General features: G+C 62.1%; 55 protein-coding genes and 2 pseudogenes (1 of these 57 only partly in view). 33 read left to right on the forward strand and 24 right to left on the reverse strand.

Going from position 1 to position 56270, the window contains the following annotated elements; translation table 11 throughout:
- The 8 genes from BLT09_RS24165 to BLT09_RS24200 all read right to left on the reverse strand — a co-directional run.
- A protein-coding gene (locus tag BLT09_RS24165; RefSeq protein WP_091597650.1) for a formate dehydrogenase subunit alpha crosses the window boundary here: on the reverse strand, positions 1–366 show its beginning. The gene continues 2547 nt to the left of window position 1, outside the view; 366 of the gene's 2913 nt are visible here — the first part of the coding sequence; its start codon is at positions 364–366; its stop codon lies beyond the left edge, outside the window.
- Between the two features lie 7 nt (positions 367–373).
- Entirely contained in the window at positions 374–592 is a 219-nt protein-coding gene (locus BLT09_RS24170) for a formate dehydrogenase (RefSeq protein WP_023797596.1), read from the reverse strand.
- A 33-nt stretch (positions 593–625) separates the two neighbouring features.
- A complete protein-coding gene (locus BLT09_RS24175; protein ID WP_091597818.1) occupies positions 626–1285 on the reverse strand; it encodes a TorD/DmsD family molecular chaperone in 660 nt (219 codons plus the stop codon).
- Between the two features lie 115 nt (positions 1286–1400).
- Positions 1401–2060: a DUF3306 domain-containing protein gene (locus tag BLT09_RS24180; RefSeq protein ID WP_091597653.1), complete on the reverse strand. Its 660-nt coding sequence runs from the start codon at positions 2058–2060 to the stop codon at positions 1401–1403.
- Positions 2057–2569 carry a DUF3305 domain-containing protein gene (locus tag BLT09_RS24185; RefSeq protein ID WP_091597656.1) on the reverse strand — a complete coding sequence of 171 codons (513 nt, stop codon included), beginning with the start codon at positions 2567–2569 and terminating at the stop codon, positions 2057–2059. The genes BLT09_RS24180 and BLT09_RS24185 overlap by 4 nt, the downstream gene beginning before the upstream one ends.
- Positions 2570–2582: 13 nt before the next feature.
- Positions 2583–3599, reverse strand: coding sequence for a DUF6352 family protein (locus tag BLT09_RS24190; protein WP_091597660.1), 1017 nt, complete (start codon positions 3597–3599; stop codon positions 2583–2585).
- Complete coding sequence (locus tag BLT09_RS24195; RefSeq protein ID WP_023797601.1) at positions 3596–4138, reverse strand: DUF6505 family protein; 543 nt, start codon at positions 4136–4138, stop codon at positions 3596–3598. The genes BLT09_RS24190 and BLT09_RS24195 overlap by 4 nt, the downstream gene beginning before the upstream one ends.
- Positions 4129–4866 (reverse strand): biotin/lipoate--protein ligase family protein, encoded by a 738-nt coding sequence (locus BLT09_RS24200; RefSeq protein WP_091597663.1) that lies wholly within the window; start codon positions 4864–4866, stop codon positions 4129–4131. The genes BLT09_RS24195 and BLT09_RS24200 overlap by 10 nt, the downstream gene beginning before the upstream one ends.
- A 101-nt stretch (positions 4867–4967) precedes the next feature.
- Between BLT09_RS24200 and BLT09_RS24205 the strand changes: the two genes are divergently transcribed.
- On the forward strand, positions 4968–7007 hold the full coding sequence (locus BLT09_RS24205; RefSeq protein WP_091597822.1) for a 4Fe-4S binding protein: 2040 nt from the start codon (positions 4968–4970) through the stop codon (positions 7005–7007).
- Positions 7008–7217: 210 nt separating this feature from the next.
- Entirely contained in the window at positions 7218–8477 is a 1260-nt protein-coding gene (locus BLT09_RS24210) for a GGDEF domain-containing protein (RefSeq protein WP_236473696.1), read from the forward strand.
- 9 nt (positions 8478–8486) lie between these two features.
- Here the strand turns inward: BLT09_RS24210 and BLT09_RS24215 are convergent, their stop codons facing one another.
- A complete protein-coding gene (locus BLT09_RS24215; protein WP_091597669.1) occupies positions 8487–9773 on the reverse strand; it encodes a c-type cytochrome in 1287 nt (428 codons plus the stop codon).
- Between the two features lie 109 nt (positions 9774–9882).
- Between BLT09_RS24215 and BLT09_RS24220 the strand changes: the two genes are divergently transcribed.
- Positions 9883–10089 carry a DUF6494 family protein gene (locus BLT09_RS24220; RefSeq protein WP_031254328.1) on the forward strand — a complete coding sequence of 69 codons (207 nt, stop codon included), beginning with the start codon at positions 9883–9885 and terminating at the stop codon, positions 10087–10089.
- Between the two features lie 41 nt (positions 10090–10130).
- Here the strand turns inward: BLT09_RS24220 and BLT09_RS24225 are convergent, their stop codons facing one another.
- Positions 10131–11006 carry a helix-turn-helix transcriptional regulator gene (locus BLT09_RS24225; RefSeq protein WP_091597672.1) on the reverse strand — a complete coding sequence of 292 codons (876 nt, stop codon included), beginning with the start codon at positions 11004–11006 and terminating at the stop codon, positions 10131–10133.
- A gap of 100 nt (positions 11007–11106) precedes the next feature.
- Here BLT09_RS24225 and BLT09_RS24230 point away from each other — a divergent pair, with 100 nt between their 5' ends.
- The 5 genes from BLT09_RS24230 to BLT09_RS24250 are packed head-to-tail and all read left to right on the forward strand — an operon-like array spanning position 11107 to position 16525.
- Positions 11107–11799: an ABC transporter permease gene (locus BLT09_RS24230; protein WP_091597675.1), complete on the forward strand. Its 693-nt coding sequence runs from the start codon at positions 11107–11109 to the stop codon at positions 11797–11799.
- Positions 11800–11801: 2 nt separating this feature from the next.
- Positions 11802–12524, forward strand: coding sequence for an ATP-binding cassette domain-containing protein (locus BLT09_RS24235; RefSeq protein ID WP_091597678.1), 723 nt, complete (start codon positions 11802–11804; stop codon positions 12522–12524).
- An 8-nt stretch (positions 12525–12532) separates the two neighbouring features.
- Positions 12533–13384, forward strand: coding sequence for an ABC transporter substrate-binding protein (locus BLT09_RS24240; RefSeq protein ID WP_091597680.1), 852 nt, complete (start codon positions 12533–12535; stop codon positions 13382–13384).
- Between the two features lie 50 nt (positions 13385–13434).
- Positions 13435–14556 (forward strand): molybdopterin-binding protein, encoded by a 1122-nt coding sequence (locus tag BLT09_RS24245; protein ID WP_329608812.1) that lies wholly within the window; start codon positions 13435–13437, stop codon positions 14554–14556.
- A 7-nt stretch (positions 14557–14563) separates the two neighbouring features.
- Complete coding sequence (locus tag BLT09_RS24250) at positions 14564–16525, forward strand: molybdopterin biosynthesis protein (RefSeq protein ID WP_091597685.1); 1962 nt, start codon at positions 14564–14566, stop codon at positions 16523–16525.
- 10 nt (positions 16526–16535) lie between these two features.
- Here the strand turns inward: BLT09_RS24250 and mobA are convergent, their stop codons facing one another.
- Together mobA and fdhD are read right to left on the reverse strand one after the other, a co-directional pair.
- On the reverse strand, positions 16536–17183 hold the full coding sequence (gene mobA / locus BLT09_RS24255) for a molybdenum cofactor guanylyltransferase MobA (protein ID WP_236473697.1): 648 nt from the start codon (positions 17181–17183) through the stop codon (positions 16536–16538).
- Positions 17173–18063, reverse strand: coding sequence for a formate dehydrogenase accessory sulfurtransferase FdhD (gene fdhD / locus BLT09_RS24260; RefSeq protein ID WP_091597691.1), 891 nt, complete (start codon positions 18061–18063; stop codon positions 17173–17175). Before fdhD ends, mobA begins: the two co-directional genes overlap by 11 nt.
- Positions 18064–18244: 181 nt before the next feature.
- On the opposite strand from fdhD, the gene BLT09_RS24265 reads away from it, so the two are divergent.
- From BLT09_RS24265 to fdhF, 4 genes are all read left to right on the forward strand, one after another.
- On the forward strand, positions 18245–19501 hold the full coding sequence (locus tag BLT09_RS24265) for a molybdopterin molybdotransferase MoeA (protein WP_091597694.1): 1257 nt from the start codon (positions 18245–18247) through the stop codon (positions 19499–19501).
- 130 nt (positions 19502–19631) lie between these two features.
- Complete coding sequence (locus BLT09_RS24270) at positions 19632–19871, forward strand: sulfurtransferase TusA family protein (protein ID WP_031254334.1); 240 nt, start codon at positions 19632–19634, stop codon at positions 19869–19871.
- A 207-nt stretch (positions 19872–20078) separates the two neighbouring features.
- Entirely contained in the window at positions 20079–21752 is a 1674-nt protein-coding gene (locus tag BLT09_RS24275) for an NADH-ubiquinone oxidoreductase-F iron-sulfur binding region domain-containing protein (RefSeq protein WP_091597697.1), read from the forward strand.
- Between the two features lies 1 nt (position 21753).
- Entirely contained in the window at positions 21754–24543 is a 2790-nt protein-coding gene (gene fdhF, locus BLT09_RS24280; RefSeq protein ID WP_091597700.1) for a formate dehydrogenase subunit alpha, read from the forward strand.
- A gap of 64 nt (positions 24544–24607) precedes the next feature.
- On the opposite strand, the gene BLT09_RS24285 is transcribed toward fdhF, so the two are convergent.
- From BLT09_RS24285 to BLT09_RS24310, 6 genes are all read right to left on the reverse strand, one after another.
- Entirely contained in the window at positions 24608–25357 is a 750-nt protein-coding gene (locus BLT09_RS24285) for a ribonuclease activity regulator RraA (RefSeq protein ID WP_091597703.1), read from the reverse strand.
- Between the two features lie 23 nt (positions 25358–25380).
- On the reverse strand, positions 25381–26544 hold the full coding sequence (locus BLT09_RS24290) for a mandelate racemase/muconate lactonizing enzyme family protein (protein ID WP_091597706.1): 1164 nt from the start codon (positions 26542–26544) through the stop codon (positions 25381–25383).
- Between the two features lie 66 nt (positions 26545–26610).
- Positions 26611–27708, reverse strand: coding sequence for an ABC transporter ATP-binding protein (locus BLT09_RS24295; RefSeq protein ID WP_091597709.1), 1098 nt, complete (start codon positions 27706–27708; stop codon positions 26611–26613).
- Positions 27709–27718: 10 nt separating this feature from the next.
- Positions 27719–28609: a carbohydrate ABC transporter permease gene (locus BLT09_RS24300; protein WP_023797625.1), complete on the reverse strand. Its 891-nt coding sequence runs from the start codon at positions 28607–28609 to the stop codon at positions 27719–27721.
- Positions 28606–29565, reverse strand: a complete 960-nt coding sequence (locus BLT09_RS24305; protein ID WP_091597712.1) for a carbohydrate ABC transporter permease — start codon at positions 29563–29565, stop codon at positions 28606–28608. The genes BLT09_RS24300 and BLT09_RS24305 overlap by 4 nt, the downstream gene beginning before the upstream one ends.
- 169 nt (positions 29566–29734) lie before the next feature.
- On the reverse strand, positions 29735–31210 hold the full coding sequence (locus BLT09_RS24310) for an ABC transporter substrate-binding protein (RefSeq protein ID WP_091597715.1): 1476 nt from the start codon (positions 31208–31210) through the stop codon (positions 29735–29737).
- Positions 31211–31421: 211 nt separating this feature from the next.
- Here BLT09_RS24310 and BLT09_RS24315 point away from each other — a divergent pair, with 211 nt between their 5' ends.
- The 6 genes from BLT09_RS24315 to BLT09_RS24345 all read left to right on the forward strand — a co-directional run bounded on the left by BLT09_RS24315 (position 31422) and on the right by BLT09_RS24345 (position 38829).
- Positions 31422–32129, forward strand: coding sequence for a GntR family transcriptional regulator (locus tag BLT09_RS24315; protein WP_027151244.1), 708 nt, complete (start codon positions 31422–31424; stop codon positions 32127–32129).
- A gap of 59 nt (positions 32130–32188) precedes the next feature.
- Complete coding sequence (locus tag BLT09_RS24320; protein ID WP_091597718.1) at positions 32189–33355, forward strand: mandelate racemase/muconate lactonizing enzyme family protein; 1167 nt, start codon at positions 32189–32191, stop codon at positions 33353–33355.
- A 63-nt stretch (positions 33356–33418) separates the two neighbouring features.
- The gene (locus tag BLT09_RS24325) at positions 33419–34768 is read left to right on the forward strand and encodes a mandelate racemase/muconate lactonizing enzyme family protein (RefSeq protein ID WP_091597721.1); all 1350 of its coding nucleotides are present in this window, start codon (positions 33419–33421) and stop codon (positions 34766–34768) included.
- Between the two features lie 17 nt (positions 34769–34785).
- Complete coding sequence (locus BLT09_RS24330; RefSeq protein ID WP_091597724.1) at positions 34786–35985, forward strand: mandelate racemase/muconate lactonizing enzyme family protein; 1200 nt, start codon at positions 34786–34788, stop codon at positions 35983–35985.
- A complete protein-coding gene (locus tag BLT09_RS24335) occupies positions 35966–36847 on the forward strand; it encodes a 5'-3' exonuclease (RefSeq protein ID WP_208602538.1) in 882 nt (293 codons plus the stop codon). Before BLT09_RS24330 ends, BLT09_RS24335 begins: the two co-directional genes overlap by 20 nt.
- Positions 36848–37323: 476 nt before the next feature.
- Complete coding sequence (locus tag BLT09_RS24345; RefSeq protein WP_091597732.1) at positions 37324–38829, forward strand: Ig-like domain-containing protein; 1506 nt, start codon at positions 37324–37326, stop codon at positions 38827–38829.
- Between the two features lie 248 nt (positions 38830–39077).
- On the opposite strand, the gene BLT09_RS24350 is transcribed toward BLT09_RS24345, so the two are convergent.
- Positions 39078–39329, reverse strand: a complete 252-nt coding sequence (locus BLT09_RS24350; protein ID WP_023797634.1) for a DUF6074 family protein — start codon at positions 39327–39329, stop codon at positions 39078–39080.
- A 71-nt stretch (positions 39330–39400) separates the two neighbouring features.
- Between BLT09_RS24350 and BLT09_RS24355 the strand changes: the two genes are divergently transcribed.
- The gene (locus tag BLT09_RS24355; RefSeq protein ID WP_091597735.1) at positions 39401–39586 is read left to right on the forward strand and encodes a hypothetical protein; all 186 of its coding nucleotides are present in this window, start codon (positions 39401–39403) and stop codon (positions 39584–39586) included.
- A 3-nt stretch (positions 39587–39589) separates the two neighbouring features.
- On the opposite strand, the gene BLT09_RS24360 is transcribed toward BLT09_RS24355, so the two are convergent.
- Positions 39590–40459, reverse strand: coding sequence for a LysR family transcriptional regulator (locus BLT09_RS24360; RefSeq protein WP_167366526.1), 870 nt, complete (start codon positions 40457–40459; stop codon positions 39590–39592).
- Positions 40460–40694: 235 nt separating this feature from the next.
- Here BLT09_RS24360 and BLT09_RS33870 point away from each other — a divergent pair, with 235 nt between their 5' ends.
- Positions 40695–40850 (forward strand): YjiS-like domain-containing protein, encoded by a 156-nt coding sequence (locus tag BLT09_RS33870; RefSeq protein WP_084833633.1) that lies wholly within the window; start codon positions 40695–40697, stop codon positions 40848–40850.
- A 165-nt stretch (positions 40851–41015) separates the two neighbouring features.
- Here BLT09_RS33870 and BLT09_RS24370 read toward each other — a convergent pair whose 3' ends face one another.
- Positions 41016–42050: a LacI family DNA-binding transcriptional regulator gene (locus BLT09_RS24370; protein ID WP_091597828.1), complete on the reverse strand. Its 1035-nt coding sequence runs from the start codon at positions 42048–42050 to the stop codon at positions 41016–41018.
- Positions 42051–42218: 168 nt separating this feature from the next.
- Between BLT09_RS24370 and BLT09_RS24375 the strand changes: the two genes are divergently transcribed.
- From BLT09_RS24375 to BLT09_RS24430, 13 genes and pseudogenes are all read left to right on the forward strand, one after another.
- Positions 42219–43265, forward strand: a complete 1047-nt coding sequence (locus BLT09_RS24375; protein WP_091597741.1) for a sterol desaturase family protein — start codon at positions 42219–42221, stop codon at positions 43263–43265.
- 154 nt (positions 43266–43419) lie between these two features.
- Positions 43420–44328, forward strand: a complete 909-nt coding sequence (locus tag BLT09_RS24380) for a sugar ABC transporter substrate-binding protein (protein ID WP_091597831.1) — start codon at positions 43420–43422, stop codon at positions 44326–44328.
- Between the two features lie 133 nt (positions 44329–44461).
- A complete protein-coding gene (locus BLT09_RS24385) occupies positions 44462–45472 on the forward strand; it encodes an ABC transporter permease (RefSeq protein WP_167366530.1) in 1011 nt (336 codons plus the stop codon).
- A gap of 9 nt (positions 45473–45481) precedes the next feature.
- A complete protein-coding gene (locus tag BLT09_RS24390) occupies positions 45482–46504 on the forward strand; it encodes an ABC transporter permease (protein WP_091597747.1) in 1023 nt (340 codons plus the stop codon).
- A 58-nt stretch (positions 46505–46562) separates the two neighbouring features.
- Positions 46563–47357, forward strand: a complete 795-nt coding sequence (locus tag BLT09_RS24395) for an ATP-binding cassette domain-containing protein (RefSeq protein WP_091597750.1) — start codon at positions 46563–46565, stop codon at positions 47355–47357.
- A 174-nt stretch (positions 47358–47531) separates the two neighbouring features.
- Positions 47532–47787: pseudogene (locus BLT09_RS35700) on the forward strand (Gfo/Idh/MocA family protein); the annotation flags it as partial.
- Between the two features lie 144 nt (positions 47788–47931).
- Positions 47932–48489: a Gfo/Idh/MocA family oxidoreductase gene (locus tag BLT09_RS35705; RefSeq protein WP_329608816.1), complete on the forward strand. Its 558-nt coding sequence runs from the start codon at positions 47932–47934 to the stop codon at positions 48487–48489.
- Positions 48486–49445, forward strand: a complete 960-nt coding sequence (locus BLT09_RS24405; RefSeq protein WP_091597753.1) for a sugar phosphate isomerase/epimerase family protein — start codon at positions 48486–48488, stop codon at positions 49443–49445. The genes BLT09_RS35705 and BLT09_RS24405 overlap by 4 nt, the downstream gene beginning before the upstream one ends.
- Before the next feature lie 11 nt (positions 49446–49456).
- A complete protein-coding gene (locus tag BLT09_RS24410; RefSeq protein WP_091597756.1) occupies positions 49457–49765 on the forward strand; it encodes a MocE family 2Fe-2S type ferredoxin in 309 nt (102 codons plus the stop codon).
- Between the two features lie 5 nt (positions 49766–49770).
- Positions 49771–49857 (forward strand): annotated as a pseudogene (locus BLT09_RS35865) (hydroxypyruvate isomerase); the annotation flags it as partial.
- Between the two features lie 59 nt (positions 49858–49916).
- Positions 49917–50741, forward strand: a complete 825-nt coding sequence (locus BLT09_RS24420; RefSeq protein ID WP_091597761.1) for a 3-methyl-2-oxobutanoate hydroxymethyltransferase — start codon at positions 49917–49919, stop codon at positions 50739–50741.
- A 5-nt stretch (positions 50742–50746) separates the two neighbouring features.
- The gene (locus BLT09_RS24425) at positions 50747–51097 is read left to right on the forward strand and encodes a MurR/RpiR family transcriptional regulator (protein ID WP_091597764.1); all 351 of its coding nucleotides are present in this window, start codon (positions 50747–50749) and stop codon (positions 51095–51097) included.
- A 525-nt stretch (positions 51098–51622) separates the two neighbouring features.
- Positions 51623–52498, forward strand: coding sequence for a MurR/RpiR family transcriptional regulator (locus BLT09_RS24430; protein WP_236473701.1), 876 nt, complete (start codon positions 51623–51625; stop codon positions 52496–52498).
- A gap of 44 nt (positions 52499–52542) precedes the next feature.
- Here BLT09_RS24430 and BLT09_RS24435 read toward each other — a convergent pair whose 3' ends face one another.
- From BLT09_RS24435 to iolD, 3 genes are all read right to left on the reverse strand, one after another.
- Positions 52543–53376, reverse strand: coding sequence for an SDR family oxidoreductase (locus tag BLT09_RS24435; RefSeq protein ID WP_091597770.1), 834 nt, complete (start codon positions 53374–53376; stop codon positions 52543–52545).
- Between the two features lie 3 nt (positions 53377–53379).
- Complete coding sequence (iolE, locus tag BLT09_RS24440; RefSeq protein ID WP_091597773.1) at positions 53380–54279, reverse strand: myo-inosose-2 dehydratase; 900 nt, start codon at positions 54277–54279, stop codon at positions 53380–53382.
- 129 nt (positions 54280–54408) lie between these two features.
- On the reverse strand, positions 54409–56256 hold the full coding sequence (gene iolD / locus BLT09_RS24445) for a 3D-(3,5/4)-trihydroxycyclohexane-1,2-dione acylhydrolase (decyclizing) (protein ID WP_091597776.1): 1848 nt from the start codon (positions 56254–56256) through the stop codon (positions 54409–54411).
- Positions 56257–56270: the final 14 nt, after the last annotated feature.

The following is a 56270-nucleotide window of genomic DNA, read 5'->3' on the forward strand; positions in this document are numbered from 1 at the left end:
GTGTACGAGCTCGCGTACGCTTGCGCCCTTGGCGCAATGGGAGCCGCGGTTGATCGGGCTGTCCCACGAAGGCTCCTGACCGGTCCAAACTCCGTTCTGGACTTCGGCGGTAACGGTGCAGCCGACCGCGCAATGGGTGCAGACGCTTTTCTTCAGTTCTATAGGCACGCCCGGCTGCGGCGGACTGATGGCCGCCGCCTTCTGAACGGTGCCGAGCTGGAACGACCCGAGTGCAGCCATTCCGCCGGCCGCGAGACCGGAACGGCGAAGGAAGGTTCGCCGGTCGATGGGAGCGGAGGCGACCGTGCCCATCAGTGTGTGCAATCTTGTGCGGCTCGCCTGACCGCTCTTGCGCTTGGTCAGCATGGCGCCCTCATTTCTTCAACGTCTCATAACCGTTCACACGGTAGAATGCCTTGACGTGCTCGGTCTCGCGGTAGCGAGCCCTCGTCTCCTCCTCACCGGGATCGTAAGCTTGCGCTTCTCCTGGGGTGAGCGTCACGGCGGCGGCGGCCACGGCGGTAGTGGATGCGCCGCCGAAGGCACGAAGGAAACTGCGGCGGTTCATTGCCGTCTGTTGCTTTTCCTGCATCTGCCTTCCTCCCTATGCGTCGACGCGATCAGGTCACGAGCTTGGTCGCGCCTCCATGGCAAAGCCTTCGGCTTCGATGTCGATGAAAATCCGCCCCAACGCGCCGACTGCCCGGTAAAACCTGGCCGAGGCCGCGTTTTCCAGATCGGCCAAGAAACGGCTCGCCCACGGCGCGATGTGACGTTCAAAGAAGTCCCGCTCCTCGCCGGCGGGAACCACGAAATGGGTGGCGGCAAAGCCGCTCATGATCTCGAACAGCGTGCCGAGATGATCTTCCGGGTCAAAATGACCGTCCGCGCGTTCAAGGCCGAGGCGCCTCATGTCCCCGCGCAGGCGGGCAAGCGGCCGTTCGTTGAGAAAGCCGGTCAGGTAGTAGGAGGCGTAGGGAACGAGTTCGCCGCGCCCGACCCCGATGAAGAGCTCGAAATACTCGCGACTGACGGCAACCGGAGAGGCTGAAGAAGCAGCCTGGCCGAGTGCGGCATGAGCCTTGCCGAGCGGGGTCTCGGCGTCGCCTCGCAACCCGGAAAGCCGCGCCATGAGGTTTGCATCCGGAGCGGCCAGGAGAAGCGTGGCGAGCAGCGCGTACTCATCCGCGCGTGCGCTGTTCACGTCGTTGACGTCAGCATCTTCTACGCCGGGAACCAGAGCGTCAGCTCCGAACGACGTGCCGATTGCCTCCTCCAGGCGCAAGTCTGGGTTCATCTACTGACCTCGACCGTGCCCCTCAACGAGTGGGTAAAGTGAATACTAGTACCCCGCCCGGCAATTGCAACAGCGACTGTGCCAAAATGGCAACAAATCCAGATCAGCGCGGCATGGCGCCGCCATGGCGTCGCTGGCGATCGATCGGCGATGATTCCGCGGCGCCGGCGGCCGAAGGAGATTCGGGGTTTGCCGGTTCGATCGAACTGTCCGGCGTGACAGAATTCGACCCATCGGCTGAGGCGTTCACGCCCTCGTCCGCCAAAACGGCGCTGGTCGCTGGCGCCTTCTCCGGCGCCTGCGAAGCCATGGCGGCGGGTGCCGGATCGGTCGGGTTGCCGCCGTTCGACAGGAAATCCACGACAGCTTCGCTGGATGCTTTCAAGGGGCCGAATCCCGCCATGGATCCAGGGCTGTTGAAGTCCCAGGCATATTCGGAAGGCCCGATATGATCACGAATTGCCGGATCGAGCGACCACATCTTGCGCAATGCGGCGCGCTTCAACATTTTGGGCACGCCTTTGCGCAGGAAGGCTGAGAGATCGCTTTGAGCGGTCAGATCCTCGAGGCGCGGGAGGGGCTCGGCGGGCTCGGCGGCCTCCGGCTCGACAATTGCTGGTGCAAGCTGCTCACCAGTATCGGCTGGCGCCGCAACTTCGTCAGGCGAAAGCTGATCGTTCTGCGGCCCCGCAGTCGAACTGTAACGCGCCGCCTGTTTCAGGCGCGACCAGCGGGCGAAGACATTATCGCGTCCCGCGCTCATTCGGCATCATCCGTCGTTCCGGAACGAGGACCGCGCCTCGCCAGGGCATCAGGGTCCGCCCGATCGCGCTTGCGCTTGATGAAAGGACGCTCGACGTGATGCGTCTCGACAAAGGCGGCCAGCCATTGCTGAAGCTCGATCGGCATCGGCACGGCCTCGATGATGTCGGGGCCAGCCTCGGTCAGCGACTCGCCCTCGAAAGGGTCAGCGGTCACCAGGTGCAGCACAACTCCGGGTGGAGCATCGCTCGACCGGAGCGCGATCCACAGGCTAGGCCGCCCCGAACGGAGGTTGTCCCGGTACATGCCCGTGTCGCACCCGAAGAGCTCAAGCTTGAAAGTTCCGGCATAGAAGCGCGTCACGCCGTCTGATTCGTGCAGCACCGACCATGGCGCCGCGCTCGGCGCGCCCGCCAGCACGGCCACGGGAACCCAGACATGGTCGATCCACGGGTTGTCCAGAGCCCGTCGCTCGACGATCACCCCGACTTCCGCCGTCTCCTGCACCATGGCACCAATCCTCCTAGTTCACCGTCCCTGGGGCGCGAAACGGCAGGCCTGCGACAAGGTTCTGCGGCTTCATGCGGATCGTTCGGTCAGGGGTCATGGCCATTATGAGCCAGACGGGCCTGGCGCCCACCTGCGGCAGTACTTCGCCTGTGTCGGAGAAGGTGAGCCGGAACAGTGCAATCACGCGCTGTGCAGCCTCCGGGTCAAGTTCATCGCCGGCCCAGAGCGTGTTGCCGATGCGGGTCGCTTCGGCGTCGAGGCCGACGAACCAGGCCCAGTCCTCGTCCTCGATCCGCTCCACCGGCTCGATCTCCACGTCCACCGCAAGTAGATGGCGAACCCAGATCTCCATTGCTGTGGCAAGGCCGCGCCGGGTCGGACTGCGCGCGCTGCCCAGCTTGAGCACCATATCGAAAGCGTCGCTCCTGGCGAAGTAACGCTCGGCATTGTTCTCGTCGAGTATCTCCAGTTCGGTGACGGCTGGGCCACCAAGCATGTTCAGGAGTGGCGAGGCATGGCGGTTCTGTTCATGCAGCTCTATGGTTTCGGCATCGGCGAGAAGCACGGCGCCCTCGTTAGACGTCACCCGTTGCGGCCGATAAAACAGCTCCGCGGCTCGCACGACGCAGGCGTCGTGCTGACCATCCAGCGCATTGCGCAGGACGACCTGCGCAAGCTGGTTCATGAACAGCGGCGGGATAGTTTCGGCCGAGCCGCGCGCCAGCGCGAGATATGCGGCCTCGAGTGAGGGAGCGGCCAACACATGGTCGCGAAAGGCGATCATGAACTCCCAGTTCTCGCGCGCATCCGGGTCCTCCAGGGCGGCGATCTCCTGCTTCGCGACCGGCCGGCGCGGATGATGCATCAAAAGTTCGTGATGCAGGCGCAGCTCCGCCGGGCAGGCCGTTTCGGGAGGGAGAAGCTCTGGCCGCGCAAAATATGCCTTCAGAAAGGAGTCGGTCACCAGCAGGCGCCCGGCCTCATCCCTGTCGAGAAGGTGATGACCTGAGGAAACCCAGAAATCCTTCACTTCTGCCTCCCGGCCAATGCTAGGAGATCGAACTTTTCCGTCGACTCCTCCTCGCCGTCGATTTCGACAAAGCGGAATGCCGTTGCCGGCTCCAGCCGGCTCGCCTTGCGATGCAGGGTTCGGAAACACTCGCGGGTGCCGGCCTGTTCGCTGGTGCGGTTGACCGCAATCAGCGTGTTTGGCGGGTGGTCGCACAGCGATTGCGCGAATTCTATCTCCTCTTCGGCGGCGGCGCGCGCCGTTTCGGTGTCCGGCGCGCCGCATCGCACCACAAGCTGCTCGGCCAGCCGATCGACGGCCGCCGCGCGATCATGCACGGTCGCGTCCGTGACCACGACGAGGGTGGACCAGCCGAAGCTATCAATGCCGAGGAACCCGGCGCGGAACGCCTGCCGTTGCTTGCCGGAAAGCCTGGCCACATCGGCGCCGAAGAACAGGAAGGTGCCGGTCACCGCCCACTCGCCCGGTTCTGCAGCGCGCGAATAGACAAACGTGTCCGATGGATCGAGGCGGATCGTTCGCGGCAGCTTCAAAGCCATGGCGTGCCCGTCATCGGATCGAGCCAGGAGGGCCTGGCAAGCGCCTCGGGCAGGCTTATTCGCTCGCGAAGCCCTTGAGAGGCCGTGTCGGAAATCAGCAGATCGCCGTTGCCGGCAATCTCTGCATGCTCGTCGCCCTTTCGGGGCAGCCGGTCGAGCCAGCGGCTGGCGATCGAACCGAAGCCGGTATCGCTCCATTCGTGGAATGCGGCCATCAGATGGCGGGAGAAGCTCGCAACGATCTCACCGGCATCGAGCGCCACGAAGCCGAGTTCGTCAAGCGCGCCAAGCAGCGGCCGCAGACCGGGCTCGCCGGCGCGGATGACGGCGGTGCGGATCATGCCGGAGAAGACGATCCAGTCGGGGATTTCGTTCTCCCGTGCCCCTTCCGGCCAGCCCAGGCGGGCGCCGCCGACGAGAACCCCGTCGACGCGAACAGCGTCGGGCCAGTCGAAGGTGATGGGCCGCGACGGCGGAGCATGGACCGCAAGCGCATCGGCAAGTGCGTTCATGCCGGCATAGATCGCGCGACGCGCATCCTCCAGCGGCTCTTCAGGCTCGAGCACCACGGCGAATTCGGCCAGATCGTAGCGGCGCACCCAGGCAAGCGTGCCTGCCCCTTCGTCTGCCGCAATCGCGCAGGCGTGCGCAAAGGCGTCACCGGCCTCTCTCAGCGGCACGAGGCTGTAAGGCGGTGGCAGTTGGAGGTCGCTGACAGAGGGCCGCATAGGCCGATCCATATTTTGATGACGGCGACTGTAATGTCTTTATAATACTTCCAGGCAAGAGGCGCTACCGCGTGGACAAGGAAGATGCCACGGGAGTCGGAATGAGCCTGGACAAACCACGCACGGTCCTGGTCTGCTCGTGCGAGCGGAGCATGCCACGCTTCGGCGCCAGCGTCGCCCGCGGATGCAAGGGCGCATGGGTCGAGGCGGGGGACCAGTTCTGCGGCGCGGAACTCGACCGGGTGCGCAGCGCCCTGAGCGGCGGCGAAGCAGTCACCATCAGCTGCACGCAGCAGGCGCCGCTTTTCGGCGACCTCGCCGAGGAACTCGGTTTCGCAGGCGATCTGGTTTTCGCAAACATTCGCGAGACGGGCGGCTGGTCGCAGGATGCTGCTGCTGCCGGCCCGAAAGCGGCGGCTCTGCTCGCCATGGCGGCCGAACCCGCTTCGCCACCCGCGCTGGTTACGCTTTCGAGCAATGGTGTCGTCCTGGTTTATGGCTGCGACGCCACGGCGATCGATGCGGGCCGGCAACTCGCCGAAAAGCTGGACGTCACTGTGTTGCTTAGCCGTCCGCGCGAAATCGCGCCGCACCGGGTCTGGGATTTTCCCGTCTTGCAGGGAACGATCCGGCAAGCGCGCGGCCATCTTGGCGCCTTCGAGCTGACAGTCGACGATTTCGCGGCGCCCAATCCATCTTCGCGCGATCGGCTTGGCTTTGGGATATCGCGGGATGGAGCGGTCTCGAACGCCGACATCATCCTTGATCTCTCCGGCGGGGCTCCGCTTTTCCCTGCTCATGAATTGCGCGACGGCTACGTGAAGGCCGATCCCGGCGATCGCGCCTCCGTCGCCGTTGCGATCGCAACGGCAGCCGATTTGGTTGGCGAGTTCGACAAGCCGCGCTTCATCGATTTCTCCGCCGATCTGTGCGCCCATTCGAGATCGCGCATCACCGGCTGCACACGGTGCCTCGACCTGTGCCCGACTGGGGCGATAACGCCCGCCGGCAACCACGTCGCAATCGATGCGGAAGTATGCGCCGGCTGCGGCAGCTGCGCGGCGGCATGTCCCACGGGCGCTGCCGCCTACGCCGTGCCGGATGCCGAGTCGCTGCTTCGGCGGCTGCGGACGCTTCTTGTCACCTATCGTGAGGCGGGCGGCCTGGATGCGATTGTGCTTTTCCATGATCTCGGCCATGGCGAGCCGCTGATCGACGCACTTGCCCGCTTCGGCGCGGGTCTGCCCGCAAATGTCCTGCCGGTCGCGGTGAACGAGATAACCCAGTTAGGGATCGAGGCGTGGACCGCGCCGGTCGCCTGGGGCGCTTGCGCCGTAAGGGCGCTGTCGTCGGCCAAGCCAAGGCATGAGCTTACCGGAATTGCCGCAAACATCGCAATCGCCAATCTTTTGAGCCGGTCTCTCGGTTATGGCGCGGAGGTCTGCGGATTGATCGAAGTGGACGATCCCGACATACTCGCCTCGGCGCTCGACCTGATTACTCCAGATGTTGCGTCGCGGCGCCCGGCGGCATTCCTGCCGCTCGGCAAGAAGCGCAGCCTGCTGACGAGCACCATGCTCGAGCTCCATCGAGCCGCGCCGACGCCGGTCGACCGGGTGGCGTTGCCTGCTGCAGCTCCGTTCGGCGGCCTGGACGTCAATGTCGACGGCTGCACGCTCTGCCTCTCTTGTGTCTCGGCCTGTCCAACCGGGGCGCTTTCTGACAGCGAACAGCAGCCGGCCCTGTATTTTTCCGAGAGCGCCTGCGTGCAGTGCGGCCTTTGCGCCGCGACCTGCCCGGAGAAGGTCATCACCTTGACGCCGCAGGTGGATTTCCAGGCATGGGGTGCTCGCAGCCGGGTCGTGAAGCAAGAGGAGCCGTACAACTGCATCCGCTGCGCAAAGCCGTTCGGCACAAGGAGCACCGTCGAGCGGATCGTCGCCAAGCTCGAAGGCAAACACTGGATGTTTGCAGGCGAGAACGCACGGCGGCTCGACCTTGTACGGATGTGCGACAATTGCCGCGTCGATGCGGCGATGAATGAGGGCTTCGATCCTTATGCAGGCCCTGGTCGCTCGCCGCCGCGAACCACTGAAGACTATCTGCGGGAGCGCAAGGCCTCGAGCGACAAGGCGGTCTGAGCCTTGGGCTGATCGCCCTCAAAAATGCGTTTCCCGGCGATCGGGGCGGTGAGCCGGCTACGACGGTGACCAAAAGGGTTACACGATCAACACGCAAATAAACGGTTTCAGCAATCAAATCTTAGGCATAGCGTGACATGCTTGCCGCTCGGCTGACCACCGGGTGGCTCGAATGGATGTATGGGAAAGGGGGGCTTCAGGGCCCGTCGATTGGTAGATCGAACGCACCTCGACAGGCAGGACGATCCTGCCGTCACGGCGGAAGTTGAGCGACTTCTGGCGCAGCGCACGCGCGACATCCGGCTCAAAGGCGAGATCAAGCGCCTGTTTCAGGCACGTGTCTGGTCGCAAACGGCCAAGATCATCCGCGCCTGGATGACATGGGTGGCGTTCCTCGATGTGCTGACGCTGGCGCTCAACCTGGTGATGCTTCCAAGGTCGATCGCGCTATCCATGCTCTTGCCTGGCGCCATCATCCCTCCCGTCGCTGCAGCCGTGGTCCTTGTCTGGCGAAAACGGCGCCCGTCCTGGGTCCAGGGGGTTTCCCTGATCACAGGCATGTTCCTCATCCTGTTGTCGATCGTATTGGTCGGCGCAAGCGCCGGCGGCGAGTTCTACGAACGGCACTTGAACATCATGCTGTTCGTAGCGATTACCGCCATCATCATCTTCGGCGTCCCTCAGGCATGGACCGTGACGGTCGCGGCTTTGGCTCTCGGTCTCTATCTCGTCTTCCAGGTGCAGAACCCGGGCCTTGAGATTGGCAATGCGGTGGCTGCCACGTTGTTTTTTGCCAGCGGCATTCTCGCTACGGTCGCCGCGCGGCGTACGATGACAATTCTGGCTCAGAAGACTTTTCTGTTCGAGCTTCGAGACCGACACAGGGTTGCCGAACTGGCAGAAGCGAACGATCGGCTGGAGCTTCTGGCGAGAACCGATCCGCTGACCGGCGTCGACAATCGGCGCCGGATGACGGAAACGCTCGACCACGTCTGGGGCGGTGGCGGCAAATGCCCCGGCGGCGCCGCCATGCTGATGTGCGACATCGACGACTTCAAGAAGCTCAACGATCGTCTCGGTCATGCCGAGGGCGATCGTTGCCTCATCGAGGTCGCCCGCTTGATCCGGGAGAACGTGAGGCGCGATCGCGATCATGTTGCGCGCTACGGCGGTGAGGAATTTCTCGTGCTGCTTCCAAGTGTGAACGAGCAGGAGGCCGCCATTGTAGCCGAGCGAATTCGCGAGTGTGTGGAAGCTGCTCGTCTTCCTAACCCTGGATCCCGCGTGTCCCGCTATATCACCCTCAGCATCGGCGTGGCGGTCCAGGCGCCGGACCAGGCCATTTCGCCGGAGCAGCTCCAGCGCCAGGCCGATGAAGCACTCTATGTTGCCAAGCAGACTGGCCGCAATCGGGCGGTGTTCCACAGGCTGGAGTCATCGAGCCTTTTGGGCGCTCGGTCAATGCGGTGATGTCGAAGTTCAGTCCGTGCGTGTCTCGGCCTGAAGAAAGCGGATCAGGGCTGCCCGATCCTCGGCATTGCTGATCGTCTGTTCAGGCATCTTGGTGCCGGGGGTGTAGGCGTTCGGACCCAGCTCGAACAGCTCTGACACGGTTTCCGGTGTCCAGACGATGTCCATTTTCCGGAAAGCGGGCGAATAATGGTAACCCGGCACGGACGCTATCTTGCGTCCGAAAATGCCATGCAGCGTCGGCCCGGCTCGATGGCCATCGTTCGGGTCGAGCGTATGGCAGGCAACGCAGGCGCGAAATACTTCTGCGTCCGGATTGCCTGCGTATCTGGCCATCGGATCGGTCCTGCCTGCTGTAGCGGCTCCAAGGCGCTCGCCCCTCTCGACGTTCCATTCCCGCACCAGATGGTCGGCGCCGCCAGCCAGAAGCGTCTTGCCGCCAGCCGCGAACGCAAGCGACCATACCGCCACGCCGGAGGTGTCGAGCGTGCGGATGGTGGAGAGGCTGATGGCGTCCAGCAACAGGATTCCATCACCGATGCCGGCGACGGCGAGATAGTTCGCGTCTGGGGTGGCGGCGAGAGCAATCACCGGTTTGCCCAAGACCGGAACTTCCAGCTGCACTTTGCCGCGCCGGTCGAGCAGCCGCAGCTGCCCGTCAGCACCTGCGACGAACAGGCGGTCGCCGGACGCTCTTGCTAGCGCGTTGAGCGGCGTCGGCATGATGGCTCGAAGCGGAGCCGCCCCAGCCTGGCTCGGCCAAAAGATGACTGTCGCGTCATAGCCGGCGCTGACGAGGGTTGCGTCCGCCAGGAAGGCGAGCGCATTGACGTTTGCACGATGGCCTTCCAGGACGCGCGCTGGCCCACCGGCAAGCGGCCAGAGCCGGACGGTGGTGTCCCAGGACGCCGAAGCCAGCATCGATCCGTCGGGTGACAGTTCGAGGTCGGCGACAGGCCCGGTGTGGCCCTCCAGAATTTGGGCCGGCTCGCCTCGACCGATTTGCCAGATCGCGATGCGACCATCCGCACCGGCGCTGGCAAAGCGCCCGTTCGGCAATGCAGCGACGGCAGTTACCTCACCTTCATGAAAGAGCAGCACGTCGCGTGCTTCGCCGGTCTCAAGCGACCAGATGATTGCCTTGGTATCAAAACTGCCGGTTGCCACCGTCTTTCCGTCCGGTGCCACGGAAATCGCCCGCACCGGACCGCCATGCCCGCGCAGTTCCGCACCATGTGCCGTCGCGCCGGCGAGGAAAACCGCAGCGAGCAAAGCTGTTGCGAGCGTCTTATGCATTGCGCATCATACATTTCCGTGTTCCGCTGGCGGGCAGCGTCTTTGCCGGGGAACAGCATGCGATCGCGACCCGACCAGCCGCACAGTCCAAGCTATTAGAGGCAATCCTATGACTCAAAACATGGAAACCGATGCCTTCAACGTGTCGATGCGCAAGTTCCTGAAGCAGGTCGGCGTCACCTCGCAGCAGGCGATCGAAAAGGCCGTGGCGGATGCGGGACTGAAAGGGCAGGGGCGCCTGACCGTGAGGGCCGTGATTACGGCTGAACGCGCCGGTCTGCACCACGTCGTCGAAGGCGACATCGACCTTGGCTGAATAGCTTTGACGGTGCGCCCGGCGCCCCATCGACGCCCACATCAATGGAAGAACCGGACCTGCCCGGCCGGGCCGGTGTCATAGCCGGTGAGTTCTGCGGCGCGCTGAGCGAAGCTGTCCTGGGCCATGAGGCGGATCAGCGCCTGGATCGAAGGCTGGAAATAGGTTCGCTGCCGCATCAGCAGATCGAAATTCTCCCACGCCAATGATACGAATTCGAGGCTGGCGGCGCGCGCGGCGGCGCGTGTGGCGATGCCGCAATCGGCCCTGCCGGTCCGGATCGCGGCAGCGAGTTCCGGCCCTGTCAGGCATGGCGGCTCGAGCCGGTTCAACCGCCTCTGGCTGGCGCCGGCGCGGGCGACCAGGACATCCAGCAGCATTTGGGCTCCGGCCCCGACCTGGCGCATCGCGATCTTGGCGCCGCTTTCTAGGACATCGGTCAGGCTGTTGAGCGATCGGGGGTTGCCCGGCGGCAGCAGCAGCCCTTGTTCGCGCCGCGTGAAACCGATCAGCACCGCATCGTGCAGCCGCGGCATGGCGCGCGCGGCCTCCACATTGGGGTCGGCGGCATCACCGTGGAAATGGATCGCCGCAGCGGCAATCTCGCCACGCAAAAGACGCGCAACGCCGCCTGCCGTCCCCTCGGTAAGCGAGGCGAGGCCGGAGCCCGCCTGACGAAGGCTCCATTCAAGCAGGTCGTCCTGGCTGCCGCCGACTATGGGCGGCGGCTCGGGCGCAATCATTCCGTCGGGACGCGCCAATCCCGAGAGAACCCACCGGTCGAGCTCGTTACGCGGAAACAGCCATTTGCCCGTCACTTTGCTGCACGGAATGCTGTTTTTGGCGACCAGTTCGTAAAGCTTGCGTTCGCCAAGGCGCAAATAGTCTGCGGCTTCTGCAGTCGTCAGCAAATCCATCCTGCAATCTTATGCATATTCCTGCGCAGGTTCAATTGTTTGACGAATGTGGAGTAAATGCAGCAGAAATAGCAGGACGACGCAGCGCAGGTGAAAGGGTATGTCAGAAGGCCTAAATGCATGGCAGCTTATCGCGAGTGGCGACGCGACGCTGATCTCGATCGTGCGGCTTTCGCTGACCATTACCCTGGCCGCCGTTGCAGTTGCGGCCGTCGTGGGACTGCCGCTCGGGGCGTTGCTGGCACTGACCCGTTTTCCGGGACGTTCCGCGCTCGTCGTGCTTGTCAACGGCTTCATGGGCCTGCCGCCCGTAGTCGTCGGCCTGACCGTTTACCTGCTGTTATCGCGATCAGGGCCGCTCGGCGCGTTCGGCCTGCTGTTCACACCGGCCGCCATGGTCATCGCGCAGGCGCTTCTCGTCCTGCCGATTATCGCGGCTCTGACGCGCCAGACCATCGAGGATTTGTGGCGCGAATATCGCGACGAACTGACGGCGATGGGCGTCGGCCCGCCAGGCCGCGTGGCGACGCTTTTGTGGGACAGCCGTTTCAGCCTGATCACCGCAATGCTCGCCGGCTTCGGACGGGCGGCCGCCGAAGTCGGCACAGTCATGATCGTCGGCGGCAACATCGAGGGCTTTACCCGAACCATGACCACCACGATCGCGCTCGAAACCTCAAAGGGAGACCTGCCGCTCGCGATGGGTCTCGGCGCCATCTTGATCGGCCTCATTCTTGCGATCAATGCCGCTGCCTGGGGCCTGCGAGTGTGGTCGGAGCAACGGGTGGCTTGATGATGCGGGCCGCGCTGACCGACCTTCCTCTCATTCTGGACCGCGTCTCGCTCAGCGCCGGCGCCACGACTATGCTGGACCGCCTGAACCTGGCGATTACTCCCGGTGCGCCGACACTCGTGCTCGGTCCCAATGGCGCGGGCAAGACATCACTGCTTCGGGTTTGCATGGGACTTGCCGCGCCTTCCGCAGGAACTGTGAGTTGGGGTGGGCGCACCGATCGGGGGCTCGGGCGCCGGGCAATGCTGCTCCAGAAACCGGTGATGCTGCGCCGCTCCGTCGCCGCCAACGTGGCCTACGGACTGGCGCAAGCTGGTTGTCCGCGCCATCGTCGCGCGGCACGTACCGAGGAACTTCTCGATCGTGTGGGCCTTTTGGGCCTGGCGGCGCGACCTGCGCGGCGCTTGTCTGGCGGCGAGCAACAGCGCGTGGCGCTTGCCCGCGCACTGGCGCGCGAACCCGAGATCCTGCTGCTCGATGAACCCACCGCCAGCCTTGATCCCGCTGCAACCCGCCATGTCGAGGAGATCATCCTGATGGCCTCCCAATCGGGCGCCAAGATCGTCATGGCTTCGCACGATCTCGGCCAGGTGCGCCGGCTTGCGGGAGATGTCGTCTTCCTCGTTCGCGGCCGACTGTGCGAGCACGCCAGCGCCGGTGATTTTTTCGATCGCCCCGCATCCGCAGAAGCTGCAGTCTTCATCCATGGGGAGCTTGTTCTTTGATCGCGGAAATGGAGCTTCCAGTGCTGAACCGTCGACTGTTTACCGCAATTGTGGTCATCTTGACTTTCCTCGCCTCCAGCGGCGCATCGGCCAGCGCACAGGAACAGTCGATCGTCGTGGCCTCGACGACCTCGACACGGGATTCCGGCCTTTTCGACCACATACTGCCGTTGTTCACCACAAGGACTGGCATCGAGGTGAGGGTGGTCGCGCAGGGAACCGGCCAGGCCCTTGACGCCGGCCGCCGGGGAGACGCAGACGTGGTCTTCGTTCATGCCAGGGAGCAGGAGGAGAAATTCGTCGAGCAAGGTTTTGGCGTGAAACGCTTCGATGTGATGTACAATGATTTCGTCCTGATCGGTCCCAAAGGCGACCCGGCCGGCATCAAGGGTTCGCCGGATATCGCACTCGCCTTGACATCGATCCAGCGAAAGAAAGCCGCTTTTGTTTCCCGCGGCGACAAATCCGGAACGCACATTGCAGAACTCGGACTCTGGAAGGCGGCAGGTGTCGACATCGCGGCGGTGAGGGAGCCCTGGTACAAGGAGATAGGGCAGGGCATGGGCGCTGCCCTCAACACAGCCAGCGCCATGGATGCCTATGTGCTTTCCGATCGCGCCACATGGCTGGCGTTCAAGAACCGCGGCGAACTGGAGATCGTGGTCGAAGGCGATAAAAGGCTGTTCAACCAGTACGGTGTCATCCTGGTGAATCCCGCGAGGCACCCGAGCGTCAAGGCTGAACCCGGCCAACGCTTCATAGATTGGCTGATCTCGCCTGAAGGACAGCAGGCGATCGGCGAGTACAACATTGACGGCCAGCAACTGTTCTTCCCGAACGCTGAGCAGAAGCGCTCCTGAAGTCGGTTGCAAAGCGGTTCGCATCTGCCCCATCATCGGACATGATGAGAATGCAGCCTTCCGTCGGCGCGCTGACCGGTCTCGAAGCGGCTCTCGCCGCACTCCTCGACGGAGTGGAACCGGTTGCGCCCACTCTTTTGCCGCTTGACCAGACGCTTGGGAAGATCGGCGCCGCCATGCCGCCCCTGGCACGCGCGCAGCCCATCCGCGACACGGCAAGGACAGACGGCTGGGCGTGCCGCGCGCTCGATCTTGCTGGTGCGTCGGCCTATTCGCCGCTGCCGCTGATGGCAATGCCGGTCTGGATAGAGGCAGGCGGCGCCATGCCGGAGGGATGCGATTGCGTTCTCGATGCCGATCTCATCGATTGCAGCGGCCCGATGCCCCAGGCGCTCGATGAAGCGGCACCGGGCCAAGGCGTGCGACGCGCCGGCGAGGACATGGCGGCGGGCCGACCGCTCATCATTGCAGGGGACAGGCTGTCGGCCGCTGACCTCCTGACAGTGCGAAGCGCAGGGATTGGTGAAATTGCGGTGCGGATGCCGCAGGTGCGCCTGATCGATGTCGCCGCCCCGACGAGCGATACTTTCACGGCGCATTTTATCGCCGACCTTGCAAGAGCCTCTGGCGCGACCGTATTCGATATCGAAACGGTTGCGCGCGACGCCAGATCCGTCGCCCAGGCGCTTGGCAATGCAGCCGGCGATTTGATCATCCTGATTGGAGGCACTGGTGCGGGGCGCGCCGACGCTACAGTTGACGCGCTTGCCGCGCGTGGGGCGCTCGTCGCCCACAACATAGCGCTGCAGCCCGGCCGAACCGCGGCGATCGGCCGGCTCGTCGGGGTCCCGATCATTGCTCTGCCCGGCGCGCCCGATCAGGCCTTTGCCGGCTTTCTGGCGCTTGTTCAGCCGGCTATCGATCGCCTGACGGGCAGGAGCGCCCCGCGACAGACGGTCCTGGCACTGGAGCGAAAAATCTCCTCCACGGTCGGACTGGCCGAGATCGTCCTGCTGAAGCAGGAACAAGACAGATGGCGGCCGCTTGCGACAGGCGATTTTTCGCTGGAGGCGATCCGCCTGGCGGATGCATGGCTTGCCATTCCAGGGGGCAGTGAGGGTTGGGCCGCGGGAACACCTGTCGGCGCCTTTGTGTTCGACGATCCCAGATGAGTCGGTGATGACCAGATCCACCCGCCCAGATACCGGCCAGGAGCATACCGGCCAGGAGCAGTTTCTGACGGTCCTGTCGCGCGACGAGGCGCTCGCCCGTTTCGAAGCCGCGCTATTTCCCAGGACGATCCCGACCGAAGAACTGATGCTGGCGGATGCGCTTGGGCTGGCGCTTGCCGATGATGTCACGGCTCCGATCGACGTGCCGCCCTTCGACCGTTCGAACGTCGATGGTTTTGCCGTGCGCGCCGCCGACATGGCCACCGCATCGGAGGCGCTTCCTGCCAGGCTCCTGCTCAACCGCGAAACTATCGCCTGCGGTGTCGCCCCGCAAATCCCTGTGCTCGCAGGCACCGCCACCTCGATCTCGACGGGCGGGCCGGTGCCGCGCGGCGCCGATGCCATCGTCATGGTGGAGCACACGCAACCGGCCGAAGACGATGCCATCGAGGTCAGGCGCGGAGCCTCGCCCGGCCAGTTCATCTCGCATGCCGGATCCGATATTGCCCGCGGTGAGGTTCTGCTGCGCGCCGGAACGGTGATCGGCTCGCGTGAAATCGGCATGCTTGCCGCCTGCGGAATTGCGCTGGTGACGGTGGCGCGCAAGCTGCGCGTGGCGGTTTTGTCGACCGGCGACGAACTTGTCCAACCGGGCGACACCCTGCGGCCCGCCGGCATTTACGACGCCAATGGCGCAATCGTCAGCGCCGCGATAACTGAAAATGGCGGCCAGGCGAGCTTTCTCGGCGCCTATCCGGATGACGAACCCACGCTGGAAGCCGCCATGCGCGAGGCGCTGGCGGCGCATGACGTGCTGATAGTGTCGGGCGGGACGTCCAAGGGCGCGGGTGATGTCAGCCACCGCATCGTGAACCGTCTCGGCGCGCCCGGCATCGTTGCCCATGGCGTGGCGCTGAAGCCGGGAAAACCACTTTGCCTCGCCGTTTGCGACGGCAAGCCGGTCGTCGTGCTGCCGGGATTTCCGACTTCGGCCATGTTCACTTTCCACGACATGATCGTTCCCGTGCTGCGCCGCATGGCGGGCCTGCCGCCTCGGACCGAAGCGAAGGTCGCGGCAAAGGTTCCACTGCGCATTCAGTCCGAACTCGGCCGCACGGAGTTCGTGATGGTGTCGCTGGTCGAGGGTGAGCAGGGGCTGGTCGCCTATCCCACCGGCAAGGGCTCGGGGGCGATAACGTCCTTTGCCCAGGCGGACGGCTTCATCAGCATCGAAGCTTTGGCCGACAATATGCCTGCCGGAAGCGAGGCGTCGGTGACGCTGTTCACACCGCACGTGCGTGTTCCCGATCTCGTGGTGATCGGCAGCAACTGCACCGGCCTGGATATTGTCGTGGGGATTCTGTTTCGCGCCGGCCTGACGGTGCGGTCCCTCGCGGTCGGGAGCCTGGGCGGCCTGGCCGCGGCCAAGCGGGGAGAGTGCGATATCGCGCCCATCCACCTCTTCGACACCAGGACGCAAAGCTACAATGCGCCGTTCCTGAGCGAAGGCCTCGAACTCGTGCAGGGATGGCGACGCATGCAGGGCATCGTCTACCGCCCGGGCGACGTGCGCTTCCAGGCGACCGACCCAGAGGAGGCGGTGCGAGCCGCACTCGCCGATCCCAATTGCATGATGGTCAACCGCAACCAGGGCTCGGGTACGCGCATCCTGATCGACCAACTGCTTGGTCCGGCGCGTCCCGACGGATATTGGAACCAGCCCCGCTCGCACAATGCCGTCGCGGCGGCCGTCGCACAGAACCGAGCGGACTGGGGCGTCACCATTGCGCCGGTGGCGGGCTCAGCCGGGCTCGGTTTCATTGCGCTGAAGGAAGAGCATTATGATTTCGCGCTGGTCTCTGCCCGCAAAGAGCGACCCGCGGTGCAGGCCTTCCTTAACGCGCTCGCTTCGCCTGAATTCAAAGAGGGGATCGAGCGCATGGGTTTTACCCGACCTGGCCAAGTGTGAGATATCCGGGTTAAGGGTCGGCAAGGTGCCCAACCAGCCGTTCGGCCTCGGCAAAATCTTCGACCGTGTTGACATTGAAGAAGGGATCCACCGGCTTGTCCGGCCAGGACGCGGTGGCAACCTGGTAGCGAGCCGTCCACAGGTCGATCTTGCGAACGCCCTCTTCGACGAGCGCATGGCGTAACGCATCGCGCATCGCCACTTGCCACAGCCCGATGACAGGATGCGTCCGGCCCGCTGACATCGCCACCGCCAGATCCGCAGCTTTCGCCATGCGCGCCCGATGCAGCCGTTCGACGAGGTCGCGCGGCATGAAAGGACAGTCCGCTGCGACGCTGACGATCCATTCGACATCGGGCCTGTTCGCCGCCGTCCAGTCGAGGCCCGCAAGCACGCCGGCAAGCGGCCCCGGATAGTTTTCGACCGGGTCGGCGACGACTGGAAGGCGAAAGCGGGCGAAGCGGGCAGGGTCGCCATTGGCGTTCAGCAAGAGCCCGTCGCATTGCGGGCCGAGGCGCTCGAGGACACGATCGAGGATGGTGGTTCCGTCGATCCGACGCATGGATTTGTCGCCACCGCCCATGCGCCGGGCGAGCCCCCCGGCGAGAACGACGCCCAGGGTCGGCACCTTCTCATTCGCCATCGGCTCATTCGCCATCGGCAGCTCCCTTGCGTCTGTGACGCGGTGCTTCCTCGTCGACGGAAGCGAGGTCCTGGTCGAAGACGATGCGGTCCGCGCCCGATAGCACGGCGAACCGCTTGCCGCGCGCCCGACCGACCAGCGTCAGGCCGGCCTGACGCGCCAGATCTACTCCCCAGGCGGTGAAACCCGAGCGCGAGACGAGGATCGGAATGCCCATTCGAACCGTCTTGATCGTCATTTCCGACGTCAGCCTGCCCGTCGTGTAAAGGATCTTGTCAGCGGCATCGATGCCCTGGCGATACATCCAGCCGGCGATCTTGTCGACGGCGTTGTGGCGCCCGACGTCCTCCATGTAGCAGATCGGCGTGCCTTCCTTGCAAAGGACGCAGCCATGAATCGCGCCCGCTTCAAGATAGAGCGACGGCGTCGTGTTGATCGTGCGGGTCATTTGGTAAAGCCAGGAGGTGTGCAGCGCGGCTGGCGGCAGAGTGATATCGAGCGCCTCGAGAAGATCGCCGAAAGCGGTCCCCTGCGCGCAGCCTGAAGTCTGCGTCCGTTTTCTAAGCTTCTGCTCGTAATTTGTGTTGCGCTCGGTACGAACGACCACGACCTGCACGTCGTCGTCATAGTCGACTTCGGTTACGACGTCGTCGGATTTGAGCATGTTCTGATTGAGCAGGTAGCCCAGCGCCAGATATTCGGGATAGTCGCCGATCGTCATCATCGTGACGATCTCCTGGGCGTTCAGATAGAGCGTCAGCGGGCGTTCAACGGGGACGCGGATTTGAATAGCGGCGCCCGTATGATCGATGCCGCTGACCTGTTCGGTCAATCGGATGTCATCCGGGCTCGGCATGATGATGGCGGGGTCTGGTCTGGTTTTCATCTGCTGCATGGCGCTCTCTTGAAATTGCAATCCCGCTCGCCGGAGTGGACGCGTTACCTTCGGCTTGACCTGCACTATATAGCCTGTTCAAACCGATGCCGGTCCACAAAAGCGCGCACAGGCGCAGACTGGGCTTGCCGGATGGCGCCGAGCTGCCGGCTCGGCCAGATCCATAGAGGCTGAAGGCTCGATGGCGCAACTTTCAGATGACTGCTTCGCTTTCGGCGGCCCGATGCGATCGCTCGATGATACAGCCGCACTGATTGTTTCACGGCTGACCGTTGTCGACGAGACCGAAACCGTCCAGCTGGCGATTGCCGATGGGCGCGTCCTGGCGAGTGATCTGGTGGCGCCGCTGGCCCTGCCGCCTTTCACCAACTCAGCCGTCGACGGCTATGCACTGCGCGGCGACGACCTGCCGGGAACCGTTGAAAAAACCTTGCCGGTGAGCGGCAGGATCCAGGCTGGGATGGCGCCGGATCGGCACGCCGCGCCCGGACAAGCCATACGCATCTTCACCGGCGCTCCGCTGCCGGAGGGGGCAGATACGGTCTACATGCAGGAAGATGTCCGTGTCGACGATACCGGCAGGGTCATTCTTCCGCCCGGCCTGAAAAGAGGAGCCAACGTGCGGCCGGCGGGCGAGGACGTCGCAGCAGGCAAGGTGGTCCTGCAGGCCGGCCAGCGCATGCGCCCGCAGGATGTTGCGCTCGCCGCGGCGCTCGGCATGACGCAGATCGATGTGCGGCGCAAAGTTCGCGTCGCGATCTTCTCGACCGGCAACGAGATCGTCGCGCCGGGACAGGTCCGGGGACCGGCCCAGCTTTTCGATTCGAACCGCTTCATGCTGATGGCCATGCTGGCAAGATTGGGCTGCGAGACCACCGATTTGGGCATTCTGATCGACGACAGCAGGCTGATCGCGGATGTGCTGAGCGAGGCTGCGCCAGGGCAGGACCTGATCCTGGCGTCCGGCGGGGTCTCGACCGGGGAGGCCGACTGCGTCAAGGCCGCCGTCGAGAGTGTGGGCACCCTGGTCTTCTGGCGGGTGGCCATAAAACCCGGCCGCCCAGTAGCCATGGGGGTGATCCGGGGAACAGCCTTCATTGGGCTGCCCGGCAATCCGGTGGCGAGCTTCGTCACATTCGCCCATATTGCGCGCGCCGCGATCCTTGCACTGGCCGGCGCACGGCAGCAGCCACCAATTTCGAGGCCGGTGCGGGCCGCCTTCTCCTACCGCAAAAAGCCGGGGCGACGCGAATATGTGCGGGTAAGCCTGCGTGGGACGCAGGATGGCACATATGAAGCCGTCAAATTCCCGCGCGAGGGCGCTGGCATGCTGTCTTCTTTGGTTCAAACGCACGGCCTTGTCGAACTCGGCGAGGAAATAGCCGAGGTCGAGCCGGGCCAGACCGTTCAGTTCCTTGCCTATTCGGACCTGTATTGACGAACGCCGTCGAGCCGGTGGGCATGCAGTATGCCAAAATGCGGTGCGACGCCTGGCCGCTCTCAACTGCAGTATACCCTGGGTCGGCGACCGTTGACGACCGGTAAGCGGTCCGCCATGGTGCGCCACCATGACGACGAGACAGCTCGATCTGACGGGATTGAAATGTCCCTTGCCGGCGCTGAAAACCCGCAAGGCGCTCAGCGGCATAAGCCCAGGCGAGCGCCTTGAGGTCCGTTGCACCGATCCGCTGGCAGCCATAGACATTCCCAATCTGATCAACGAAATGGGCGACCGCCTGGAGGCGATGCAACGGCAGGGAGACCACATCGTTTTCTTGATCGAGAAGGCGCAAGCTGCCCCGGTATAGGCCGTGCGACAAATCAGGGCGCAGATCAGTTCTGTCGCGGCGCCCCGGCCATGCTAAAATTGTCAAACCGGCATTTGGTTCAACTTGTCTGCCAAGTCGATTTGTGTGCCAAGTCCTTGATCCAAGGTGCGCCGGGCTGAGGGAACTCACAACCACATTGGTGGCGGGAGCCGCCTTCCTCAGACGAAGGGTCCGGGAGGAGAGAGGATGACAATGCAGCAACGGCGATCTCCCGATCGCGGACCCAAAGGGCGGGCGCTGGATGATGTTGCCCTGGCCGAGGTCCGGGAACTTCTTGGCCATCGCGAACGGCGCCGGGATCTGTTGATCGAATTCCTGCATCTGATCCAGGACCGCTACGGTTGTCTGTCGGCCGCGCATCTGCGCGCGCTTGCCGAAGACATGCGCCTGTCCCAGGTGGAGGTTTACGAGGTCGCGACCTTCTACGACCATTTCGATATCGTCAGGGAAGGCGAGGCGAGACCCGCGCCGCTGACAATCCGGGTGTGCGAATCGATAAGCTGCATGCTGGCGGGCGCCGAACACCTGATTGGCGAACTGGCCGCCAAGGCCGACCCAAACACAGTCCGCGTCATGCGTGCGCCCTGCATGGGCCGCTGCGCCGCAGCGCCCGCGGCGCGCATTGGCGACCGTGAGGTCGACCAAGCCAGCAGCCATATCCTTATCGATCTGGCTCGCTCGGGCGATACGAAAGTTGTCGTACCCGATTATGTTGGCCTCGATGCCTATCGTGCCGCTGGCGGCTATCAGCTTCTCCGGAAGGTGAAGGCGGGCGAGACCGGCATTGACGCCATCATCGAGATCATGGAGCACGCCGGTCTGCGCGGTCTCGGCGGCGCCGGCTTTCCGGCCGGCAAGAAATGGAACTTCGTGCGCGGCTATCCAGGGCCGCGGCTGATGTCGATCAATGGCGACGAAGGCGAGCCTGGCACTTTCAAGGACCGCATCTATCTCGAAAAGGATCCGCACCGCACCTTCGAAGGCGCGCTTATCGCCGCCCATGCGGTCGAGGCCGAGCGCATTTATTTCTACATGCGCGACGAATATCCGGCCGTGCTCGCCATTTTGCGCGCCGAGATCGCGGCGCTCGAGGCAGCCGGCATCGTCAAGCCCGGTTTCATCGACCTTCGGCGCGGCGCCGGCGCCTATATTTGCGGCGAGGAAAGCGCGATGCTGGAAAGCATCGAGGGCAAGCGCGGCATGCCCCGCCACCGGCCTCCCTATATTGCCGAAGTCGGACTTTTCGGACGCCCGACACTCAACCACAATGTCGAGACGCTGTGGTGGATTCGCGACATCGTCGAGAAGGGACCCGAATGGTTCGCCGCGCAGGGCAAGCCCGGCCATCAGGGAATTCGCTCCTGGTCGGTTTCCGGGCATGTGAAGGAGCCGGGTGTCAAGCTGGCCCCGGCTGGCGTCACCGTGCGCGAACTGATCGAGGATTATTGCGGCGGCATGGCAGACGGGCATGAATTCAAGGCCTATCTGCCAGGTGGAGCCTCGGGCGGCATCCTTCCGGCGTCGATGGGCGACATTGAACTCGATTTCGGCGGCGAACTCGCCAAACAGGGCGCCTTTGTCGGCTCACATGCTGTGGTCGTGCTTTCGCAAGCCGACAACATCAGGGATGTGACCCTCAATCTCATGAATTTCTTCAAACACGAGAGTTGCGGGAAATGCACGCCGTGCCGGGAGGGAACCGAAAAGCTGGTAACGCTCTTGAAAGAGAAGGGCGTGCCGGATGAGACGGCGATGCGCGACCTTGAAACAGTGATGCGCGATTCCTCCATTTGCGGTCTCGGCCAGGCGGCGCCCAATCCGGTCAATCACCTTTTGACGCATTTTAGGGATGATCTTTGAAATGGCAGATGGCGTCATATTCACCCTCGACGGCAAGATGGTCACAGCCGCTGACGACGAGACGATCTGGGACGTTGCAAAGCGCGAAGGCACCAGGATACCGCATCTGTGCCATGTCGACATGCCCGGCTATCGGCCAGACGGCAATTGCCGCGCCTGCATGGTCGATGTCGAGGGCGAACGGGTGCTTGCCGCCTCCTGTATCCGCAAGCCTTCCGCCGGAATGGTGGTGAAGACGGATACCGAACGGGCTACGAAATCGCGCCAGATGGTGTTCGAGCTTCTCGCCAGCAACATGCGGCCGGCGGCCGACGGTCCGGATCAGCAGTCGATGTTCTGGCAGTGGGCTGGTTCGATGGGCATTTCCGGCGCTCGCTACAGCTCGAAATTTGCCACCGATGATGTCCGGCCAGAATTCGACATCACCAATCCCGCCATTGCCGTCAATCTCGACGCCTGCATCACTTGCGGCGCCTGTGTCCGGGCCTGCCGCGAAGTCCAGGTCAACGATGTGCTTGGCATGGCCGAGCGCGGCAACCACTCGCTTCCTGTCTTCGACATGCACGATCCGATGGGCTTGTCGACCTGCGTCACCTGCGGTGAATGCGTCCAGGCCTGCCCGACCGGCGCGCTCTACGAAAAATCGCTGATGGATAATGCAGGCAAGACCCGGGTCATCCAGGAATTCGACAAGGTCGTCGACACGCTGTGCCCGTTCTGCGGCGTCGGTTGCCAGACCAGCGTTGCGGTCAAGGACAACAGAATAGTTCAGGTCGATGGCCGCAATGGCTATGCCAACGAGAACCGGCTCTGCGTCAAGGGTCGTTTCGGCTTCGATTATGCGATGTCGCCTGAACGGCTGACCAAGCCGCTGATCCGCCGCGACGATGCGCCGAAGTCGGGCGATGCCGATATGCGCGGCGTCGATCCGCTGACCGTGTTTCGCGAGGCTAGCTGGGAAGAGGCGCTCGCGCGCGCCGCCGGCGGGCTGAAGACGATCCTCAGGGATTATGGCGGGCAGGCGCTGGCCGGTTTCGGCTCGGCGAAAGGCTCGAACGAAGAGGCCTATCTGTTCCAAAAACTGGTGCGCCAGGGTTTTGGCACCAACAATGTCGACCATTGCACGCGGCTTTGCCACGCATCTTCGGTGGCGGCGCTGATGGAAGGCGTCGGTTCGGGTGCGGTTTCGGCGCCCTTCAACGACGCGCTGAAGGCCGAATGCATCATCGTCATCGGCGCACGGCCGACCACCAACCATCCGGTCGCCGCGACCTATTTCAAGCAGGCGGCCAAGCGCGGCGCCAAGCTGATCGTCATGGACCCGCGCGGCCAGGACCTGATGCGCCATGCATCGCATTCGCTGCGATTCAAGGCTGGCAGCGACGTCGCCCTGCTGAACGCGCTGATCCACGTCATCGTCGAGGAAAAGCTCTACGACGAGCAGTATATCCAGGCCAACGCTTCCGGATTCGAGGCCCTGAAGGCCAAGGTGAAGGATTTTTCGCCCGAGGCGATGGCCGAGGTCTGCGGCGTCGAGGCCAGCGTGCTGCGCGACGTCGCCCGCACCTATGCGACCGCCGAGCGGTCGATCATCTTTTGGGGCATGGGCATTTCCCAGCACACACACGGAACCGATAATGCGCGCTGCCTTATCGCTCTGGCACTGATCACCGGACATGTCGGCCGGCCGGGAACGGGCCTGCACCCACTGCGCGGCCAGAACAACGTGCAGGGCGCATCCGATGCCGGGCTCATCCCGATGTATTTTCCGGACTACAGATCAGTCGAGAATGTCGACATCCGCGGCCAGTACGAGAATTTCTGGGGCCAGACGCTCGACCCGAAACGCGGCCTGACGGTCGTCGAAATCATCGACGCCATCCATGACGGCGAAATCAAGGGCATGTACATATTGGGCGAGAACCCGGCCATGTCCGATCCCGACCAAACCCATGCCCGGCAAGCACTGGCCATGCTCGACCATCTCGTGGTGCAGGACATCTTCCTGACCGAGACCGCCTGGCACGCCGATGTGGTGCTGCCAGCCTCGGCCCATGCCGAAAAGCTCGGCACCTACACCAACACCAACCGGCAGGTGCAGATCGGCCGGCCGGCGCTCGACATGCCGGGCGAAGCCCGCCAGGATTGGGAACTGATAGTCGAACTGGCGAGGCGCATCGGTCTGGACTGGAATTACGGCCATGTCTCGGATGTTTATGCGGAAATGGCGGCCGTGATGCCGTCCTTGAAACATATCTCCTGGGACCGCATCGAACGCGAGGGATCGGTTATTTATCCGGCCGACGGTCCCGACAAGCCTGGCAATGAGATCATCTTCTCGTCCGGATTCCCGACTGCGGACGGACGCGGCCGCATCGTGCCGGCCGATTTGCTGCCGCCTGACGAAGTGCCCGATGAAGAGTTTCCACTGGTGCTCACCACCGGCCGCCTGCTTGAGCATTGGCACACCGGCTCCATGACCCGCCGGGCGGGCGTGCTGGACGCGATCGAGCCACAAGGCATCGCTGCGATGAACCCTTATGAGATCAAGCGGCACGGCCTGCGCCAAGGAGAGATGATTGCGGTCGAGACCCGGCGCGGGACGGTAGACGCCATCCTCCGCGCCGACCGGGAGGTCGCCGACGGCATGGTGTTCATGCCGTTCTGCTTCAACGAAAGTCCGGCCAACATGCTCACCAATCCGATGCTGGACCCCTACGGCAAGATCCCGGAGTTCAAATACTGCGCCGCGCGAATTGCGCCGGCGGCGAGGGCCGAAGCTGCCGAATAAACCAGTACCGCGCGCCATCTGTGAACGGTTGCCAGCTGCCGCCCGCCACGGGGTAATCCATGCGCTAACCGGGGTTCTCCAAGCGGTTTGTTTTGCGCCACTCCTCGTACTCCCCGCGGGCATCGTCATGCAGCGGATAGTAGCGTTGCAACGGCCCGCCCTCCATCAGCTTCACTCGCGAGAACTCCTCCCAATCGTGATGCTTCTGTGATTCTTCGATTACCGCCGGGGCCATTGCGACGGGAAGCACCACCACCCCGTCGTCGTCGGCGACGATGATGTCGCCGGGGATCACCGTGACACCGCCGCAGGCAATCGGAACGTTGACGGCATTGGGATAAATGCTGGTCTGCACATGATAGTTCGGCGTCCAGCCGCGCAGCCATAGAGGCAGATTGAGCTTTTCAACATTGGGCCGGTCACGCATGCATCCATCGATGACGATGCCGGCGCCGCCCCTGCCTTTGAAATACGTCGACATCATATCGCCGAAGACGCCCGAGCTCATGTCGCCGCGCGCGTCGACCACGACCACATCGCCCGCCTGCGCGTGATAAAGCACGTGCCGATGCAGCTGCGTCTCCGGATCGGCATATTCTCCCTCGGTGAAGAGGTCCGGCCGCTGTGGCATGAACTGCAGCGTCAGCGCCGGCCCGACGATCGACTTGCCGTGGTTCTGCGCCACCGGTCCGACCATGTGCGGATTGCGAAACCCCATGTGGCCAAGCGTGCCGGCAACCGTCGCGGCGCCGATCCCGCTCAGCGCGTCGATCAGGTCTTTTGGCGGCCGCGTGATGTCGGGAGCATGTGTCATGATGGACTCCGGTTGAAAGGCAACTACCAGTTCGTAACAGAACCGTCGCGGCGCCTAAGGTGAGGCGCTTCCCAGAAACGAAAGCTCGCCGCCTGGATCGCCGCCTCGTTGACCTCGACGCCGAGCCCCGGCAGATCGCCGACCGGATAGTCGGTCCCGTCAAGCCGTGGTTGCACGGGGAAGAAGTCGGAATTGTCGAAGCCCAGCTTTGTTTCGGGTTCCCTGGTCTCGAGCCACGCGAAGTTGGGTACCGCGGCAGCGAGATGCACGGTCGCGGCCGTGCACACCGGACCAAGGGGATTGTGCGGCATCAGGTCGACATAGTGCGCCTCGCTCCAGCCAGCGACTTTCATCGCCTCGGTAAGCCCGCCGACATTGCAAACATCGAGCCGGTTGAACTGATGAATGCCGCGCTCGATGTAGGGCAGGAACTGCCACTTGCTGGAAAACTCCTCGCCGATGGCAAAGGGGATGTCGGTCATCGTACGCAGCGATTCGTAGGCACCCGGTGTCTCGTCCCGTATCGGCTCCTCGAGGAAATCAAGCACGCCGCGGCCGAGCTTGTTGCAGAAGCTCGCCGCCTCGGCCACCGACAGCCGATGATGATAGTCGATGCCGAGGACGACGTCATCGCCCAGCGCCTCGCGCGCCCTGTTGAGGATACTGGCGGTAGCGCCGATCGACTCGCGCGGCTCGAAGATGTCCCTGCTGTTTTGCCCGGCGGGGAAGAAGCGGATCGCCTGCCACCCCTGTGCGCGCAGCTCGCGGGCTCGTTCGATGGCAGCGTCACCTTCGGCCTCGTCTCCGGTCGAGGCGAAGGTGGGGATGCGGTGGCGCTGCTTGCCGCCTAGCAGCTCGTAGACCGGCACTCCCAGCGCCTTGCCCTTGATGTCGTGAAGGGCGATGTCGATGGCGGAAATCGCCGCCTGCAGAACACGTCCGCCTTCGAAGTACTGGCTGCGATAAAGCTCCTGCCAGATCCGGCCGATCTGCATTGGGTCGCGGCCGATGAGAAACTCGCGATAGTGCTCGACCGCGCCGGCCACCGCCTTCTCGCGACCACTCAAGCCGCTCTCGCCCCAGCCGAAGATGCCCTGGTCGGTCTCGACCTTGACGAGCATCTGGTTGCGCGTTCCTACCCACACTGGATAGGGCTTGATCGCGGTGATTTTAAGCTTCGTAGTCATCCACGCCACGTTCCAAACGCATCCGCCCTGTTTCAGTTGGCGCCCTGTCTCAGTTGGCGCCCTGTCTCAGTCGGCCTTGAGGGCCATTTCGGTTTCGCCGTCGAACAGATGCATCCGCTCCTGGTCGAACTCGAGCCAGATCTGTTCATCGGGGGCGACGGCAATGTTCGGCGGCACGCTGACGTTGACGATGGCGCCGGACAGGAACGCCTGCACGAAGGTGACGTCCCCGGTCGGCTCCACCGTGTAAGCCTTGGCCGGAATGGCACCGGGGACCGCGCTGTTGCGCAACTTGATCGTCGAGTGACGTGCGCCGAGCACGACTTTCCTGGTCGTTGCCCTTGCGACCTTCCGGGCGTTGCGCGGCGAGAGCTCGAAGCTCCAGCCCTCCGCGCTGGTCAACACAGAGTTGCCGTTTGCCGTCGATGCCTGCAGCGGAATAAGGCTCATCGCCGGACTGCCTATGAAGCTGGCGACGAACATGTTGACCGGATGGGCAAAGACCTGCGCCGGTGAATCATATTGCTGCAGGTAGCCGCCGTTCATCACCGCCATCTTGTCGGCCATGGTCACGGCTTCGAGCTGGTCGTGCGTCACATAGATGATCGTCGCCTTGAGGTCTTGGTGGAAGCGCTTGATCTCAGACCGCATCTGCACGCGCAGTTTGGCGTCCAGGTTAGAGAGCGGCTCGTCCATCAGGAACACGGCGGGGTCGCGGACAAGCGCACGGCCGAGCGCCACCCGCTGCTGCTGCCCGCCCGAAAGTTCGCGCGGCCTGCGCTCGAGCAGGTGCGTCATGTCGAGCACTCGCGCCGCTTCCTTGACCTTCTTGTCGATCTCGTCCCTGGGCAGTTTGCGCATCTGCAGCGGGAACGCCAGGTTCTTGTAAACCGATTTCTGCGGATAGAGCGCGTAGTTCTGGAACACCATGGCGATGTCCCGGTCCTTGGGGTCGAGGTCGTTGACCACCCGGTCGCCGATGACGATGTCGCCCGATGTCATCGGGATCAGCCCCGCGACGAGATTGAGCGTGGTTGTCTTGCCGCAGCCTGAAGGGCCGACGAGCGCAACGAACTCGCCGTCATTGACCGTCAGCGACACGTCGTTGACAGCTTTGAAGCTGCCATAGGACTTGACGAGATCTTTGAGGACCACGTAGGCCATCGGCAACTCCCTAGTGCTTGACCGCGCCTTCTGTAAGGGCGCGTACGAAGTATCGTTGCAGGACGAGGAACAGCACGACGACGGGCACGCTCATCATGAAACTGGCCGCCATCAGGCCCGGAAAGTCCGTCGTATTTTCCGAGAAGAAGCGCTGGATGCCGACGGGCAGTGTCAACTGGTCGTTCTTGGTGAGGAAGGTGTAGGCGTAGATGTACTCGTTCCACGCGCCGATGAACGAATAGATCGCGGTGGCGATGATCCCCGGCGTCGAGAGCGGCATCACAATCAAGATGAAGGCCTGGAACCGCGTTGCTCCATCGATGCGCGCCGCCTGCTCGAGCTGCACCGGAATGTTGTCGTAAAAGCCCTTGAGCAACCAGATCGCCAGCGGCAGGCCGAAGGTGAGATAGGTGAGAATCAGCGAGCCATGCGTGTTCATCAACCCGAGCAGGCGCATCAGGATGAACAGCGGCACGAGAAAGATCACCGCCGGGAACATGTTGCGCAGCAGCACGGCAAAAAACAGGAAGTTCCGGCCGGGGAAGCTGAAGCGCGAAAACGCGTAGGCCGCAGGGACGGCGACGATCACCGAGAGGATTGTCGTGACGGTCGACACGAAAAGGCTGTTCCAGAAGAAGCGGAGGAAGTCCTGGCCGACGCTGTTCTGGGGATCGAGCAGCTTCTCGTAGCTGGCGAGGGTAGGTTCGTCCGGCCACCATTGCGGCGGGAATTGCAACGCCGCGAACCCGGACTTGATCGAGGTGATCAGCATCCAGATCATCGGCACCGCGGTGTAAAGCAGCATGAATGCGAGGAAGATGCGCCCGGTCCACCGCCATCCGTCGACGCGCATCCGGCGACGGCTCAGGGCTCGCGGGGCGGTCTCGGCAGTCGTGCTCATGCGCTCCCCTCTTGCCGCTCGTTACCGCTTAGCGCACGGACGTAGAAGTAGCCGAGCGTCATCAGGGTGAGGAACAGGAGCACCGAATAGGCAGATGCCACGCCCCAGCGCTGCCGGCCGAAGGCGAGCTCATAAATGTGGGTGATCCAGATATGCGATGCGTTGGACGGGCCGCCGCCGGTCATGATCCAGGGGATGATGAAGGAATTGAAGTTGGCCACCGCGAGCAGCAGGATCGTCACCGTCGAGACGTTGCGCAAGTGCGGGAAGGTGACGTGCCAGAAGCGCTGCCAGGCGCTGGCGCCGTCGACCTGCGCGGCGCGCAGCAACTGCTCGGGCACGGTCTGCAGGCCGGCCATCATCATGATCATGGCAAACGGAAACTCGCGCCAGATATTGACGACGATCAGGGAAGGCAGAACCGTGTTGACGCTGTCGATGAAATTCGGCGGTCGGTCGGCTAATCCGAGGCCGACCAGCACAGCGCCGATGATCCCGAAGTCCGAATGATAGATCCACTTCCAGATATAGGAGGCGGCGACCGCGCTGATGACCCAGGGAATGATCAGGATTGCGCGCAGCACACCGCGGCCGACAAACTCGCGGTGGAGTGCCAGCGCGGTGGCAAACCCCAGGACAAAGGCAATCAAAGTCGAGCCCAGCGTCCAGATCAGAGTGTTCCAGGTGACTCTCCAGAACACCTCGCTGGTGAGGATGGTCGTGTAGTTGTCGACGCCGATGAAAGTCTTGTCGCGAAGCTGCAGGCCAGGCGGCGTCTTGAAGAACGACAGCTCGATCGTGTAGTAAATCGGATAGGCGATGACGACGAGCATCACGGCGATCGCAGGGAGCACATACGCGTAGTCAGCGCGATGCTCCCATATCTGGCGTAGCACGCCGGACCTGCCGGATTGCAATCTTCGGCGAGCCTCGGCCTTGCCGGTCACGATCGTCACTTTGGCGCGCCCTTATTTCTTCTGAACGAACCGGCTGCACTATCGGTGCAGCCGGTCAGGCCTGGACTAAAGCGCGTCGCGTTTGATCGGCCTCACGCGACGCGCTTTAGGTTGTTATTTTATGCATGTCGTTATCGCAAAACCGCTGCACACTTTTGCGCGACATGCATTAGAGTCCGCCCATCAGGTCTCTTACCTTCCTGGCCGCGTCGTCGGCTGCCTCGTCGACGGTCATCGCTCCGGTCAGGGCATTCTGCAGCATGTCCGGGACGATGATGTTCATGATCTCCGGGGCCTGCGGCAACGCCGGGAACGGGATGCCGTATGGCAGCATCGAGGTCGTCACGTCGAGGAACTTGATGTTGTCCAGACGTTCCTTCATCCATTTGGTCTTGAAGCCGTTGAGGTTGCCCGGATTCGAGCCGGCGTAGGCCATCTTCAGCGACCATTCAGGGCTCGTCCACATGCAGATGATAGCCTTTGCGGCCGGCTCGTCGACCTTGCCGCCCTCGACATATTCAGGCTTCAGGATGTGAATGTTCGAGCCGCCGAACACGACTGCGCGCTTGCCGTCGGAGCCGGTGGGAATCAGGCCGTAGCGCATGTTGTCGATGACGGTCTGCGCCTTGTCCTTGTCGGCACCCGTCGCCTTCTTCTGCAGGTCGAGCATGACGTCGTAGTCGGACGGATGCGAGATCATCATGCCGAGCTGGCCGGCGAGGAACAGGGGCTGGTTATCGGCCTGCTGGTTGGTGAGCGCCGAAACCGGAACCGACTTGTCGCGAACATACATGTCGTACGAGGCTTGCAGGGCGGCCTTGCTCTGCGGGCTATCGAGCTGGACATCCTCATAGGTCGGGTTCGCGGTGGCTTCGTCGAAGACGCCGCCGCCATGAGCCCACAGCTGCGGCATGAAGCGGTACGGCGTATTGCCGGCATTCTTGCGTGCCACGAGGCCGTAACCGGCAATGCCGAGCTTGTCGTGGATCTGCTTGGAATATTTGACGACGTCGTCCCAGGTTGCCGGAGCCTTGTCCGGATCGAGGCCCGCACGCTTGAAGATGTCGGCGTTCCAGATGAACGCCATCGTCTCGTTGTTGGTTGGAATGCCGTAGGTCACTCCCTCCCAGGTCACGGCCTTCATGGCGCCAGGCCAGAAGTCCTCGGTCGAATACCCGACATCCTCGGGTTTGAGCGGCTCCAGGTAGCCTTTTGAGGCGAACTCGGTACCACCCAGGATTTGCAGGCGGACCGCCATCGGCGCGGCGTTGCCGAGGAGCGCCGTGCGGAACTTGTCAAGAAGGTCGTTATAGGTGAGGGCTTGTTCCTCGAGCTGGATGTTCGGATAGGTCTTGCGGAAGGTCTCGAAGAAATCCTTGTAGTACTGGCGCAAAAGGTCGGGGTCGCCCTCGAACACGCCCTGATACCAGAAAGTCAGTCGCCCCTTGTAGTCGAGCGGGGTGACCTTGGCGCAATCGGCCGCGGTGTCAAAATCCTCTGTGCCCGCAATGGAGCGCACATATTCCGGCGACCACTTGCTGAGGTCGACCGGCGCTCCGAGCGCCGATGTCGACATCAGCGATGCCATCAAAGCAGTGGCGACAGTGCCGCGCAGGACCGCACTGCCGAGCGTAATCCTCGTCATAGGTATCCTCCCTGGTTCTCCATGCCGCCCTGCGCCGAGGCAAAGCGGTCTAGCTCGTTCGACCGCGGGACGCTTTCTGTTCTATGTATCCCTTCGATCATTTTGTACGTTTTCAGATCGTGGATTGCCTGTCAACGCGCCGGATCGTACATTGTTTGTGAAAACCGTGTGTGATATCGGGCAGGGTATGTGTTGATCAGGGGAGCCGGTCTTGGCCGAAATAGACGACTTTAAAGCCATGCCACCGGTGGAGACTGACCCCATGGCCTCCAGCGAGGGCGCCTCGCTTTATGAACTGATCAGGGAAGACATCATCGAGGGACGGCTCGCCGCCAACGAACGGCTTGTGGTCACCGATCTCGCCCGCCGTCACGGCACCTCGACCAACCCCGTGCGCGAGGCCCTGCAGCTCTTGCGCGGGGAGGGTTTTGTCACCTTTCTCCCCAACCGCGGGGCGCGCGTGCGACCCATAGATCAGGATTTTGTCCGGGATATCTATGAAATCGGTGTTCTGATCGAGCCGGCCCTGACGCGATGGTTTGTGAACATGGCGACCGGCGAGGACATCGCCGAACTCGAACGTCTCCAAGGGCTGATTGAAGAGAACAACTTTGCCGACACATTCAGGCACAGCGAACTGGATACCGCCTTCCACACCGTGATGTACCAGCGGCACTATAACCGCCATGCCGCTGAACTTTGGTGGAAGCATCGCGAAGTGCTGCGAGCCGTGAGCCGGCGTTTCAATTTCACGCTGGCGCGTCGTGCCGCGATCATTCGCGAGCACCGCGAACTCATCGCGCACGTGAAAGCGGGAGAAGCCGACAAGGCGGCCGAACTCGTTTCCCGCCATGTCGAGGGTTCCGGCCGGCATATTCTCGAACAGATGCGTGCGCGCAACGCCGCTCGGGCCGGATAGGAACGAAGGTCCAGTCTCGAACACCGTTAGCCCTAAGCATTTCAGATAAAGGGATTGAGATGAAAATCACGAGCATTCGGCCGTGGCTGATCAAGTCCGATGCTTCTTATTGGGGAGAGTTCCTGTTCGTCGAAGTGACGACCGACGAGGGGGTGAGTGGCTGGGGAGAGATCACCACCACGACAAGGCTCGCCAACCGCGCTCTCTGCACGATCCTGCGGCAGATCGGCGTCGCCGTGACAGGCGAGGATCCAGCGCGTATCGAGCATCTCTGGCACAAGATTTTTCGCAGCTTCACCTATATGGGCAGCCGCGGCGCCGCCGTCGAATGCGTGAGCGCCATCGATATAGCCCTCTGGGACATCCGCGGCAAAGTCCTCGGCAAGCCGATTTACGAGCTGCTGGGCGGACCGGTACGCGATGAAATCGCGCTTTACACCCATCCCAACCAAGCCAAATTCACCAGCAAGGAGGCGGTGGTCCGCGAAATTCTGGACATCGTCGAGTCCGGACACACTGCGCTCAAGTTCGATCCTTTCCCCCACCAGGGCCACAGCGCCGATGGCCTGCCCCGCGAACAGCGGGACGGCTACCTCGATGGCAGCATGACCCGCAAGGACGAGCGCGAAGCCGCCGAACTCACGGCTCTGATCCGCGAAACGGCGGGGCCTGACGTCGACGTTCTCATCGATGCGCATGGCCGCTTCGATGTTCCCACCGCCATTCGCCTCTGTCGGAGTCTTGAGGAAGCCGGCCAGATCGACTGGTTCGAGGAGCCTTGCCCGCCCGAGAGCCTGAGCGCCCTCAAGCAGGTGCGTGAAAAAGTCAGTGCTGCCATCTCGTGGGGCGAGCGCGGCCACACAAAGTGGGATTTCGTGCCGGTACTCGAGAACAGGCTCGCTGACTACATCATGCCTGATATCACCTGGACCGGCGGCATTACCGAGTTCAAGAAGATTTCTGCCCTATGCGAAGCCTACTACATCCCGGTCTCGCCACATGACGCCGCGGGACCGATCAACGTGGTTGCGGGAGCGCAGGTGATGATGACCGTTCCTAACTTCTACAGGCTCGAAACGTCGGAGTGGAACCTGGGCAAATACGATCACCTCATCGACAGACCGCTCGATGTCTCGAACGGCAGCCTCAAGCTGACGCAGAGGCCTGGTCTCGGTATTGAGATGGACCGCGACTACCTGCAGGCCCATGAGATCGAGCTGGCCTAGCAACGTTCCATGCCGGCGCGGCGTGCGGGCGACAAGCCACACCCACCAGAACGAGGACAAGTCATGGCAAAGACGGCCGACGAGGCGCTCAATCGGGTGAACGCGAACTCCAAGCCGTCCGAGCTTCGCATCACCGACATGCGGGTAGCCGAAATCGTCGGCGCGCCGTTCACCTCGACCCTGGTCAAGATTTACACCAACCAGGGCATCGTCGGACTTGGCGAGGTGCGCGACGGCGCCAGCGCCACCTATGCGCTGATGCTGAAGAGCCGGCTGCTTGGCGAGAATCCCTGCAACATCGATCGCCTGTTTCGCCGGATCAAGCAGTTCGGCGGGCACGGCCGGCAAGGCGGCGGCGTCTCGGCGGTCGAAATCGCGTTGTGGGATCTCGCCGGCAAGGCCTATGGCGTGCCCATCTACCAGATGCTCGGCGGCCGCTTTCGCGAGAAGGTGCGCCTCTATTGCGATACCGACGCCACCGTGCCGGCCGAGACCGGCAAGCGCCTCAAGCAGCGCATGGCGCTCGGCTTCACCTTCCTCAAGATGGATCTGGGATTGATGCAGATCGCCGATGTCCCCGGTGCGGTCGTGTCTCCTGCCGGCTCACTTGATGGGTACCGCGTCCAGCCGGGCCGCGGCCAGGTCAAGACCCTTGAAGAGCGGCGCGCCCGCAACGCCGCCTACGATCTGCATAACGTCCCCCACCCGTTTACCGGCCTCCATTTTTCCGACAAGGGCCTCGACTTGCTTGAGCAGTACATTGCCGAGGTTCGCGAGGTTATCGGCATGGATATTCCGCTCGCCATCGACCACGTCGGCCACATCTCGCTGCAGGACGGTATTCGCCTCGCCAGGCGGATTGAAAAATATGTGCCGGCCTGGCTCGAGGATGTGATCCCATGGCAGTACACCGAGCAGTACCGACAACTGCAGGACGCCACCACGGTGCCGATCTGCACCGGCGAGGACATTTATCTCAAGGAGGGCTGCGAGCCTCTGCTCAAGAGCGGCGGCCTCTCCATTATCCACCCGGACCTGCTCACCAGCGGGGGCATCCTCGAAACCAAGAAGATCGGCGACATGGCGCAGGACCACGGCGTCGCCATGGCCATCCATATGGCAGAAAGTCCGATCGCGGCGATGGCCGCGGCACATGTCGCGACCGCGACCGAAAACTTCTTGGCGCTCGAATACCACTCTGCTGATGTCGACTGGTGGGACGATATCGTCACCGGCGTTGCCAAGCCGCTGGTCAAGGACGGCTTTATCACCGTTCCCGACAAGCCGGGCCTGGGGATTGACGACGTCGTCGACGAGGTGATCTCGCAGCATCTGCAGCCGGGTGTCACCGGCATCTGGCAGCCCACGGATCAATGGGACAACGAATATTCCTGGGATCGCACCTGGAGCTGAGGCGAAAAGAACCGAAGATGAAGATCACCGACCTCCGTTGTGCCGTCATCGGCAAGCATCCCATCGTTCGCATCGTCACCGACGAGGGCCTCCATGGCCTGGGCGAGGTCGAGTACACCAAGCCCTACCTCAAGCCCTGGGTCCTGCATTTTCGCGAGGCGCTGATCGGCGAGGACCCGACCGACGTCGAGCGGGTGATGCTGAAGATCCGCCAACGCGGCTCTTTCAAGCCCTATGGCGCAGCGGTAAGCGCTATCGAGCATGCGCTGTGGGATATTGCCGGCAAGGCCGCAGGCGTGCCGGCCTACAAACTGCTCGGCGGCAAGGTGCGCGACAAGGTGCGCGTCTACAACGGCTCGATCCGCAGGAAACGCACGGGCGACCGGCCGGAGGATTACGCCGCTGACGTCAAATGGATGATGGAGCAGCCGCAGAACTTCTTCATGATCAAGCAGGGAATCTCGTTCCACTCCAACATGAAGGACACCATAGAGGGCTTCCATTACGGCGTGACGCAGAAGCAGGCCGGCTATCACGGTGCCATGGATCAGGGTGTGATCAGCGAGCGTGGTTTCAATCACATGCTCGACTGCGTGATCGCGATGAAGGAAGTGCTGGGCGACAAGGTCAGCCTGGCGCTCGACTGCGGCCCGGGCTGGATGCTGCCCGATGCGATCAAGTTCGCCCGCGCGGTCGAAAAATACAATTTGATGTGGCTCGAGGACATGCTGACTGGCGACTATGTGCCGTGGGTCAATCCGCAGGCCTATCGGGAGCTAACCACCTCGACCTCGACGCCAATCCATACCGGCGAGCAGATTTACCTCAGGCACAATTTCAAGGAGCTGATCGAGACGCAGGCGGTGCGCGTCATCGGCCCCGATCCTGCCGATATCGGCGGCATTGCCGAGCTCAAATGGGTCGCCGAGCACGCCCATATGCACTCGATCCTGATGGCGCCGCACGGCACGGCGAACGGCCTGCTTGGCCTCGGCGCGTTGATCAATGTCTGCGCCACCTTGCCCGCCAACTACATCGCCTTCGAATATCCGAGCGCCTCCGATCCCTGGTGGGAGGACCTCGTAATCGGCCTGCCGTCGCAGATCGTGACGGACAGCATGGTGGATCTGCTGGAAGCGCCGGGGCTTGGCCTCGATATCGACGCCGAAGCAGCCCGAAAGTATCTCAGGGAAGAGGATGCGGGCTTCTTCGACTGAACCATCCCTTTTTGCCAAGCGCGTGCGCAGGATTGCGATGATCGTTCATTTAATTGACGGCACATACGAACTGTTCCGCCACTTCTATGGCCAACGCCGCTTCAACAATGGCCAAGACAAGCCGTTTGGCGCCGTCGTCGGCGTGCTGAACACAGTGCTGGAGATGATCGAGAACGGCGCCACACATGTTGGGGTGGCCACCGATCATGTAATCGAATCGTTCAGAAATCAGCTCTGGCCCGGCTACAAGACCGGGGATGGCATCGAGCCGGCATTGCTCGCGCAATTCCACCCCCTCGAGGACGCCCTGGCGGCGATGGGAGTGGCGGTCTGGCCGATGATCGAGCTGGAAGCCGACGACGCGCTGGCATCCGCGGCATACAGCGCGGCTGCCGACGAGGGCGTGCAGAAGGTGTGCATCTGGACGCCGGACAAGGATCTCGCGCAGTGTGTGCGCGGCGACCATGTCGTCCAGGTAGACCGCAGGACCCAGAAAATTCGCGATGCCGCCGGCGTACGCGAGAAGTTCGGAGTTGAGCCGGCCCTGATTCCAGATTTCCTCGCGCTCGTGGGTGATGCCGCCGATGGCTATCCGGGTCTCGAAGGCATCGGCCTGGTCTCGGCCGCCCGGTTGCTTGGCCGCTACGGCCCTCTTGAAAGCTTTCCGCCTGAAGCCCTCGGCAAGCGGAGAGAGCTCGCGCTTTTGTTCAAAAATCTCGCGACGCTGCGCACCGACGCTCGGCTGTTCGATAATATCGAGGAACTTCGCTGGCACGGCCCGACCAAAGCGTTCGAGAGGTGCGTGATCCAGCTGAATGACGCCCGGCTCCTCACCCGTGCGCTCAAGGCTTGGCGTTGCTGACCGCGGGAGGCGAGGTCTGGAAGCGGCCTTTGAAGGCCAGCCTCGAGTCCCCAATCGAACAGGGGCACTGTGCTCGCGGCAAGAGTCCGGATGAAGAACTAAGCGTTGTTCAGCGCGAAACCAACGCTTTGCCCTACAAGAACGGGCGCATGAGATGCCGCCGCCAGGACCGGTCGCCGCGTCCGACGAGCGGATCGAGATAGGCCGTCCGGTTCGCAAGCGGAAGATCGGGCCGAACGGGCGAGACGAGTTCCGCCAGGCGCGCGATGCGCTCGGCTGTGCTCGGATGCGTCCGGAACCAGTGCGTCGGCCATTGCCGAATCCAATCAGACAGTTCGGCATGATCACCGAATTAACCACATTCGAAGAAGGCGAAAGGCGGTTGGGTTCGTCACCGATCCGTCTCGCGTAACATGTTACTGTTGGAATTGGGGCATCCGCAGCACGTCCAGGCGCAAAGGCAAGGAAGAGACAGGATGCCGACCTTAAGCAATGGCAGTGAACTCATCGTATGGAACGAACCAGAGAATCCCAATCCGACCCCTGACTCGGTCCTTTTCAGCATTACGGAAACAGACGGCGACGTAATCGGACCGATAGGCGCAAAGCCGGATTTCCCTTACGGTGGGATCGAACTGGCTTCGGTCGATGTCTTCGATGGCTTCTTCACCATCACCAGCTTCACCCACGAGGGCAGGACCGAAACCTGGACGACAGTGGAAACGCAGGTCTTCGACAACGAAGGCAATTTTCTCCGCACCGTGTCCGACCAGGCGGCCTTCCAGTCGGTCCGGATCGTCTCGATCAGCGCTGACAGCCCCGACGACCTCACGGTGACATGGATCGGGGCGAACGAATATTTCGGCGGCGAAAACACCCAATACGGTCAGCACCAGATCATCTTGAAAGGGGGCGTGCTTCAGTCCGACACCTTCGTTAATCACGCGCCCACCGTTGCCGACCTGGACTTGTCGATTTCGCAGGCGCAATCTCTCGACGACGTCAAGTTCAGCGCGACAGATGCCGACTACGATCTCTTGAACTTTATCGTCTTGGACGGGCCGGACAGCGGCACCCTGGAGCAGGAGACGAGTTTCGACGGTAACCACTACCCGTTTCACCAGGGTCATTATGGCACTACCCTGCACTATCATGCGGATTTTCTAAGCGGAAACCTGTTCGATTACACACCGGAGGCAGGGTTCATCGGCACCGACAGCTTTACGGTTTACGCTACGGACGGCCAGGGCAACAGCAATGTGGCGACGATTACGATCACAGTCACTCCGCCGGCCGAATCCATTACCCTGACCGACGCCAAAAACATCGCGAGCTACGCAAGCCATGATCATGCCGTGCTCGTCGCCGCGCTAGGCGGGGGCGACCGCATCAGCGGCACCCCGTTCAACGATACGCTCGACGGCGGTGCCGGCCACGACCAGCTGTTCGGCGGCGCGGGCGCGGACGACATCATTGGAGGCGCGGGCACCGATTGGCTGAAGGGCGGCGCTGGCAATGACGAGATCAGCGGTGGTGAGGGCGCAGACGGCGTCCGCGGTGACACCGGCGACGACGTCCTCGACGGCGGCGCCGGCTCCGACGACATGCGAGGTGGTGCTGGCGACGACATCCTCAATGGCGGCGCCGGCCGCGACCGGCTGGCCGGCGAGTGGGGCAGGGATGTCTTCGTGTTCGACGCACTTGGGCCGGCGAACTACGACAGGATAGAAGACTTCAATGCGCACGACGATGTGTTCTGGCTGGACAGCTCCGCATTCGTCGGGCTGTCGGCCGGCTCGCTTTCCGCTGCGGTTTTCGTCGTCGGCAAGCACGCCATCGATGACAACGACCACATCATTTACGACAAGGAGACCGGCGATCTGCTGTTCGATGTGGACGGGGCAGGAGGAGCGGCGACTGTCAAGTTTGCCGCCCTGGACCCGAGCACATTCCTCACAGTGGACGAGTTCTTCGTGTTATAGGCGCGCATGGTGGGGCGCAGCTACATAGACCGGGCGTGATCGCGCCCATACGCAGGATTTCCTCCCCGATTGCGCAGTAAGGGGCGTCAGGGCTCATCCGAGCCCTTCATGACCCGACTGGCTGGTGTCTGCAACGGTGAGGCATGATTTCGACGAACGCGGCTATCTTTTCATCCGCATTGAAAAACCTTGCATTTGACGGATGCAGTGGTGCCACGCGGCAATCCATCGTCGTGAGCCAGCCGATGCTATTGTGCTAGTTTCGCCGCACTGCGGGTGGCTATATCATCCAGGACAGCATGAAGAAGCGTTCCGACTTCCTGTTCGGCCAGCCCGGGTGCAATTCCTGATTCGGATAATTGAACGAGAATTGCCTTGGCGGTGTTGCGCCAGAAGGCGTTCGCGTCCTCCCCGTTCTTGGACTCCAGGACCAGGGCGATCCCTTCGACCAATTTCCGCCGCCGATGCAGCGGAAATGCGCTTATGTTTGAATCGCACATCGATCACCTCACCTCTTCAGTCGCGCGAATAAGCATTGGCGGGTTAGAAAATTTGGTTAACAGCGCTCTTTTTGACGGTGGTCAGCCATGGAACAAAGCGTCCGCTGGGCTCGATGGTCGGTGCCGCGAATAGCGGCTGGACGCAGCGGCATGGCGAGTTCGAGTCCCTGTTGAAGTATTACGGCCTGGGCCTGACGGCGCAGGAGTCCGGCATGAGTGCCAGCATGCGGCTCAGCTGGCGGCCGATCGACGCCTGAGGCTTACCGGATCGACGTCTCGCCGCGAAACAGCGGCTGGTGCGCCCGCATCAAGGCGGTAATCCGGTCGGCGACTTTTCGCACCGGCGGCGCGTGACGTTCCTCGTGGTGGGTGACGATCCATTGGTCGGTTTCGAGTTCGGGGATAGGCTGAGCGACGCGAACCAGCCGCGGATCGCTGTCACCGACGAAGCACGGAAAGATCGAAAGGCCAGCGCCGGCGGCCACCAGTTCGCGCACCGAATGGGTGTTGTTGCCGCGCACGGCGATGCGGTCACCGTGATGGGCTTGCAGCCAGCGCGCCGAGGCAATGTTTGCCGCTTCGCCGGTGACGCCGACGAACAACCCGGCGGCGATGCCGTTGATCATGCGGCGTCCGGAATAAATGGCGTGGGCGACCTTGCCGCTCTGACGGCCGGCCAGCCACTGCTCGGTCGGTCGCTCGCCGCGGATGCCGATGTCGGCGGCACGGCGGCCGATGTCGACTCGGTCGGTGGTGGTGACGAGCTCCACCCTTATGCCGTCATCGACCGTCCAGATCTCGCCGATATGGGCGGAAACGAAGGCTGAGGTCCATGGCCCGGCCGAGACGCGGACAATGCGGTCGGGCAGGTTTCCCTCGCGCCAGCGGGTCAGCGACTGCATTGCTGCCTCGACGTCTTCGGCGCGCCGCAGCAGTTCTTCACCGATCGGGGTCAGCCGGTAGCCTGTCTGCTGGCGCACGAACAGCGGTTCGCCGATCTGCTTTTCGAGCGCGGTGACGCGTCGTCCAAGGGTGGCTGCGCTGAGGCGCGTGGTTCCCGTCGCTGCGCTCAAGCCACCCAGCCGCGCAACGTCGAGAAACAGCCTCAGATCGTCCCAGTCGATATCCATTTTGCAGAAATGAAAAACTCCTTGCGACCTTGGCTGTAGCGCGAAGCGGGCATCACGCGCAAGCATGCAGGCATTGAAGGCGTCGGACAATCCTGCCTGGAGCGACAGTGACAAGCGCCTCGGCTGGCCAAGGAGCCAGCGAATCCTTGCGAAACGCGCATGCGCTTCGCGCAGATGCTTTGCGTTTTCGACCAACCCGGGCGCGCGGGCTTTCTGCGCGCCAAAGGAGACGATCATGTTCGATAAGCTTCGACACCGTTTCGCCCGCTGGCTTGCCTATCGCCAGACGCTTGCGAGCTTGAGGCAGGCCCCAGACAGCACACTGGCGGATGCTGGCATTTCTCGCGAAGAGATCCGCGAGCATGCCCGCCACGCCAGCCTGCGTCGTTGAGGAGGCGGGGCATGCAGATGATGGAGCTTTGGGATGGCCGCTCGGTACCGCGCATCGGGATCGGCACCTGGGCGGCGGTGGCGCCGCGCGCTGGCGATGGCCTATGACATCGGCGCGCGGGTGTTCCGACTAGAATCCCTCTGAGGCATCGTCGAGATAAATGAGTCAGATGTTTTCCGGCGTGACTATTTCAAAAGGTATAGACCGCTGGAGGGTCGCGACCGGTGCTTGCGGCCCAATCACGTCAATCATCGTCTGCACAAGGAGGGCGGAGGTCGCCTCGAGTGGATGACAAAGCGCTGCTGTGATTAATCCCTCGGACAGGCCTTTTCTCGTCTCGGGTCCAATGTCACGGCAAACCAGCTTGATTCCCGCCCGCCTTTCGGCAGGAACCTCTCGCAGCGCACGGAGCACCCCGGTTATTCCACCACCGACGATCAGAATTCCCACAAGGTCATCAGTCGTCTTCAGGAGTTCGGCTACCATACGATAAGCTTCACTCGATTCCTCACGAGTAGGGCGACTTTCTTCCACTGCGAGCCGCGGAGCGTGTTCACGCAAATACGAACGGAAGCTGGCGTCCGAAACGTCTTGGCATTGATACCGGTGATTGCCTATGAAAACCGCAATGCGCCCTGGACCTTGGGTGGTTTGCGCAACCAAGAATGCCGCTGTGCGTCCCAGCTTCCAGTTGTCCGTGCCCACGTACGCTGCCCGTTCCGGCGCGGATTGGTCAGTAATATAAGCAACAACGGGCTTCCCCATTTCCTTCAGTGAACGGATGGCCTGACCTATGATTGGGTGATCTGCGGCAACCACCGCGACTGCGTCGCAAGAGTCGCCAAGCGCGATGAGGCGGCTAGAGAAAGTCTCCGGCGTCAGCAGATCGACAAACTCGACGACAGCCTCGACCACCTCGTCGCGACGAGCGCGACAGGCTGCGATTATTTTCTTTCCGAACAGTTGGTAGAGTTCACGGGTCGATTGCTGCAGCAGGAAACCAAATCGGTGATGGGGCGATAGTTTCTTGGCCCGGTCGTCGATCGCTCCGATCCCATAGAACCCGATTTCTTCGGCTGCGCTTTGTACTCGTTGCACGGTTTTTGGGCGAACGGAGACAGTGCCGCTGAGGATTCTGTTCACAGTCGCCACTGATACGCCAGCGGCTTGAGCGAGGTCGCGAATTGTCGGTCGCCTCATAGAACCGTCCCTCTTCTGTATCATCATGAGTGAGACATTATGATACAAATGCGACCTCAATACTATTTTTGCGTTCCGACAATATCAAGCCTCCGATATGAATCGTCTCCGTTGAGGCCAATCGGGTGAAGGCAGACCGGAATTGGTCGGCCAGGAGGCGCTGTTCAGATGGATGACCTTCAGTATGGAACGCGCGACAAACGCGGAAACTGGGTCCCGCACCGCCGCGCCGAGCCGGTGCCGATCTGGCATCGCCCGTTCAATGCCAAGAAGGTACTGGCCTGGATTCCCGAGTTTCTTTGGCCTTGGAATGCGTTCCACATGGCCACGGCAATCATCTGGGTCAACTTGCTCATTCCGAGCTGGGAGAGCCTGGCAACCTTTTCTCTGCTCAACTACCTTTGGCTTTTCGGCCTGAACGCAGTGGGCATTTTTCTCTTCTACGGGTTCTTTGAGGTGCGCTATTACATCCAGCGCAAGCAAGAGAACCGCTTCAAGTATAATCCAAAATTTCCATCTGACGCGCCATCCGACGTCTTCTGGTTTCAGAGCCAGAACATCGACAATTTCACCCGCTCGTTTTTCATCACCATACCGCTGTGGAGCCTGGTCGAAATCGTGATGCTGTGGGCCTACGCCAACAGCTGGGCGGTCTGGCTGCCCTGGACGACGAATTGGCTTTACCTATCGTTCCTCGTCATCATCGCACCGGCCTTGCATGAGATCTATTTCTTCTTCCTGCACCGCGCCATCCATTGGCCGCCGCTCTACAAATGGGTGCACTCGGTTCACCACAATTCGATCAACCCCAGTCCGTGGTCGTCGCTGTCCATGCATCCGGTGGAAGGGTTCCTCTACCATGCCGAAGCCTGGCTGCACCTGCTGATCCCATCCAACCCGGTCTGCGCGTACTTCACGCTGCATGGGGCCGGCTTCGGAGCGGTGAATGGCCATCTTGGGTTTGAGACCTTCGAACTCACCGACAAGGTCAAGCTCGATAGCCATTCCTACGTCCACTACCTGCACCACAAGTATTTCGAGGTGAACTACGGCGGTGATGGTCTGGTCCCTCTCGATATGCTTTTCGGCACTTGGCACGACGGAAGCAAGGAGGCCGACGAGGCTATGAAGGCGCGCTTTCGCAAGAAGAAAGAAAAGCTCCGCGCCAAGCAGGAAGCCCCCGACGGCAGGGCCTCTGACATGCCGGCAGAGTAATCAACAGTCGCTGTTTCGCTTTGTGTGCCCGGAGGAGGGTGAGCGGATCGCCATGTTTTTTCAAACCCGCGGGGCGGGTCAACCTGGGAGGAAGACCATGAAACTCTTCAAGACGTTGGTGTCGGCAACGGTGCTTACCGCATTCAGCACCGGCATGACGCTTGCCGCCGACATCTTCGTTATCGGCGGCAAGCCGGACGATCCATTCTGGTCGATCGTCAAGCGCGGTGCCGAAGACGCCGGTAAGGTCGTCGAAGCTCAAGGGGGTAAGGTCACCTGGCTCGGGCCGCAGAACTACGACAATCTAGGCGTGGATGCCGCCGAGCTGATCCGCCAGGCCATCGACCAGAAGGCCGACGCCATTGTCGGTCCGGACTGGGTGCCGGAAGCCATGGATCCGGCGTTCAAGGCGGTTGTTGACGCTGGCATCCCGCTTGTCATCTACAATGCCGGCGGTTTGCAGGCGGCAGATCGCCTCGGCGCCATGAACTATGTCGGCTCGGACGACTACAAGGGCGGCGTCGCCGGCGGCGAGTATCTCGCCAAGGCCGGCAACAAGAAAGGCGTCTGCATCAACACACTGCCGGGTGCGGCCAATATCGAGGCCTACTGTGGTGGCTTCAAGGAGGGGATGAAGAATGGCGGCGGCGAGGCCGATGTGTTGCCGTTGCCAGCCACCTCATTCGGCTCGGCAACAGCAGTAGCACAGGCGGTGAAGGCCTATCTGCTGCAGCATCAAGACGTAACCGCTGTGTTCACCATCGGCAATGTCGACGCCAATTCGGCCATGAACGGCCTCACCCAGGCCGGCAAGGCCGGGCAGGTTCAGCTGTGCGGCATCAACTTTGACGAGACCATCCTGAATAACATCAGAGATGGGAAACAGGCCTGCGCGATCGACCAGCAGGGCTACTGGCAAGGCTACCTCGCCGTCTCGATCTTGAATGGCAAGATAAACTACGGGCTGACCGTGCCGACGCGCGAGATCCTCACCGGTCCTGGTATCATCGACAAGAACACTGTCGAGCTGACCATTGCCGGCGTGAAGGCCGGCGCGCGCTAGGTGTCCTTACGGCCGCCCGCCTTGTGAGGCGGGCGGCCAGTTCATTCTACTTCCATAGCGACCGCCATCTTGGCGCTCGATAACTCGCGGATTACCCATGACGGCACATCCCGTGACATCCACCCCAACGCCGATGGCAAACCGCGGCCGTTCTGGACTGGCCCTGGGTCGTCTGGCGCGGCGGCCCGAGACGGGCTCGTTCCTGGGCATGGCCGCAGTCTTTCTGTTCTTCGCCATATTCGGAGGCAGTGGTTTTTTGTCAGCGGCCGGTACGGCCAGTTGGCTGAGCATCGCCTCCGAGATCGGCATCATCGCTCTGCCGATAGGGCTGCTGATGATCGCTGGTGAACTGGACATCTCGGTCGGCGCCGTGATTCCCGCGGCCTCTCTAACGGCCGTGATCGTATCCGGCTACTATGGCCTGCCTGATTGGCTCGGCATCACGGCCGCCCTTGGGCTCGGTCTCGCCATCGGCTTGATCAACGGCGTGTTCGTCACGCGAACCACGATCCCGTCCCTGATAATCACAATAGGAACGATGTTCGGCACAATGGGCCTGACGCTGGGCCTTACGGTGATGATCGCCGGCAGCACCGGTGTCTCGCTGGTGCCCGACGACCTCACGAAGACGCTTCTCGGCCAACATCTCGGGGGCATGTTCCAAGTGACGATTCTCTGGTGGCTCGTCTACATCGCCGCCCTTCTTTGGCTCCTCCACATCTCGCCCGTGGGCAACTGGATCTATGCACTCGGGGGCGACAAGGAGAGCGCGCGCAACGCGGGCATCCCCACCAAGCGGCTTACCATCGGCCTATTCATGCTTTCGGGGTTTTCCGCCGCGTTCGTCGGAGTCAGCCAGCTGATGGTCTACCAGAGCGCTCAGGTTCTGGCTGGGCAGTCCTTCATCTTCAATTCGATCATGTGCGTGGTCATCGGGGGCGTTCTGCTTACCGGCGGATTTGGCTCGGTCGTAGGTATCGTGTTCGGCACGATCACCTTCTCCATCGTAAACCAGGGCATCTACTTCACGAGTATCGATCCCAACATGGGAAGCGTCATCATCGGCGCGCTTCTCCTGATCGCCGTGCTCACCAACGACACCTTTCGGCAGCTGGCGCTCAGCTACTCATCGAAGAAGGCTTGAGGGACCGCCATGACTGAGGCAATCAAATCCTTGTTGCGCCGCCCGGAAGCCGGCTCGATCCTCAGCCTGATCGGGGTGGTGCTGTTCTTCGTGTTTTTCGGTGGCGTGGACCTGGGCACACTCCTTGGCGCGGCGAGCTGGGTGAATTTCGCCGCCAATCTCGGCATTGTCGCCATTCCGGTCGGTCTGCTGATGATCTCGGGTGAACTCGACATCTCCATCGGCGCATTGATCCCCGCGGGCTCTATGACCACCGCCATCCTTAGCGGCTACTATGACCTGCCCATCGCGGTGGGCATGGCCGGCGCCCTGGCGGTCGGCGTGGCGGTCGGCCTCGTCAATGGTTTGCTGACGATCCGCACCTCGGTGCCTTCGTTGATCATCACGCTCGCCACCCTGGTTGCGATGCAGGGCTTGGTGCTCAGTGGGTCCGTGTTGTTAACTGGCAACGCCAGCGTTGCCGTCACCGCTCCCGAATGGGCCAAATTCCTGTTCGGACAGCTTATCGGTGGAAGCCACCAGGTCATCATCGTCTGGTGGGTAGTGTTCGCTGTCATCATTGGCTTCGTGCTGCACAAGACCCGCTATGGCAATTGGCTGTTTGCAATGGGCGGCGATCGCGTCAGCGCCCGCAATGCAGGCATTCCGACAAACCGCATGACCATCGCACTGTTCGTGCTGTCCGCCGTTAGCGCCACATTCGTTGGCATGTGTCAGGCGATCCTGTTCAACTCGGCCCAGGTTTCCGGCGGAATGAACTTCATCTTCAACGCGATCGTGTCCGTGGTGGTCGGCGGCGTGCTGCTCACGGGAGGGTTCGGCTCGGTCATCGGCATCTTCGTCGGTACCATCACGTTCGCCATTGTCAGCCAGGGCATCTACTTCACCCAGATCGACCGGAACTGGTCGAACCTGATCATCGGCGTGATGCTTTTGACGGCGGTTCTGATGAATCAGGCATTCCGGGAACTGGCTCTGTCTTATTGGCGAGGTTCAAAACAAAGCGTGCCGAGGGCACCCATACAGCACTGAGCGATGCGGCTGCAGTTGCGATCAGCGACTGCTTGGAAGAACGAAAGATGCGACAATCATGAGCGAAAAACCGGCCATTCTCGAACTGAAAAATGTCAACAAGTCTTTCGGCCCGATCGACGTGTTGCATAACATCTCGCTGCAAATTCGCCGGGGTGAGGTCTTGTGTCTCCTCGGCGACAACGGCGCCGGGAAGTCCACTCTCATCAAGGTGTTGGCAGGCGTCCACAAGCCGACCAGCGGCGAGATCCTGATGGACGGAAAGACGGTCAGCTTCGACCGTCCGAGCGCTGCGCAGGAGCGGGGCATTGCCACCGTGCACCAGTTCGGCGGAACGTTCCCCTTAATGAGCATTGGCCGCTCCTTCTTCGTTGGGTTGGAGCCGACAAAGGGTTGGGGTCCGTTCAAGATCTACGACCGCAAGCGCGCCAACGAGATCGCGGTGAAAGCGGTGCGGGATTTCGGCATCACCCGTATCGACGACGGCGACCGGCTGGTCGGTGGCCTGTCAGGCGGGGAACGCCAGTCTTTGGCCATTGCCCGCGCCGTGCATTTCGGCGCTCGTGTTCTGATCCTCGATGAGCCGACGGCAGCGCTCGGCGTCAAGCAGGCAGGGCACGTGCTGCGCATCGTCAATGAAGCCAAGCGGCGCGGTCTCGCGGTCGTCTTCATCACCCACCAGGTGATGCACGCGATGGCGGTGGGAGACCATTTCGCCGTCCTCATTCGCGGTGCGATCGCCGCCGATTTCCGGAAGCGCGAGAAGACCCGCGAGGAGATCACCGACCTGATGGCCGGCGGTGAAACCATGGCTGACCTCGAGGCGGAAATCGAGCATGAATTGCATGCATGATCACAATGACAATGCGCCGTCTTTCGAGCTGGATCGGCGGGCGGCTCGATCGTTTTCCTCGGGAAACCTCTGCCGTCGACCGGCCCTGATGACCCTTGGCGCCACTAGCCACTTCACGTCGAACAAAGCAGAAGAAATATGACAATACGCATTGCGGTGATCGGTGCCGGTGTGATGGGCGCCGACCACGCCAGGATAGTGGCGGAAGACCTTCCCGGAGCAAGCCTTCAGCTGGTGTGCGACATGGATGAGGCGCGTGCCCGACACCTTTGGTGCGCTCGACATCTCCACCGATCCAGAAGGCGTTGTTGCGCGGAAGGACGTGGACGCAATCATCGTGGCGAGCCCTGACGCCACGCATGCGCCGCTGTCGAAGGCCTGCATTGCCGCCGGCAAGCGTGTCTTGTGCGAAAAACCCCTCTCGCAAGCGTCCGCTGACTGTATCGCGGTGATGGAGGCCGAACAGAAGGCGGGCGCGAAATTCGTCCAGCTTGGCTTCATGCGGCGTTACGATCGCTCCTACCAGGAGATGAAACGGGCGCTAGCAGACGGCCGCCTTGGCCGGCCCCTGATGATGCACAATTTTCACCGCAATGTCGAAACGCCGGCTGCAGATTTCACCGGCGCTATGGCTATCACCAATTCGGCTCCACACGAGTTCGATGTCGTGCGCTATGTGGTCTCGACGGAATATGCGTCGATCTCGGCCTTCCAGCCGAAACGCTCAGATGCCCGAGTCGCGCCTGTCTTCATGGTGCTGGAGACGGTCGATGGCCAGCTCGTCAACATCGAGATCAACAACAATGCCGCCTATGGTTACGATGTCCGCGCCGAGCTGATCGGCGAGCGGGGGACCGTTGCGATGAACAACGTCGCCTACACTCGCATCGATTCTGCGCTTGCACAGAGCACGAGCTACGACGCCGACTGGCGGACCCGCTATGCCGATGCCTACCGTCGGCAGAACCGCGACTTCCTACGCTTCGCCATGACTGGTGAGTTCCCGGCAACCGCTGCGAATTGCTGGGACGGTTATTGCGCCGCCGTCGTTGCCGAGGCGGGCGTGAAGGCGTTGCACGAGGGCCGCCGCGTACCCGTCCAAATGATCGCAAAGCCGGAGTTTTACAAGTGAAGCTGGGTTTCGTTTCAGACAGCCTCGGCAATCTGCCCTTCGAAACGATGCTGGATTATGCGAAGCGCATGGGTGTCTCCGGCGTCGAGGTAAACACCTGTGGTTGGTCCACCGCGCCGCATTTTCGGCTTTCGTCCATGCTGGGCAACAGGGAAGGCCAGAAGCGCTTCGTTGGCGCGTTCGAGGAGCGCGGGCTAGAAATCATCAGCCTCAACGCAAACGGCAATCCGCTACACCCGACCGACCCGGCCCAGGGCGAAGGGCTGAAAACCACTATTCGCGTCGCGGGCGAAATGGGCATCCGGACGGTCTGCACCATGAGCGGCCTCCCGGCCGGCAACGCTGCAGATACCATGCCTAACTGGGTCGTCTCGTCGTGGCCTCCGGAAACACAGGCCATTTTGAAATACCAGTGGGAAGAGAAGCTGATTCCCTTCTGGACCGAGATCGTGACGTTGGCTGAAGAGAACGGCGTGGAGCGCATCGCGCTTGAACTCCACGGCAACCAGTGTGTCTTCAACGTGCCCTCGCTGCTGAAGTTGCGACAGGTGGTCGGACCGGTCGTGGGGGCGAATCTGGACCCTTCGCATCTGTTCTGGATGGGTGCCGACCCGCTGGCAGCGGCCCAATCGTTGGGCGAGGCGGTTTATCACGTTCATGCCAAGGACACGATGCTCAACGCACCAGTGCAGGCGACGACATCTCTGCTCGAGAATGGCAGCCTGACGGATCTTCCGGCCCGGTCATGGAGCTACATCACGCTTGGCTTCGGCCATGGCGAGGAGTGGTGGCGGCAATTCTGCTATCGCCTCAAGATGGCCGGCTATGACGGCTGGCTTTCCATCGAGCATGAGGACGTGCTCCTGAACTCCCTGGAAGGACTCGAAAAGTCCCTGGCGCTACTGCAGGGGGTCATGCCGTCCGCCCCCGCCGACTACAAACCGCAAGCCATCTGAAGGAAGGTTCCATGCCTTGGATCGACGCCTGTGCCGCCGACGACATCGAAGCCGAGGAAGCCAAGCGCTTCGATCATGGCGGTCGCACCTTTGCGATCTTTCGAAATGATGCGGACGAATATTTCTGCACCGACGGGCTTTGCACGCACGAGAGTATTCACCTCGCTGACGGTCTCGTGATGGGGAATACAGTGGAGTGTCCTAAACACGCATCCGTCTTCGACTTCACGACTGGGGACGTAGAGACCCCGCCAGCTTGCCAGAATCTCAAGACGTACAAGACGAAGGTCGAAAATGGCCGCATCATGATCGAGACCTGAGCCATATGGACCAGCCGTTCCAGCTTGCAGCCTGCGCCGAGATGCTCTGGCGCGACCGCCCGATTACTTGGCGCGCCGAAATGAATTGGCCATTCATCGCCAAAGCGCCGTTTGACCTACAAGACTGCCTGATCCCCCGCGGAGGCTGATTATGGGCATGTATCACAACCGTCCTCATGTCGAAGACATCCGCAAGATGAAGAAGAGCGGACAGAAAATCTCCATGCTCTTCGTCAGCACCCCGGATGAGGCGGCTGCCGCAGCCGCCGCCGGCATCCATATGCTCTCCATCGAAGGTCGATATTTCGATCCGGAAATGCGCCAGGCAGCCGGCGATTGTTTCGTACAAGTCGGTTTGCCATATGGCAGCTATGGGAGTTTCGCGGGCCGCCCGCTCGCAACAGCGGAGGACTATCTGCGTGCAGCGTTCCACTTTGCCGGCATAGGCGGCGACGCCTTTTATTGTGCGGCGTCATACGAAGTCCAGAAGACGTTATGCGACAACTACATTCCTGTCGTTGGCCATATCGGCCTGGTGCCGTCTTATATCACCTGGACGGGTTGGCGCGCAGTCGGCAAGACCGCCGACGAAGCAGTGCGCATTTGGCGACACACCCAAAAGCTGGAGCAAATAGGAGTCTTCGGCGCGGAGCTGGAAGTCGTCCCAGATCGCGTCGCGAAATTCCTCACCGAAAACTCCTCGCTTGTCATGGTAGGCATGGGCGCTGGCAAATATGCCGATGCGCAGTACCTCTTCACAGAAGATGTTTGCGGTTACGGCAAGAACCATAAGCCGCGACACGGAAAAGTTTATCGAAACCTTGGCCCTGAGCTGGAGAAGATTCAGGACGAGCGCGTCGCTGCTTTTAAGGATTACAAGGCAGACGTCGATTCAGGCAGATATCCCGGTTACGAGCACACGGTTCCGATTGTGGATGCCGAGTTCGATATCTTCATGAAGATAGTTAAAGGCTGAGAACTATGTCTGTGGGCTCATCTTATCCCTCACGGACATGCGGTCGACAGCGCGTGCCAGTTGACAACCGACGAGCGCCATCGCTTGACGAGCTCAAAGCGCTGATTGCCAAAAGGGAACTGACACTTCCGGCGAAGTCGGAGGCTGTCGCCCGGGTGATATTTGCGGAGCCGGATTACGTGGCTTTCGAAAATGCCGCCGCAATCGCGCGCCGCTGCCATGTATCACCCGCGACCGTGTCCCGACTTGCATCGCGTCTCGGGTTCGGGTCGTTTGAGGAAATGCAGAGCAGCTTCCGAAATCATATTCTGCATCGATTCAAACTTCAGGCAGAACACGTGAAGGCGAACTGCTGAGAAGGACCATGGCATAACACGGGCAACATGTGGCGCTTGCCTGCTGCGGAACCATACGGAATGACACGGGAAGGTTCCTCGATATGTGCCAACGAAAAGGACAATGAAATCAATAATTTGAACAGGTTCCTCCGGGCCCACCAAAGCATACGGTTAAATATTTGATTCTATTCTATTTTTTCCTGCTTGCCCACAACGTGGACTCGAACCCCCTATATCCGCCGAACAGAACAGCACCTAATATCTGACAGTCCACCCAATGATGGATGGGGCAGTTCCCCTCTCTCTTCCGTTTCTGCGGTAAGGCGGCCGATGGGTGTCTTGAGGCGCCGTTTGCCGATGGCGCTTGCCAGAGCCGCGACGGGTCCGCGCCACCGCATCGCATGCGCTGCTACAGATTTGCTGCGCGGCGAAAACTAGCGAACCGCGAAGCTGAACTGTGCGCAGTACGAAGGCGACAACTCTCTGCTGGTCAAAAGCCTTCAAAGACGCCATCATGCAATAAAAATTGCGAGGATGTGCATCGTGGAACAGACGGTCGAAGCTCCCAAGGACTATGAGGATCTCATCCGCGTGATTCACGATCGGTACGGCGAGATGAGCAAGTCGTACCAGAAGATAGCGTTGTATCTCACCCAGAATCCGAATGACGTCGCGGTGCGATCGGTGAATGCGATCGGAGAGACCAGCGGCGTTCATGCATCGAGCTTCGTCCGCTTTGCTCAGGCACTGGGCTATGACGGTTTCAAGGAACTGCAAAGCCTGTTCCAGAAACGATTGTCGACTGCCGCGCCCGGTTTCGAAGCTCGCGTCAAGGCGCTGGAGACGGAACTGGGTGCGCGCACGGATCGCAGCGAGTTGGGATTCATGCACGACTTGGTCGTTCGCGACATTGCATCCCTAAAAGAAATGCTCACTGCTATCCAGCCTAAGGATTTGGCTGAAGCTGTGAGTCTGCTCGAGAAGGCCGACGTTATCTATCTGATCGGACAATTGCGCTCGGCGCCGGTGGTCGAACTCCTTCGTTATATACTGACCATGCTGGGCAAGCGTTGTGTGCTTCTGGACCCGGGCGGCGGGCTCGCCACGCATATGGCCCGCGCAATGCGAAAGGAGGATGTGCTGTTTGCGGTGTCGTTTCGCTTCTATGCAAATGAGGTCGTCAACGTCGTGGAAGAAGCGGCGGGAAGAGGAGTACCCATCGTGGCGATCTCGGACAGCACGCTGTCTCCCTTGGCCAAGAGCGCGCGCGTTCTCTTCGCCGTACCGGAGCACGAATACACTTTCTCGCGCTCGTTGGCGGCGCCCATGTGTCTTGCCCAGGCCTTAACCGTGGCCTTGGCGGCCAGACTTCAGAACAACACGATCAATCCCCGCATTCCAACGGTTACCGAGCGTTAGGGACTGCAAACCGCGCACGCTGGCGATCCGCCGGCCGTCGATTCTCAATCAGTGTCGGAAGGCGAGAGCGCCATCGCCTTTTCAGGCACGGCCATGGGGCCGGATGCGGCACCGAGGACTGTCTGGTCGTAATCCACCACCGCACCTGTCATGAGCCCGGCATCGTCCGAAACAAGGAAGTTTACCGCCTGCGCGACTTCGCGGGGGTCGATCAGGCGTCCGAAGGGCAGGTTCGCAACGGCTTTCGCTTCCCAATTGGGATCGCCCGTCTCACTCACCTGTAGCTCCCGCTCGTGATCAGACGCCATCCAGCCGACATCCAACTGGTTGACCCGGATGCGATTCTTCATGACGGAAAACGCTGTGTTGCGGGTCAGCGTTGCCAGCGCCGCCTTGGTGGCACAGTAGACGTTGATGAAGGGCTGGCCGGCATGTTCCGAGATCGAGCCGATGTTGCAGATCGCACCCTCAATGCCAGCGCGGATCATGTGCCTGATGGCCTCCTGCATGAGGAAATAAGGTCCGCGCACATTGACGGCGAACAGGGCGTCGAAGAGTTCGGGCGAAGTATCGAGGATGGTGCCACGGTCCGTGCGGGCACCTGCGTTCACCAGCACATGCATCTTGCCGTAAACGCGCTCGGCCTCCGCCATCACGCGTCGGCAATCCTCGACTTTGCCGAGATCGGCCTCGACGAAGTGGACGGGCACGCCGGTGTCGCGCGTGATCGCCTCGGCCACGGCACGGCCTTTGGCCTCATTGCGGCCGAGCGTCACGACGCCTGCAGCGCCGGCTTCCGCAAGCCGGCGCGCAATGGCCGCTCCCAACCCCTGCGTCGAACCGGTGACAACGCAGACCTTTCCATCCATGCGATTCATGCTTTAGCTCTCCACTGTGTAGCCCGCCGCGGCCATCACGCGCAGCAATTCCTTGTGCCCAATCTTCGCCATTTCGAGCGGCGGACTTTTGATGGGATCCTGCTCGGCTTCAACGACGAACCAGCCTTCGTAGCCGTGGCTTGCCAGGCGCTCGACGATCGCCTCGAAGTTCAGCGAGCCGTCACCAGGTACGGTGAAGGCTCCCTTGACCACCGAGTCGAGGAAACTTTCCCGGTTGCGGTCGAGCCCGTCCACGACCGCCTGGCGGATGTCCTTGGTGTGTACATGCGAGATGCGGGCGTGGTGCTTGTCGATCACCCGCAGCACGTCGCCGCCAGCAAAGGCCATGTGGCCGGCATCGTAGAGCAGCGGCAGTGCCGCGCCAGAATGCTTCATCAGCAGATCGACGTCCTGTTCGCTTTCGATCGGCGCGGCCATGTGGTGGTGGTAGGAAAGCGGCATGCCCTGATCCGCGCACCATTCGCCGAAAGTGGTGAGCTTGCGGCCGTAAGCCTTGATCTGATCCTCGTCGAGACGCGGGCGCATGGCCAGCGGCGTTTCGCGGTCGCCCTGGATGGTCCGACCCGTCTCGCCATAGGCAATGCAGGGCGCATCGGTCGCCTTGAACAGCTGCATCTGCGCGGCGATGCGGTCCTTCTCTTCATCGATGTCGCCGACCAGCAAGCGACCGGAGAACCAGCCGCCGCAGACGCTCATGCCATGCTGCCTCAGGATGGGCTCAAGCACCGCCGCGTCCATCGGGAAGCGGCGGCCAGTCTCCATGCCGGTGAAGCCAGCCTCACGGGCCTGCCGCAGGCACTCCTCCAGCGAAACGTCATCGCTCAATTCGGGGAGATCATCGTTCCACCAGGCGATCGGCGCGATGCCAAGCTTGGCTCTCATTTTCTTCTCCTATCATCATTCCAGCCGCTTCCGCCGACTGTTGGCGCCACGAAAAAATACTGCCGGAACAATGCTCAGGGAGTGTCGCATCGTTCCGGCAGAGGACGCCCCGAGGGGCGCCCGACAAACTCAGACACCTATGCGCTGCCGTTTGCGGCCTTCGGCTTGCACGGAATGGGCCTCGCGAACCTCGGCCCGATCGCTGACTTGCGGCACGCCGACGTCCCACCACGCATCACCGGGCGTCCAGGTAAAGGCGTCGGAGACGATGGTGACGACGGTGGTGCGGTCGGTGGTCTTCGCCCATTCGATCGCCTGGCCGAGATCGGCAAGGCTTTCGACACGCCGCGTGAGCGCCCCCATGGCTTCCGCGTGCTTGGCGAAGTCGACCGCAAAGGGCTCCTTCACCCGGCAGTCCTTGATGAGGTTGTTGAAAGAGGCGCCGCCTTTGGCATTTTGCAACCGGTTGATCACCGCATAGCCGCCATTGTCGCACACCACGAGGATCATCTTGTGGCCGGCGAGCACCGTGGAATAGATGTCGGAGTTCATCATCATGTACGTGCCGTCGCCGATCATGACGATCGGCGTGCGGGAGGGGTCGGCCATGGCGGCCCCCCAGCCGGCAGAGATTTCATAACCCATGCAGGAGAAGCCGAACTCGCAGTCGAAGGTGTTCGGCTCCTTCACCCGCCAGTTCTTCATCACTTCGCCGGGCAGTCCGCCGGCCGCGGTAATCAGCAGGTCACGCTCGCCCGCCTTGGCGTTCACCACGCCCACCACTTGCGCATAGGTCGGCACCGGCTCGTTGGTCGGCTTCTGGAAGCCGTCGAGCATCGTGTTCCATTTGGCGAATTCCATCTTGCCCTTGTCGGTCCAGGTTTTTTCTGCCTTCCAGTCGCCGAGAGCGGCTTCGAGTTCGCTCACCGTCTCCAGCGCATCGCCGACAACGGCAAGCGCCCGGTGCTTGGTGGCGTCCCAGCGTGCGGCGTTGATGGAGACGAATTTCGCGTCGGCGGAGAAGGCGCTCCAGGATCCGGTGGTGAAATCCATGAGCCGTGTGCCGACGGCGATGATCACGTCGGCTTCCGCGGCAAGTGCGTTGGCCGAGGTTGAGCCGACGATGCCGATCGGTCCGACATGCGCGGGGTGGTCGTGGGTGACCGCGCCCTTGCCTGCGATCGTCTCAGCCAGCGGTATCCCATGCTTCTCGGCGAAATCGCCGAGCGCCTTTTCGGCACCGGAGTAACGTACGCCGCCACCCGAAATGATCAGCGGCCGCTTGGCGCCTTTGAGGAGGCGTGTGGCGTCGGCGAGCTGGTTTCGATCGGGCCGAGGCCGAGGGATCGCATGTACGGTCGGCTCGAAGAAGGCTTCGGGATAATCCCAGGCGATCTCCTGCACATCCTGCGGCAGCGCGATGAAGGCGGGGCCGCAATCGGCCGGATCAAGCAGCACCGCGACCGCCTGCGGCAGCGACGAGATGATCTGCTCGGGGTGGACGATGCGGTCCCAGTACCGCGTGACCGCCTTGAAGGCATCATTGACGTTGATGGTCGGGTCGCCGAAATGCTCGACCTGCTGCATGACCGGATCGGGGCGGCGATTGACGAAGGTGTCGCCAGAAAGCAGCAGCACCGGCAGCCGGTTCGAATGAGCGACACCCGCTGCCGTCACCATGTTCAATGCCCCCGGACCGATCGAGGTGGCCGCCACCATGACCTGGCGCCGGCGCTTCGCCTTCGCAAAGCCGATCGCGGCGAGCGCCATCGACTGCTCGTTCTGGCCGCGCCAGGTCGGCAGCACGTCCTTCACCGCTTCCAGCGCTTCGGAAAGGCAGGTCACGTTGCCGTGCCCGAAGATGGCGAAGATCCCAGGAAACAGCGGAACTTTCTCGCCGTCAACGACCGTGAACTGGTTGCACAGATAGCGCACGAGCGCCTGTGCCATGGTCAGACGGACGGTGGCCCTGGTCATCTTTGTCTCCTCCC

It is taken from the genome of Mesorhizobium muleiense (genome assembly GCF_900099905.1).
In the GTDB taxonomy this organism is placed as follows: Bacteria; Pseudomonadota; Alphaproteobacteria; order Rhizobiales; family Rhizobiaceae; genus Mesorhizobium; species Mesorhizobium muleiense.

Coding starts and splice junctions, on each gene's coding strand:
- BLT09_RS24170 (WP_023797596.1), bottom strand. CDS start 592: ATGCAGGAAAAGCAACAGACGGCAATGAACCGCCGCAGTTTCCTTCGT.
- BLT09_RS24180 (WP_091597653.1), bottom strand. CDS start 2,060: ATGAGCGCGGGACGCGATAATGTCTTCGCCCGCTGGTCGCGCCTGAAA.
- BLT09_RS24185 (WP_091597656.1), bottom strand. CDS start 2,569: ATGGTGCAGGAGACGGCGGAAGTCGGGGTGATCGTCGAGCGACGGGCT.
- BLT09_RS24195 (WP_023797601.1), bottom strand. CDS start 4,138: ATGGCTTTGAAGCTGCCGCGAACGATCCGCCTCGATCCATCGGACACG.
- BLT09_RS24200 (WP_091597663.1), bottom strand. CDS start 4,866: ATGCGGCCCTCTGTCAGCGACCTCCAACTGCCACCGCCTTACAGCCTC.
- BLT09_RS24205 (WP_091597822.1), top strand. CDS start 4,968: ATGAGCCTGGACAAACCACGCACGGTCCTGGTCTGCTCGTGCGAGCGG.
- BLT09_RS24215 (WP_091597669.1), bottom strand. CDS start 9,773: ATGCATAAGACGCTCGCAACAGCTTTGCTCGCTGCGGTTTTCCTCGCC.
- BLT09_RS24220 (WP_031254328.1), top strand. CDS start 9,883: ATGACTCAAAACATGGAAACCGATGCCTTCAACGTGTCGATGCGCAAG.
- BLT09_RS24225 (WP_091597672.1), bottom strand. CDS start 11,006: ATGGATTTGCTGACGACTGCAGAAGCCGCAGACTATTTGCGCCTTGGC.
- BLT09_RS24230 (WP_091597675.1), top strand. CDS start 11,107: ATGTCAGAAGGCCTAAATGCATGGCAGCTTATCGCGAGTGGCGACGCG.
- BLT09_RS24235 (WP_091597678.1), top strand. CDS start 11,802: ATGCGGGCCGCGCTGACCGACCTTCCTCTCATTCTGGACCGCGTCTCG.
- BLT09_RS24240 (WP_091597680.1), top strand. CDS start 12,533: ATGGAGCTTCCAGTGCTGAACCGTCGACTGTTTACCGCAATTGTGGTC.
- BLT09_RS24245 (WP_329608812.1), top strand. CDS start 13,435: ATGCAGCCTTCCGTCGGCGCGCTGACCGGTCTCGAAGCGGCTCTCGCC.
- BLT09_RS24250 (WP_091597685.1), top strand. CDS start 14,564: ATGACCAGATCCACCCGCCCAGATACCGGCCAGGAGCATACCGGCCAG.
- mobA (WP_236473697.1), bottom strand. CDS start 17,183: ATGGCGAATGAGCCGATGGCGAATGAGAAGGTGCCGACCCTGGGCGTC.
- fdhD (WP_091597691.1), bottom strand. CDS start 18,063: ATGCAGCAGATGAAAACCAGACCAGACCCCGCCATCATCATGCCGAGC.
- BLT09_RS24265 (WP_091597694.1), top strand. CDS start 18,245: ATGGCGCAACTTTCAGATGACTGCTTCGCTTTCGGCGGCCCGATGCGA.
- BLT09_RS24270 (WP_031254334.1), top strand. CDS start 19,632: ATGACGACGAGACAGCTCGATCTGACGGGATTGAAATGTCCCTTGCCG.
- BLT09_RS24275 (WP_091597697.1), top strand. CDS start 20,079: ATGACAATGCAGCAACGGCGATCTCCCGATCGCGGACCCAAAGGGCGG.
- fdhF (WP_091597700.1), top strand. CDS start 21,754: ATGGCAGATGGCGTCATATTCACCCTCGACGGCAAGATGGTCACAGCC.
- BLT09_RS24285 (WP_091597703.1), bottom strand. CDS start 25,357: ATGACACATGCTCCCGACATCACGCGGCCGCCAAAAGACCTGATCGAC.
- BLT09_RS24290 (WP_091597706.1), bottom strand. CDS start 26,544: ATGACTACGAAGCTTAAAATCACCGCGATCAAGCCCTATCCAGTGTGG.
- BLT09_RS24295 (WP_091597709.1), bottom strand. CDS start 27,708: ATGGCCTACGTGGTCCTCAAAGATCTCGTCAAGTCCTATGGCAGCTTC.
- BLT09_RS24300 (WP_023797625.1), bottom strand. CDS start 28,609: ATGAGCACGACTGCCGAGACCGCCCCGCGAGCCCTGAGCCGTCGCCGG.
- BLT09_RS24310 (WP_091597715.1), bottom strand. CDS start 31,210: ATGACGAGGATTACGCTCGGCAGTGCGGTCCTGCGCGGCACTGTCGCC.
- BLT09_RS24320 (WP_091597718.1), top strand. CDS start 32,189: ATGAAAATCACGAGCATTCGGCCGTGGCTGATCAAGTCCGATGCTTCT.
- BLT09_RS24325 (WP_091597721.1), top strand. CDS start 33,419: ATGGCAAAGACGGCCGACGAGGCGCTCAATCGGGTGAACGCGAACTCC.
- BLT09_RS24330 (WP_091597724.1), top strand. CDS start 34,786: ATGAAGATCACCGACCTCCGTTGTGCCGTCATCGGCAAGCATCCCATC.
- BLT09_RS24335 (WP_208602538.1), top strand. CDS start 35,966: ATGCGGGCTTCTTCGACTGAACCATCCCTTTTTGCCAAGCGCGTGCGC.
- BLT09_RS24345 (WP_091597732.1), top strand. CDS start 37,324: ATGCCGACCTTAAGCAATGGCAGTGAACTCATCGTATGGAACGAACCA.
- BLT09_RS24350 (WP_023797634.1), bottom strand. CDS start 39,329: ATGTGCGATTCAAACATAAGCGCATTTCCGCTGCATCGGCGGCGGAAA.
- BLT09_RS24360 (WP_167366526.1), bottom strand. CDS start 40,459: ATGGATATCGACTGGGACGATCTGAGGCTGTTTCTCGACGTTGCGCGG.
- BLT09_RS33870 (WP_084833633.1), top strand. CDS start 40,695: ATGTTCGATAAGCTTCGACACCGTTTCGCCCGCTGGCTTGCCTATCGC.
- BLT09_RS24370 (WP_091597828.1), bottom strand. CDS start 42,050: ATGAGGCGACCGACAATTCGCGACCTCGCTCAAGCCGCTGGCGTATCA.
- BLT09_RS24375 (WP_091597741.1), top strand. CDS start 42,219: ATGGATGACCTTCAGTATGGAACGCGCGACAAACGCGGAAACTGGGTC.
- BLT09_RS24380 (WP_091597831.1), top strand. CDS start 43,420: ATGACGCTTGCCGCCGACATCTTCGTTATCGGCGGCAAGCCGGACGAT.
- BLT09_RS24385 (WP_167366530.1), top strand. CDS start 44,462: ATGGCAAACCGCGGCCGTTCTGGACTGGCCCTGGGTCGTCTGGCGCGG.
- BLT09_RS24390 (WP_091597747.1), top strand. CDS start 45,482: ATGACTGAGGCAATCAAATCCTTGTTGCGCCGCCCGGAAGCCGGCTCG.
- BLT09_RS24395 (WP_091597750.1), top strand. CDS start 46,563: ATGAGCGAAAAACCGGCCATTCTCGAACTGAAAAATGTCAACAAGTCT.
- BLT09_RS35705 (WP_329608816.1), top strand. CDS start 47,932: ATGCACAATTTTCACCGCAATGTCGAAACGCCGGCTGCAGATTTCACC.
- BLT09_RS24410 (WP_091597756.1), top strand. CDS start 49,457: ATGCCTTGGATCGACGCCTGTGCCGCCGACGACATCGAAGCCGAGGAA.
- BLT09_RS24420 (WP_091597761.1), top strand. CDS start 49,917: ATGGGCATGTATCACAACCGTCCTCATGTCGAAGACATCCGCAAGATG.
- BLT09_RS24425 (WP_091597764.1), top strand. CDS start 50,747: ATGTCTGTGGGCTCATCTTATCCCTCACGGACATGCGGTCGACAGCGC.
- BLT09_RS24435 (WP_091597770.1), bottom strand. CDS start 53,376: ATGAATCGCATGGATGGAAAGGTCTGCGTTGTCACCGGTTCGACGCAG.
- iolE (WP_091597773.1), bottom strand. CDS start 54,279: ATGAGAGCCAAGCTTGGCATCGCGCCGATCGCCTGGTGGAACGATGAT.
- iolD (WP_091597776.1), bottom strand. CDS start 56,256: ATGACCAGGGCCACCGTCCGTCTGACCATGGCACAGGCGCTCGTGCGC.